The organism is Bradyrhizobium sp. INPA03-11B, assembly GCF_040446015.1.
Classification (GTDB): Bacteria; Pseudomonadota; Alphaproteobacteria; order Rhizobiales; family Xanthobacteraceae; genus Bradyrhizobium; species Bradyrhizobium macuxiense_A.
Genome location: NZ_JASGSR010000053.1, coordinates 1 through 53958, shown reverse-complemented (window position 1 = coordinate 53958; position 53958 = coordinate 1). Strand labels below are relative to the sequence as shown.

Below are 53958 nucleotides of genomic sequence, written 5' to 3'. Positions count from 1 at the left end.
TAGGCACGAACCGCGCGCGGGATGCATGCTCAAAGAATGAGCGAAGCGGCGCGGCCTCCGTGATGCAGTGCGAGATCGTGGCGTTCAGGCCGGCTTCTTCGCGCGTGCCTTCTTCGTACGAGCCTTCTTCGCCGCGATGTTGTCCCGCGCCATCGTAAGCGCGCTGTGCAGCGTGAGCTGGTCGGCTTTCGCAAGACGGACATTGGTGCTGCCGCTCTTGCCCCAGCCGCCCGGCACCGGCCGGAAGATCTCCGGCTCGGCCTCGACCACGACAGCCTGCTGTTCGGGCGTCAGCTTCACCATGCCCCAATCCTTGTCGGGATAGCCGAGCGTCGCGAAGATGCGCTTGCCGACGCGGAAGTCGACTGTACCGTTATGCGCGCCTTCAATCACTTCGGGCAGGCTCAGCGCTGTGCGGCGGAAGCGGTCTGCGGACATGGTTGCCAACGCGATCTCGTCGGCTCACCATATCACGGACAGCGGACGATCAATCGCTCGCCTTCAGGACATTCAGCGCATACCATCCCCAATAAACGCGATGACGCTGGATCAGGCCGTCCTTGATCTCCATGACCTCGACCAGATCCATCTGGTCGCCATCCGGGGACTGGCGCGGATATTCCCAGGTAAGGATCCGGCCGTCGCTGAAGAAGCCCTGCTTGAAGCGCCGCCGCTGCGGCGGGTTGGTGCGGAACACGCGTGTGATGAACTCGCGTACTGCGTCCCGGCCTTGGACGATGCCGTCTTTGCTCTGCATCAAATGCTGCACCAGCGGGCTCTCGATCGATGCATCGGGCGCGTAGAGCGCGAGCGCCGCCTCGAGGTCCTTGTGGCCGAGGGCCTCGTCCCAGAGCCTGTAGATGCGTTCCGCGTCTTGGTTGGCTTCGGTCATGATTGTTCCCTTGTGTGTCGTCGACTGCCGCCGATCTGACCGGAAGCAGCGGCCCTGACGTTTCAGGAAAATCTGAAATGAGTTTCGCGATATCGCGAATGCGGGTAGGACGATTTGGTCCGATAGGGAGGACGATGCGGTGGGATCATCCCAATCCGTGCAGACGGGATTTTCGCGGATCGCCGAGGCACTGGGCGATCCGGTGCGCGAGGCCATGGTCAGCGCGCTGGCCGACGGCAAGGCGCTGCCGGCGGGCGAGCTTGCCGCGGTCGCCGGCATTTCGCCGCAAGGCGCCAGTGCGCATCTGCAGAAGCTGGTCGATGCGCGCGTGCTGTCGGTGTGGGCGCAGGGCAGGTTCAGATATTACCGGATCAGGGACGACGACGTCGCGGCGCTGATCGAGAACCTGGTTGATCTCGCGGCGAAAGCCACTGCCGCGCCCAGGCGTGCGATGCCGGCCGCGCAGCTTAGGCAATCGCGCACCTGCTACCATCACCTTGCCGGCCAGCTCGGCGTGCTGCTGTTGAATGCGCTGGTGCGCCGCCGCCTCGTCATCATCGACGGCCGCGATGGTCGCGTCACCGAGCAGGGGCTGGCGTGGTGCCGCGCCGAACAGATCGATTTCGATCCGGCGCGGCAGCCGCATCTGCGGCTTTGCAATGACTGGACCGAGCGCGTACCGCATCTCGCTGGTCCCTTTGCCAATGCCGTGCTGGCGCGGCTGGTCGAGATGCGCGGCGTTGCGCCGCATCGGATTCCGCGCGCGTTGCGGATCACCGATCGGGGGCGGGCGTTCTTTGACCGGCTCGGTGTGCAGGTTCCGTTCTGAGAGCGCGTGAATGAACTAGCGGCCGTCCTCGACCTCGGTTTCCGGGCGGTCGTTGCCGGAGGCGGTCTCGGTCAGCCATTTGCCGTCCGAGGTCTCATACTGGATCGCCTCGGTGCGCCCGGGAACGCGTTGCTCGTTGGCGGCGCGCCGGGCGGCGGCGAGCGCTGCGGCACGGGTTGGAAACGGTTCCGAGAACACCCCGTTGACGGTATAGGCCCAGCCGCCGTCGTGCTGGACAACCTTGTAGATCACGTGGCTCATCCGGAACCCTCGTTTCCGTCGTGGACGATGAGGCTGCCAGAATAGACCACGATGTCGTATTTTGCAGCAGCCGATCGTCTTTGAGAGAGCCGCCCCGCTGGTGCGGGCGAGGGAGACCGACATGTGCCGCAATATCAAGACGCTGTTCAACTTCGAGCCGCCCGCGACCGAAGACGAGATCCACGCCTCGGCGCTGCAATTCGTGCGCAAATTGTCCGGCTTCAACAAGCCGTCGCAGTCCAATGAAGCCGCCTTCAATCTTGCCGTGGCCGAGGTTTCCGCTGCTGCGCGAAAACTCCTGATCTCGCTGCAGACCACGGCGCCGGCGCGCGATCGCGAGGTCGAGGCGGAGAAGGCGAAGGAGCGCTCGCGCCTCCGGTTCGGCTGAGGCCCAGCGCATTCCGTGACACAGGTCACGGTCAGGCGTCAGGCCGCCGGGCATCGTTGCCGTTCATCCCGGCCCCGGAGCAACGCCATGAAGCCTGCCGCCCTGCTCACACTCTGTTCGATTGCGTTCGCCGTGCTCTGGACCTGCGGCATGCTGTGGTCGAGCGGCACGATCGACCTCGCCAACGTCATCATCCTGTCGGCGTGCGGGGCGTTCGCGGGTGTTGCATGGTACTACGCGATGCGCTGGGTCTTCCAGCTCATGCAGCTCGCGCGGCCGTCCGATCCTCCGCCAAATCCCGGCGCGGAGCGGTAAGCATCGGGTGCGCGCTCATGCAGGCGGTTCGTAGCCAATGATGCGGACAGGGCTGGCCGCATCGTTTGCGCGATGACAAGAAGGGTTACTTCTTGTCCTTCTTGCGGTGCTTCTTCTTTTTCTTGTGATCGCCGTCCTCGTCGTCATCTTCCTCGAGATCGATGTCATCGACTTCAAGGGCGATCGCCTCCGCGGCCGCGCGCTCGACGGCATCGCGTTCGGCCTGCTCGGCGGCTTCACGCTCCTTGGTGCGCTTGTAGTCTTCCCAGGCGTCGAAGATCATGTGCAGCCAGGGCATCACCTGCTCGATCGACGGCAGTTGGCCGGGCGGGCCGGCTTCACCACGCGGGCCGGCCGGTCCCTGCGGCCCCTGTGGACCTGCTTCGCCGCGCGGCCCCTGTGCGCCTGCCTTGCCTTGCGCACCCGGCTTGCCCTGGGGGCCAGCCTTTCCGACCACGCCCGCCTTGCCCTGCGGACCCGGCTTGCCGCGCGCACCTTCCGGCCCCGGCCGGCCGGGATGTCCCTGCGGTCCGGGCTTTCCCGGCTCGCCCTGACGGCCCTGCGGCCCCTGTGCCCCTCGTGCCCCCTGGCGGGAAGTTGTCTCGTCAGCCACTGATATGCTCCGTCGCGATTTGAAGCCGCTTGTAACAGAGGTTGGACGACGGCTTCAATTCTGGCGGCCGCCACCGATGCGAGCGATCAACAGTCATAATTCCATGGTCATTATGACAACGGAGGACGCATTGCGGGTTCTGGACGGCAGCTACGGCGAAGCATCGCAACCGCTCGACATCGTCGTGACGCGGCACGATGTGTTTGAGGAAGCGGCCTTTCGTGGCACGGGTGTGCTCGATCTCTATGAGGAGCTGTTTCCCGCGAGCGAGCGCGACAGCCCTGACGACATCGTACGCTGGCTGCTGTCGGACGATGTCGGCGAGATCAGGCAGTTCAGCGTCGACGGCCGCACGATGTCCTACCGTCTCGACTCGCGCTGCTTCATCCTGCGCGCCGCCGGGCGCGCGATCGGGCTCGGCTTCTTCACTTATGATCACGCAAGCGATCTGATCTTTTGCAACCACGTCGGCATCGGGAAGACGTGGCGTGGCAGTGGCCTGGCGCGCGCGTTCTACCGCGAGATGGTCGACATGCTTGACGCGTTGTTTCCGCGTAACATCGGCGTGGTGCTCGAGGTCGAGCCGTTCGATCGCGATCGCGTGGCTGCGATCATCGCCGAACTCGAGCGAACGGGCAGGCGCCAACTCGCCGTGGACGAGCAGGATGATATCCGCCGATTGCTGCGCGCGCGTTGGTACGACAAGCTCGGCTATGGCGTGTTCTGCAACGCGCGGACGATGCAGCCACTCCTGTGCCGCTCGCCATGTCTTGATCCTTGCCTGCCGTCATCGGATTGGGCAGCAGGTGAAGAAAACTACTGGCTGATGTGGCAGGCGCGGACCGGCGCGCCCTCCGCCGACGGGCGCGGAAGCGAGTTCTGGCAAAATGCTGTCGTCGCGATCTACGTCGAGATCCTCGCAAAGTCCCTCGTCGATGACGATCCGAACGGACGGCGCGACTATTGGGACTATGCGACCGCGCTGGTGGCCAAGACGATGCAACAGACCGCGACGACCGACATGCGTCTCGCGCGCTGCCTCGGTGACGAGGACAGCGCGCTGCTGTCACGCTGGCGGCGGCTTGCGATCGATCTCTCGATCTAGGGCCTGATGAGACTAGGTTGAGCTAAATCGACGGCGGAAATTCACCTCTCCCTTGGGAGAGGTCGGCGCGTAGCGCCGGGTGAGGGGGTACGGTCTATCGAGAGCGCAAGAGCCCTCACCCGGATTGCACTGGACGATGCTTCGCATCGCCAGGCGCAATCCGACCTCTCCCCGACGGGGAGAGGTGAACCAAGGCCGCGCCGAGCCGAAACTCATCCCGCTTTAGGGCCGGCTAGGCCGCGGCGTGCTCGCTCAGCGGCACGTCGATGCCGTCGGCCGAATATTCGCGGATCTTGTTCCGCAACGTTCGGACCGACAGTCCCAGCACGCGCGCGGCGCGGGTGCGATTGCCGTCGCAGCGCGCGAGCGTTTGCAGCACCAGTTCCCGCTCGACTTCGTCGACGGTCGCGCCGATCAGCAGTGGAACGATTTCATTTGGAGCCAGCGACGGCAGCAGTGCTTCCGGCGACGGTACGGTGGACGCGTATGACATGAACTCCTCCCGATCAAGGCCCGCCTCGTCGATGAGGCGGAGACATCGAGAAACCAACTACCCCGTACATCCACGGTGTGCCGGTTTGGTTAACAAGACCTTAACGCGTCGCTAACTCCCTGCTTTGTAAGCAAAATACCCAGAAATCGCCACGATTGCGGTTCCATCCGTCACAGTGTCCTGTAGCCGCCGTCGACCATCACGATCGATCCGGAGACATAGGCCGAGAGGTCAGAGGCGAGGAAGATCGCCGGGCCGACGATGTCCTCCGGCTTGCCGGCGCGGCCGAGCGGGGTGTGGTCCATGAACACCTTCACCAGATCGGGATTGGTTGCGCGCACCTTCTCGTTCAGCGGCGTTTCGATGAAGCCGGGGCCGATCGCGTTGACCCGCACGCCGTCCTTGCCGAGTTCGGCAGCCAGCGCCTTGGTGAAGCCGAGCACGCCGTGCTTGGAGGCGGTGTAGGCCGGCGAACTCGGCGTGCGCAGATGCACGAAGGACTGGATCGAACCGATATTGACGATGCGCCCCTTGTTCTTGCGCAGCGGCGCGAGGAACGAATGCGTGACGTTGAAGACGCCGGTCAGATTGATCGCGATGATGTCTTCCCAATCCTTGATCACCGCATCGTCCGCGCCGAGCATGCCGTTGCGGCGCGCGATGCCGGCATTGTTGACCAGAATCGAGACCGGTCCGACCTTGTCGGCGACCTGCTTTGCCATCGCGATGCAGGCGGCGCGATCGGTCACGTCGAGCGCAAAGCTCTCGGCCTTGCCGCCGGCGTTCCTGATCTCCTTGGCCGCCTCCGCCACCGCATCGCCGTTCATGTCGAGCAGCACCACCCGCGCGCCCTCGCGGCCGTAGCCGAGCGCGATGGCGCGCCCGATGCCCGAGCCTGCACCGGTGATGACGGCGATGTGATTGTCGAGAAGGGCCATGGCGTTTCCTCGTTCTGATTTATGAGCGTTGTCGACAACACTATTCAAAACTGCGCCAACCGAAACGCCAAGCCGCGTTTGCGCGTTGCTGTCATCCATATTCGGATGACAGTACGGACCGATCATGGACCCGCATATCAGACACTGGAAAGTTGCGATCGAGCGCTTTTGCGCGGTGGCCGATCCCGACTATCGCGAGATGGCCAAATTGATCGCCGAGATCGCCACGACCGATATCGACGAGACGCTGCGGCATGCGGCCGCACAGGTGCTGCCGATCCTGCGCCAGGCAGCGCTGAAATCGGCCGACCGCCGCACCAAATCGATGGCGCTGCGCCGTCTTGGCATCGTCAGCGATGCGCTTCACATGCTGTCCGCACCGCAGTTCGGCCGCCGTGGCCTGACGCCAAAGGTGCTGTCGCAGGAAGAGCGCTACCGGCAATTGCTGGGCCTGCCGTTCGGCCGTCGCCTTGCGGCGACCGAGGTCCATCAGGCGTTCAAGCGCGCCGCCAAGACGGTGCATCCTGACGGCGGCGGCAACGGCGCCGCGTTCCTCGAACTTGCCGCCGCGCGTGACGCGCTGATCAAGCATCATTGATGCTTGATCGCGTGATGCCCTGACAGCAGAAGAGCGGACGCCGCGTTGTTGCCGCGTGTCCGCCCTGTGCGTGATCGGTGAGTGCTCAGAACGCGCAGGTGCCGTTGTTGAGCAGTCCGGTCTTGTAGGTGAACGAGGCGTCGAAGGTCGGCAGCTCCTCGCTGACGACGGCGAAGTTTGCGGGCCACGGCGTGGTCGGGATGCTCTGGTCCCAGATCTGGCAGAAGCCGGTGTCCTGCCAGCGGATCAGATGATACGGGTTGGCGCTGGCGGGGCTTGCCGCGGCAAGCACGGACACGGTGGCGGCAATGGCGGCACAGGCAATCGCGAGACGACGCATCGAAAATCTCCGGTTTGAATATGTGAATGCTCCGCGGGCAATTCCTGGAGCTCAGGGGCCGATCGCCCCGGACATGCAGTGAGTGTTGCAACCCCGGGAACAGGTTCAACGCCGGTTGCACGGAAACAGCCGTCAACAGATCGGCCGGCGCTGTGCCAAATTGCGCCTGGTCACGCGCTTGCTACAGTCGCGCATTGCGATTCGCGCCGGCGTCGCGACGCAAGAAACTCGACGTGAGCAAATCTTGGGGAGACTGCACATGAAATTTTCATCCACCCTTCGTGTCGCACTGGTCGCGCTGCTGGCGTTCACGGGACTTGCTTTCTCTTCGGCCGCCCGTGCCGACAGCGGCTTCGTGACGCTCACGATCTACAAGGCCGGATGGATCATCGGCGGCTCCGGCGGCAGCGGTGTCCTGACGTTCCGCGGCCGCTCCTATCGGCTGTCCACCGGCGGTCTCGATTATGGCCTGGTGTTCGGCGGCTCCAAGACCGTGCTGCGCGGCCGCGTCAGCAACATCAATCGTCCGTCCGACGTTGCCGGCGTCTACGGTGCAGCCGGCGCGGGGCTTGCCGTCGGCCGCGGCGCGCGTGCGATCGTGCTGACCAATCAGAAGGGCGCGGTGCTGGAGCTGACCGGCCACCAGGTCGGCCTGATGGCCAACGCCGACCTGAGCGGGCTTGCGATCACGATGCGGTAGGCCATTTCGTTCAATCCGTCCCCGTCATCCTGAGGAGCGCGTCTTCGCGCGTCTCGAAGGATGCACGGCCCGGCTGGTGGCCGATTCATCCTTCGAGGCTCGCCGAAGAGGCTCGCACCTCCAGCGACAACGGCAAAGCCGTTGCGCGGGGATGACGGGGGTGAGCACTATTGAGCGAAGCGGCTACTGGCTTCGCGTGAAGAAAACGCGTCAAAACAAGAATCTAGAGCCCCGTTCCGATTCCATCGGACCGGAAACGACTTTAGCGCGTGCGCCTGTGCGATTTCTGGATATTAGAAATGTACCTGTGAGTTGCCCGACGTGTCAAGTGGCCTAGTCGAGCGCCTGCCGCCGCCGGCTACTGTGCATGGGGTTGTTTTCGATATTTTGGCAACGTCTGCCCGCGATTGCACTGCCTGCGGGCATAACCTGAACGCGGCGGTACCTACCTGAACAGATGCAGCGCTGCGTATTGCAGCAGCATGATGGTCTTGGCGTCGACGATGCGGCCGTCGCTGATCATGGCGAGTGCGTCGTCGACCGCAAGCTCCAGCACCTCGATGTCCTCGCCCTCGTCGGCGAGGCCGCCGCCGTCACTGACACGCATCGCGGCATCGTATTCGGCGACGAAGAAATGCAGCTTCTCGGTGACCGCGCCGGGCGTCATGAAGGCTTCGAATACCTTGCGCACGTGATCGAGCCGGTAGCCGATCTCTTCCTCCCCCTCGGCGCGAATGCGCTCTTCCGGCGCGGCATCGTCGAGCATGCCGGCGGCGGCCTCGATCAGGAGATCATCATAGCCGTTGGCGAAAGCGGGATAGCGGAACTGGCGCACCAGCACGACGGTGCGGGTGTTCAGATTGTAGGGCAACAGCACCGCACCGTTGCCGCGGTCATAGACCTCGCGCACCTGGGTCTGCCATTCGCCATTGCTGCGGCGGTAGTCGAAGGTCGCGCTCTTCAGCTCGTAGCGGCGCTTCGACAGCAGCTGGACGTCCTTGACGCGGACGCGGTCGGCGATGCTCATGCGTCGATCCTCGAACTTGTCACGGCGTCGCTTCGCGACCATCGAGCCATTTGGCCAGCATCACCGAGGTTGATTCTTCGTAGCCGAGCGTTTGGTAGAATGCGCTCGCCTTGGCGTTCTCCCGCCGCACCAGCAATTGCAGCTTCGGCACGCCGGCCGCACGCAGCCAATCCTCGACCGCGGCCATCATGGTGCGGCCAAGGCCCTTGCCCTGGCGGTTGGGATCGACCGCGACGTAATAGACCCAGCCGCGATGGCCGTCATGGCCGACCATCGCGGTTGCGACGATCGTGTCCGAGTTGCGGCCGACCAGCACGGTCGAACTCGGTCCGCGTCGCGCCAGTGCAATGTCGGAAGCGGGATCGTTCCAAGGCCGTGTCAGGCCGCAGGCCTGCCACAGCGCGACGACGTCAGAGATGTCGGCGTCGGTGATTGGTGCGATGGCGAGGGAGGGAGAGGGCATTGTCGTCTGCACGGTCACAGCACCTTGCCCGGGTTCATGATGCCGAGCGGATCGAGCATCGCCTTGACCTGCCGCATCAGTTCGATCGCGACCTTGTCCTTGACGTCGGGCAGTTCGTCGCGCTTGAGCACGCCGATGCCGTGCTCGGCCGAGATCGAGCCGCCCATCCGCAGCACGATGTCGAACACGACGGCGTTGACGTCGTGCCAGCGCGCCAGGAAGTCGGCCGCGTTGGCGCCGACCGGCTGGCTGACATTGTAGTGGATGTTGCCGTCGCCGAGATGGCCGAACGGCACCGGCCGTGCGCCGGGGATCAGCTTCACGACAGCCGCGTTGGCCTCCGCGATGAAGGCGGGCACGGCCGCGACCGGCACCGAGATGTCGTGCTTGATCGAGCCGCCCTCGGGCTTCTGCGCCGCCGACATCTCGTCGCGCAGCTTCCAGAACGCCTGGCGCTGGCTCAGATTGGCGGCGATCACGGCATCATCGACGATGCCGTCTTCCATGCCCTGGGCGAGGATCGCCTCCAGCGTGTCGCGGGCATCGTCGCGCGACGACGACAATTCCATCAGCACGTACCAGGGATGCTTGCTCTCAAGCGGATCGCGGATATCGATGCCGTGGCGGATCGAGAAATCGACCGCGACGTCGGCGAGCAGTTCGAAGCTGGTCAGGCTGCCGGCCGCCTGATTGCGCGAGATCGACAGCAGCTTGAGCGCGGCCGCCGGCGATTTCAGGCCGACATAGGCGGTCTCGACCGCACGCGGCCGCGGAAACAGCTTCAGCGTCGCCGCGGTGATGATGCCGAGCGTGCCCTCTGCGCCGATGAACAGGTTGTGCAGGTTGTAACCTGTGTTGTCCTTCTTCAGCTTCGACAGCGCGTTCAGCACGCGGCCGTCGGCCAGCACGACCTCGAGCCCGATCGCCATCTCGCGCGCCACGCCGTAGGCGAGCGCTCCGGTGCCGCCGGCATTGGTCGAGAGGTTGCCGCCGATGGTGCAGCTGCCCTCGGCGCCGAGCGACAGCGGAAACAGCCGATCGACGTCCGCCGCCTTCTGCTGCGCGATCTGCAGCACCACACCGGCCTCGCAGGTCATGGTGTTGGATTCGACATCGATGTCGCGGATCTTGTCGAGGCGCCGCAGCGACACCACGACCTCGCCATTGTGCGGCGTCTGCCCGCCGACCAGGCCGGTGTTGCCGCCCTGCGGCACCAGCGCGATCCTGTGCTCGCTCGCGAGCTTGCAGATCGCGGCGACCTCAGTGGTCGAGCCCGGGCGCAGCACCAGCGGCGAACGGCCGTGGAACAGGTCACGCTCCTCGGTGACGTAAGGCTGGATGTCGGCGGCATCGGTCACCGCATATTTCGCGCCGACGATGGCGCGGAATTTTTCCAGCAATTCGGGCGGAAGCGGCGGCACCGCTGATTGGACGATGTTCATTTTTTCTTGGTCTTTCACTCAGCCGGGGTTCTTAGTTTACGCATGACCTCCGCGCAAACGCGTCGCGTTTGTCGCGAGGGAAAACCGGTTTCCACTCTTCCGGGTCATGCTCGTTATCGCCCAACCGCTGCGCGGCGCAGCCGGTCATTGATGGCTTCGCCCAGCCCGTCCTCGGGAATGGGCATCACTGCGATAGCATCCGCGTTTCTTGTGTCGAGCGTGCGAAGGTAGCCGAACAGGTTGGCGGCGGCCTCGGCGAGATCGCCGCGCACGGACAGGTTCATCTCCACCAGGGCGCATTCCCGCCGCGCGACCTTGGCTGGCCCGAACGCCAGCAAGGCTTCACCGACATGGACGTCGCTGGCATTGAGCCGGACCGGGGTTCGCGGCGCATAGTGCGAGGCGAGCATGCCCGGGGCGATCGGCTGAGCGTCGTTCTCGACATCCTGCGGCGGCGATTGCAGCGGATGGCCGAGCACGCGCTCGATCTCGGCGCGGGTCAGTCCGCCCGGCCGCAGCAGCACCGGATCGGAGAAGCAGCCGACGATGGTGGATTCGACGCCGACCTCGACCGGGCCGCCGTCGACGATCATGTCGATGCGGCCAGCCAGATCGCCGTTCACATGCTCGGCGGTGGTGGGCGAGACATGGCCGGAGAGATTGGCCGACGGTGCTACCACGGCACCGCCGAACGCCTTGATGATGTCGCGCGCCACCTTGTGGGCCGGGATGCGTATCGCGACGGTGTCGAGCCCGGCGGTCGCGAGTTCCGCAACCGGGCAGGACAGCGCCTTCGGCAGCACCAGGGTCAGGGGGCCGGGCCAGAACGCGTCCGCCAGGCGCAAGGCCTGGCCGTCGAACAGGGCGATCCGGCGGGCGGCGCCGAGATCGGCGACATGGGCGATCAGCGGATTGAAGGCCGGCCGGCCCTTGGCCTGGTAGAGCCGGGCAATCGCAGAGGCGTTGCCGGCGTCGGCGCCGAGGCCGTAAACCGTCTCGGTCGGAAACGCCACCAGGCCGCCCTCGGCCAAAACCCCAGCGGCGGTGGCCGTGGCGGCGGCGCCGGCGGGCAATACGTGCGTTTTCAGACCTGTATCCACTGTGACTAGATTCCTCAATTGGGTGCCCTGTGGTCCCTTGCGGTCCCCGAAACCCGACGCTATAAGCCCGGCTCTTAGTCGGAGTGTGGCTCAGCCCGGTAGAGCACTGCGTTCGGGACGCAGGGGTCGCAGGTTCGAATCCTGCCACTCCGACCATTCATTTTTCAGAACTTTAGCGTTTAGCACTTTTTTCGGCCCCAGAAATAGCCCCGGAAATGAGAACCCTCGACCCTGCCGTTTGTGACAGAGGGGACCCAGGTTTCAAAGCACATCAGGCTTAATCGCGGCCCATCTGCCGACAAGAAATTTCATCTGGGATATCGCGGCACATCGAATCCAAATTTCACGACGGCTCGCGTCCCTTCATGTGCCACTTGAAGACTCAATTCCTGTGGAATGATGGAATTCTATCGCAAGCAAGAGTTGCGTTGAATGTCCTGTTCTGCAAACGTTCTTGCGTTGGAACGTGGGTGAAATGGCTGTAGAGGTGTTTGTTTCGTATAAAAAAAGAGGTTGCGGAGCAGCTTGCTGCGCACCTTCCTGCTTGCGGCTTGGCTGTCATCCATGACCGTCCGTGCTCAGGTGTTGAAGCGACTGTTTGGATGCTCCGGCAATCAATGCGCGTTCCCGATGTGCAAATCACCGGTTGTCGATGGCTCAAAGGTACTGGGCGAAATCTGCCATATCGCGGCAGCCAGCAGTAGCGGTCCGCGTTACGACGCAAGCCAGACTGACGAGGAACGCGACGGTTTTGACAACCTAATCTTGCTTTGCCCAAACCATCATACTGTGATTGACGCCGATCTCGAATCCTACACCGTCGAGCGACTGCAGAAGATGAAGAAGGAACACGAGGCTCGCTCAGGCACGCGCCCGTCAGACGAGACCAATGCGGCCATCGTCCTTTTGCTCGATCAATCGATACACAATGAGAACCAGTCTGGCGGCCTAGCTGCGCACACCGTGAATGCCGGCGCGATCAATATCTACGGTAAGGGTAGCGAGGAAAGAACCCGGACCTCGCAAGCCGTTGAAGTGCTGTGGGGCATCATCCTAGCGTTCAAACAAGAGTTCGGGGATGTAGTGTTCATCGACACTATCTTCACGCCGCAGGAGCTGAATGAGTTTTTCAGCGGCAGAGCCTCGCACCCGATGTTCGAAACCATAGGCCACTATCGCCCGATTGATGCAGTCGTTGAAAAGATGACCAAAGCGAATTTCAAAGATGCCGAGCGGGAGCGGCCGTTCATTTCGCCTCGGCTATGGTCGATCTACTACTGCATCCAGGCGGTCTACGCGCGCGCTGCCAGCCTCTTCCAACTGTCCTTCAAGGAACAAAGATATCGGGATTGGCGTGATGACGACGGCATCGCCGCGCACCTCCGAGCAATCTTGTCGGAAGCAGGAGTCCAGCAGATCAAATCAAAAGGCACCTACGCGCTTCAGACTTTGAACAGCTCTCTGGAACAGCTCTTCCTCGAAGTTGCGAGCAAAGATCAGGGGCGAGATCAAGGCCATGTATGAGACATGGCCGGTGCAGAAGCGGATCGACGAAGCCAGGCTGATTATCAGGAGTCTAATTGATCACGTCCATTATCTGCTCGATCTGCACGAAAACAATGCGGTCGCGATCTATTCCGACGTTTTGGTCAAGCAGATCACGCGCGATGACACCGGGGCGGCGTTTAGAGTCTTCCAGTCAGCTATGCACCAGTTTGAGCTTGTCCGGCTGTGCGCTCTCTGGGATAGTGCCCAAGCTGACCGGCAATCAATTATGACCGTGGTGGAATTGGTAGACAACGACGACGTCATTTTGGCGCTGGCCGAAGAAACGTACGCTGCCTATGCCAATCTCTCCACCGCGGTCTACCATCAGGATCATGAAACCGAGGAAATTCGAAAGCTGATTGCGGATGCGATCAGCCGTAGTAACGCGGAGTTTGGTGATCAGCAGGCCTGGCGGGCCATCGACGATCTCAAAAATGCAATCAAGGCTACCCGAGAATTTGAAAGCAGCGAGCTTATGGCCGCGTTGAGAAATCACCGCGACAAATACCTGGCGCATTCCCTTCGCTCGACCCGCCGTGAAAAGCTTGGACCGATAGCCTCATTGAAATACGGCAATGAGACTGCAGTGTTGGAGAAGTCATTGCCGATCGTTGAAGCACTTTATTGTTGGGTAAATGGGACCAGCATTTCGCTTGCTGAATCCCAAGAGTCCGATCGCAAGAATGCGATTGCGCTATGGGGAGCATGCCGATTTGAGGCCGACGTGGTGTAGCAACAGACGCCAAAGATGTTCGTCAGATTAGCTGGCACCTGGGTTACCCCTCAGGGCTTTTCCGCGCCAGGTGTTCAATCATTTCATTAAAATCGATACCAAGACCAGCGAGGGTCGGCTGCAACAGGAAAAAGTTTGTAGCCGTCGCCAGGCCGCCGGAGGGAGTGCTGTCGTTCTTCGCCGCGCTAGACGCTCTGCCACTGGCCAAGGTTTCTGTTACGCGGAGTAACAGATTTAGCCGGCGATCGTTGAAGATTGGTTCGGCCGTACCGAGCGTTTCCAGAAGCGCTTTTGCCTCGGCCAAGCGTTCCAGTTTGCCCGACCAAATCGCGATAGCGGCGTAGGTGAATACAAAATCTTCAAACTCGTGACGCAGCAGCGTCTGTCGCCTTACACTATCGATTTCGCTTTCGGCCGCATCGATCTGCTTGCGATACAACAAGCATTCCGACAGGTGGACTTTATCAAGATCGGAGCCGCCAAGCGCAATCGCTTCGCGAGACGCGGACTCTGCCTGATCCCATTCTGCGGCAAACCGGTAGCTGTTACCTAGTTCGCGATAAATGTCGGCTTTACCTTGTCGGGTCCAATGATCTTCAAGTAGTAGGCCCTGAAATTCCGCGGCCGATGACTTCAATATCTGCTTGTCACGCCTAACACTTCCCAGTAGCTGCAAAGTCGGCAGTAAATGTGTTTCTCATAACCTTTGAGCGGTTGGTCAGCTGTCGTCAGCTGCACCATGGAAATTACGTCGTTTAGCTGCTGTTCGGCGGTTTGAGCATCGCCGATCATAAAGTACTGGACGGCTTTCGCCCCTTGGTACTGCAGCACGGTCTCCCGATCGTCATCTAGTTCGAGAATGCGGTCGAGCATTTCGATGCGGGCTGCAAAAGGCAGATCGTCAGATTGAAGATCGACGTATAGCCGCAGCAGCTCAACGTCCTCTTCGTTTTTTGTGATTGGACCCGCTTTCGCCAGTTCCTGCCGTGCTTTTTCGCGATCGCCCCCAGGACCAACATGATAGAACGCTTTGTGATACACAATTTTCCTGTACCAGAGTTGATGTTGGATATTGTTGCGAAGCCGATCCAACACGGCGGGCCACTCTTCCCAGAGTCCGAGCCGGAAATAGAGCCAGGACAAATGGCCGACATAGGCATTCAGGGCGTTCACATCGATGCGCAGCAACCTTAGTCCGACAGCGCCTGCCGCGAGTGCAGGTGCCGTGTTTGTTTTGTGCCAGATTGTATACTGAGTCACGTCGGCGCGGGTCGCGAGGAGAGCGCGGTCCAAATGCCTGTTCTTCATGGCGGCCGTGTACGCTTTGCCGATGTCAAAGTCCGGCAGGCGCGGCCAGCAGCAATCTTTAAATTTCTTTCCAGAAGCGCACGGGCATGGCTCGCTCCATCTTGGTTTCCATCTTCGGCGTGTCGTCATCCTTACACATCGTTCGTTTGAAGGCGTTTTTGGATATTGCCTTCTTCGAGACGTTTTGCTCGCCCTTCTTGCACTCTAACTCCATCGTTAAGCCAACACGGTAGCGCTACTGGACCGTGGCAACGAGGACCTATCGGCTGACCCTAGCCGACATCAAAGCACGAATACCCATCGGCGAGTAGTGCTCGCTGTGCCGGCGTAAATGCCGACACTGTATCAGGGGTTGCCGACCTCGAAGGCCAGCAGAACGTTGCCGGGCAGGCCGCCCCACTGCGCGTAGCCGGAATTGACGTACAGCATGCCGTCCACGACGATCGGCCCGGGTCCGTCCATCGCGCCGCCATGGCCCGGAACGCCGTTCACCGTGCTGTACTCGCGCGCAGTGTCGATCTCCCAAAGCAGCTTTGCGTCATCGCTTGCGTAGGCACGCAAGAAACCGCTCACGCCGCCCGAGAACACGACGCCGGGAATCGCGGTGACCGCGGCGGAAAGGGCAGGACTGCATTGCGGGCGATCGCCACAGGCAACCGGCGCCACCTGCATCGCGATTTTCCCGGTGGCAAGCTCGAGGCCGAACAGGCCGCCGCCTTCGCTTGAGTTGAGACGCCTCGAGCCGTCCTTCAGGAACCGCACGTCCGAGTTGGCGACATAGATTCGGTCCTGGTCCGCGGCGGAGCCCCATTCGGTCCCGCCCAATGGGCCACCTTGGCCGATCCGCGTCTGCCAGAGGATCTTGCCCTCATGGTCGGGATCCAGCGCATGCACCACGCCGGATTTCTGGCCGATGACCAGCGCGCGATGTCCGCCACGCAGGTTCACCAGGATCGGCGATTGACCGAAATCGTGGTCGGGGCCGCGGTCCTCCGGACAGTTGCTCTGGTCGGTGCCGAAACATGCGACGACAAAGCTGTCCTTGGGCGTGGCCTGCTGATGCCAGAGCATTTTGCCGGTCTCGAGATCGAATGCGAGGATGGCATCGCTGGTGTCCGTTGCCGGGTCGGCATAGCTGTTCGACGTCGCAACATAGAGCGCCTTGCGCTGAACGTCGATCGTGGGAGCGGACCAGACCGACGCGCCGGCCGGACCGAACAACTGGGTCCCGATCGCGTTCGCCCTGGTCGGATGCGGCGCTTCGGCGATCGTGTAGGTCTTCCAGACCTGCACGCCGGTCTCGGCCTTCAGCGCCACGACGCTGCCGCGAAACGTGCAGCATTGGTAGGTGGGGCGCGACCCAATGGCCTCCTCGATCGACGACACGCCGACATAGACGACGCCGGAATAGAAGACGGGCGCGCCGGTGATCCGGGCGGCCAGATGATCCTCGATTCTGGTCTTCCAGATCAGCGTGCCGGTTGCCGCATTCACGGCGTAGATGTTGGCGAGCAGATCGCCAAAGAAGACGACCGGCTGGCCGTCATCCATCGCGGCGAAATTGATCGCCGCCCTGACCGGCGCCTCGGTCGGAAACACCCAACGGGTGCATCCGCTCTTGGCATCGAGCGCGTGGACCTTGCGGTCGGTGCCGCCGACGAACAGCAGGCCGCCGATGACGGTCGGCTGAGCGAACGCGATCGATGCGCCGGGAAACCCGAAAGCCCATTTCAGACGCAGCCGGGAGATCTGGTCCCGCGTGAGGCCGGCCATCGCTGCCGGCTGAAACCGGCTGTTGTTGATGTCAGCGCCCCAGCCGTTCCAGCGAGGCCCGTCGATCGGCTGCGGAAAGCCGGTTTGGCCCTGCGCGCATTGGCCTGGGTTCTCGGCCGCCGCATGCGAAGCGGCCTTTCCGGTGACGAGCGAGGCGATCGCCGCCCGCTCGTCATTGCTCAGTCCCTGCGCGAAGGATGCCATCGGGCCCGTGGTGATCGCACCCAGAACGTCATCGAACGACCTTGACTGCAGCGCGGCGCGGCTCGGCGCCCGAATATTCGCGTCGGTACTGTCGTGACACTGCGCGCAGCGCTGCGCGTAGAGGGCGGCACCGCCTTGCTGCGCTGTCGCAGGCAGGCAAGACCCGATCAGGATGACGGCAATCGCAGCACTCAGTTTCATCGCGCTTCACCGGCGTTGGCTTTGGATGAGTTGAGCAAGCGAAGCGTAGCGTAGCACAACCCTGACGGATGTCGGCGTGCCCCGCGGAGGCCGGCGGCGCGTAGCCGGGTTCGCTCCGGCCGCCCTCAATTCCGACGCCGGTGGGCGCGATCTCCCATTGACAGGCTGCCTGTTGTGATAGAATTATAACACAATAAGTTGTAAAAATAACAAGATGTCATCATCGCATCAGCGTTTCGCGCGGGCGACGGGAGGAAAATGGAATTGTCCGGTTCGATCGCGGCAGAGCCTCGGCCGTCGACGTCGCTTTTGATGGTCGGTGGCATCAACAAGCGCTTTGGCGGCGTGCGGGCGCTGCGTGACGTCAACCTCGAGGTCCGTGCCGGCGAGGTGCATGCCCTATTGGGTGAGAACGGGGCCGGAAAATCCACGCTGATCAAGATCCTCAGCGGTGTTCATGCGGCCGACAGCGGCACCATCGAGATCGCCGGCAAACCTGTGACGTTCGACAGTCCGGCACGGTCGCGCGAGGCGGGGATCGCGGTCGTCTATCAGGACCTCAGCCTCGTCGAATCGCTGAGCGTCGCCGACAATCTGCTGCTCGGCCGCGAGCCGCGCGCGCGGTTCGGCTTTGTCAGGAAGCGCGAACTGATGGCCAGGGCCGAAGCGTTCCTGGGCGAGCTCGGTATTCCCCTGGATACCAAAGCTGCGGTCGGCTCGCTTCCGTTCGCCTATCGCCAGATGACGGAGATCGCCAAGGCGCTGATGGGCGAGGTGCGGCTGCTGATCCTCGATGAGCCGACCTCCTCGCTGACCTCGGATGAGGTCCGCATCCTGTTCGATGCGATCGGCAAGGCGACGCGCCGCGGCGTCGGCGTGATCTATGTGACGCACCGGCTCAACGAGGTCTTCGAGATCTCGCAGCGCGTCACGGTGCTGCGCGATGGCGCCAACGCCGGCACCTTCGTCACCGCCGAGACCGACATGAAGCGGCTGGTGAACGCCATCATCGGCACCGATCGCCTGGCGCCTGCGGCGTCGCGCGCCGAGCCCGCAGCAGCGCGTGCGCTCGATCCGTCGCCGGTGCTGTCGCTGTCTGATGTGTCCAACGACCGGCTGTCGGCCGTCGACTTGTCGGTGACGAAGGGTGAGATCCACGGTCTTGCCGGATTGATCGGGAGCGGGCGCACGGAGATTCTGGAGACGATCTTCGGACTTCGGCCGGTCGAGCGCGGCGCATTCGAGATCGAGGGCCGCCCTTGGCTGCCGAAGAGCCCGGCCGATGCGATCGACCAGGGCGTCGCGCTGGTGCCGGAAGATCGGCACGTGCAGGGCCTGGTGCTGGACCATTCGATCGAGCGCAACATCACATTGCCGCGGATCCCGCATTTCTCGCGCTGGGGCTTCATGCAGCAGCGCGCCGCCATCAGGCGCGCGGACACCGCGGTCGCGAGGCTTTCGGTGAAGGCGCAGGGCGCCTCCAGCCTGGTCAGGACATTGTCCGGCGGCAACCAGCAGAAGGTCGTGTTCGGGAAATGGAATGATCCGCGGCCGCGAGTCCTGCTGCTCGACGAGCCGACGGTCGGCGTCGATGTGGGCGCCCGCGAGGAAATCTACGGCGTGATCCGCAACGCCGCCCGCGACGGCAGCGGCGTGCTGGTCGTCTCGTCCGATCTCGTCGAACTGATCGAGCTCTGCGACCGCATCTCCGTGATCGTCGATGGACGCGTGGCGCGAACGCTGAAGCGCGGAGAGATCGTCGATGCCGAAGAGCTGCATCATCTCCTGCAGATCTACCAGGCTTCCCGACAAGGCGTATTGCAAGAGCAGCCCGCATGACTGAACTGACCGCGCCCAATGTCGCCACCGCGCCGACCCGATCCGACCGGCGGCGCAAGCTGCTGCAGAACCTGCTGCGGGGCGAGCGGCCCTACATGCTGTACATCGCCTTCGTGGTGCTGCTGGTGGTGTTCAGCCTGTCCTCGCCCTGGTTCCTGTCGGTCGACAATTTCCTGAACATCGGACGCCAGACCACGCTCGTCTCGATCATCGCGGTCGGTATGACCTTCGTGATCATCGCGCGCCAGATCGATCTGTCGGTCGCATCGACATTGGCCCTGTCCGGCATGGCCGCGGCGCTGGCGATGAGCCAGATCAGCAACAGCTGGATGGTCGGCGCCGCCGCCGGGCTCGGCACTGGCGCGTTGGTCGGATTGCTCAACGGCATCCTGACCACGCAGCTCTCAATTCCATCCTTCCTGGTGACGCTGGGATCGCTGAGCATGGCGCGCGGTTTGGCGATGATGGTGACCAACACCAAGCCTGTCATCATCACCAACGAGACCTATTTCGCGATCTTCGGCGAAGGCACGTTCTTAGGCATCCCCGTTCCGATCGCCTGGACGCTGGTGGCGATGATCGTCGGCATCCTGCTGCTGCACTACAACGTGTTCGGCCGCCGCATCTATGCCGTCGGCGGCAATCCGACCGCGGCGCTCTATTCCGGCATCAACACCAAATGGGTGACGACCGCGGCCTTCGTGCTGACCGGCGCGCTGGCTGGGCTTGCGGCGCTGGTGCTGTCCGCGCGCTCGCATGCCGCGCGGCCCGATGTTGTGCAGGGGATGGAGCTCGACGTCATCGCCGCCGTGATCCTCGGCGGTTGCAGCCTGTTCGGCGGCCGCGGCTACATCCTGGGAACGCTGTTCGGCAGCCTGATCATCGGCACGCTCAACAACGGCCTCGTGCTGCTCGGCGTCAGCTCGCCGATGCAGCTCGTCATCAAGGGAGCGATCATCGTGGCGGCGGTCGCCTTCACGAAACGCTAGCGCATGATCCTTCGCGACAACGCTGAACGCGTTTGCGCGGAGATCATGCCCAACACGAGTTGGATGCAGCGCATGGGACGCAAGTCACTGCGCTGCAAGGGTAGGGGCAAGGTCGCCGGCCTCCGGTCAATCGGCGACCAAACACGGGAGGAAACAATGAAGCCAATCTTGCGACAAACCCTGCCGCTGACCGCGCTGATCGCGGCGACGGCCATTTCGATCGCCCCCTCGGCCCGCGCCGAAGTGCCGGCAACCTGCGTCAAGGGCGTCGATCTCGCGACCCTTGGACCGAAATCGATCGTCGGCCAGGGGCCACATGGCGAGAAGGCAGCCTCGCCCGAAGTGCTTGCACTGTCGGACGCCGATGCCGCCAAGGTCAAGGAGAAGCATTTCAAGGTCGGCATCTCGATGCAGACCGTCAACCTCGACTGGGCGCAGCTGCAGATCCAGGGCATCACCGACACGCTAAAGAAGTACGGCGTGACGGTGACCGGCGTCGCGTCCGCTGAATATCAGGTCGACAAGCAGATCGCCGATATCGAGAACACCATCCAGCAGCATCCGGACGGCATTATCTCGATCCCGGTCGATTTCACCGCGACCGCGCCGACCTACAAGAAGGTCGCCAAGGCCGGTATCAAGCTGGTGCTGATGGACAGCATTCCAACCGGCCTCAAGCATCCCGAGGAATATGCCTCGATGATTTCGGCGGACAATCTGGGCAACGGGCAGATCGCAGCGCAGATCCTGGCGTCCTGCATGGCGCAGGGCGCCACCATCGGCCTCGTCAATTTCGGCGTCGACTATTTCAGCACCAACGAGCGCACCAAGGGCGTTCGCGAGTGGATGCAGAAGAACCGGCCCGACATCAAGATGAAGCAGGTCGATTTCACCGACCCGCCGAAGGTGTCGCAGATTGCGGGCGATTTCCTCACCGGCAATCCTGACGTCAAGGGCGTGTTCGCGGTCTGGGATCAGCCGGCGCTCGATACGCTGAGCTCGATGCGCGCGCAGGGCATCGACATTCCGGTCACGACCGTCGATCTCGGCCTGCAATCGGCGATCGAGATCGCCAAGGGCGGACCGCTGAAGGCGACCGGCTCGCAGCGTCCCTATGATCAGGGCGTCGCGGAAGCGATGGCCATGATGAACGCGCTGCTTGGCAAGGAAACGCCGGCGTGGGTCGGCGTGCAGTCGCTGCCGGTGACGCAGTCGAACGTGCTGGAATCCTACAAGACGGTGTTCAAGAAGGAGCCGCCGCCGGAACTGACCGACGCTTGCAACAAGGCGAAGCCGGCCTGCAACTGATCTTTGGCCAGCGATGCGCGGTGTCGCAACGGCGTGCATCGTGGACGAAGCTGACCCGGGCGAGCCAGCCCCCGCCCGGGTCAGAATGTTTTCGAGCGAAGGCTACGCGCTCGCTTCACCTCTCCCCATTGGGGAGAGGTCGATTTGCGGAGCAAATCGGGTGAGGGCGCGCAGCTCTAACGAGGGACCGCAACCCCTCACCCGGCGCTACGCGCCGACCTCTCCCAAGGGAGAGGTGAACCTCGATCCGGTTCAACCTATCGCATCACGTTAGGTAGCGCTGGTCACATATTCGACGGGAAGGCTGCGGAAGTGCTTGCGCATGTCCGATGAGGCCGCGCCGCCGACGATGATCCGCGAGAACGCGCCGATATCCGAGAAGAATGCCGATTTGAGACTGCCGAGCTTGCTCGCGTCGATCACCAGGATGCTCTCCATCGCGGTTTCGATGACGGCCTGCTTGACGGCGACTTCGTGAAAGTTCGAGCAGCTCGCGCCGCGGGTCCAGTGCACGCCGCCGGCGGAAATGAAGGCCTTGTTGATCCCGAGCCGCCGCAGATAGGACAGGCCGTCGTCCGACGCAAAGGACTGCGATGAGGGATGATAGAGCCCGCCCATCAGCATCACCTGCGTGCCGGGCCGGCGCGTCACGATCGACGCCACGTTCATCGAATAGCAGATCACCGAGAGCGGCAGATCCTCGGGCAGGCAGTCCGCCAGCGATTGCATCGTGGTGCCGCAATCGATGAAGATCGTGTCGCCTTCCTTGATCGAGGCGGCGGCGGCCCGGCAGGCAAGCCGCTTGTCCTGGGTGTGCTGGTCGATCTCCTGCTCGAACGTGTACTTGATCCCGGTCGGCGATGCCGCGTTGACGACGTAGCCGCCGAGCAGGGCGAGGGCGGCCTCTGGACCGGCAAGGTCGCGCCGCACCGTCATTTCGGAGACCTTCAGGAGCTCGGCGGCGTCCTTCAGGTGCAGCGCGCCACTCGATTCAACGGCGCGGCGCAGCCTCTGCAGGCGCTGGACGCGTGTCTCGCTTGGTCGTGCGTTCGGGGTTTCAGCCATTTTGATCGCCGAGCTTGCTTATCCGATTGACAATGATCTTACAATGTTGTGAGTTTATCAACGTCGATTTGTTACAATAATAACATCTGGTCTGCTGGCTCATCTCGCGTCGGGGCGATGTCGCTCCTCGGCAGGTGGCAAGCCCAGCGGCAAGGTCAGGGGAGGATCACATGTTGCGATCGACACATTCAGTCTATCTGGCGACCTCGCCGATTCGCTAGGACCGCACGGCGCTTCCATGACGCAGAGCGTCTTCATCCAGAATCCGTCCGCATTGACCGCGCTGCCGTCTTCCCCGGTCGGCGAGCGTCCGCACCAGCTCGCGCGCAACAGCGGCCGCGCGCTCGATTTGGATTGGATCGACGAAATCAGGATCAATCTGTCGGCCGCCGAACGGCGGGTCGCGAGCCTGCCGGGCCGTCGCACGGTCAAGAAAGACGCGCAGGCGGCGTGGCTGCTCAAGGCGATCACCTGCATCGACCTGACGACGCTCAATGGCGACGATACGACCGAACGGGTGAAGCGCCTCTGCGCCAAGGCCAGGGCGCCCGTGCGCGGCGACCTTCTCGAGCGGCTCGGCTTTGCCGGGCGCGAGCTGCATACCGGCGCGGTCTGTGTTTACCACCGGTTCGTCGGCACGGCCGTCGAAGCGCTCGCTGGATCGGGCATCCCGGTCGCTGCGGTCTCGACCGGATTCCCGGCGGGGCTGATCCCCCACGAACTGAAGCTGAAGGAGATCGAGGCGTCGGTGCGCGACGGCGCCAAGGAGATCGACATCGTCATCACGCGCGAGCATGTGCTGACCGGCGACTGGCGGGCGCTTTACGCCGAGGTCCAGGATTTCCGCGCCGTCTGCGACGACGCACATCTGAAGACGATCCTGGCGACCGGCGACCTCAAGACGTTGCGCAATGTCGCCAAGGCATCGATGGTCTGCATGATGGCCGGTGCCGACTTCATCAAGACCTCGACCGGCAAGGAAGGCGTCAACGCCACGCTGCCGGTGACGCTGGCGATGCTGCGGATGATCCGCGTCTATCAGGAGCGCACCGGCTTCAAGATCGGCTTCAAGCCGGCCGGCGGAATCTCGACTGCAAAGGACGTGCTCAACTATCAGTTCCTGATGAAAGAGGAACTGGGACGCGACTGGCTCGAGCCGGATCTGTTCCGCATCGGCGCCTCCAGCCTGCTTGCCGATATCGAGCGGCAGCTCGAGCATCACGTGACCGGCCACTATTCGGCCTTCAATCGCCACCCCGTGGGATGAGACTCCAGCGATGAGCGTCGCAAATTATTTCGAGACCATGGAGTATGGCCCTGCGCCCGAGGCGGACGGCGAGGCGCGCGCCTGGCTGGCGCGGCACGGCGCCACGTTCGGGCATTTCATCGCCGGCAAGTTCACGGCGCCGCATGCGGGCAAGCACCTCACCACGATCGAGCCCGCCACCGGCAAGGCGCTGGCGCGCATCGCACAGGGCGCGGCTGCCGACGTCGACGCGGCGGTCCACGCCGCGCGCACCGCGCAGGTTGCGTGGGCAAAGCTTGGCGGTCACGGCCGCGCGCGTCATCTCTACACCTTGGCGCGCATGCTGCAGCGTCACGCCCGGCTGTTCGCCGTGCTGGAGGCGATCGACAACGGCAAGCCGATCCGCGAAACCCGCGATCTCGACGTGCCGCTTGCCGCGCGCCATTTCTACTATCACGCCGGCTGGGCGCAGTTGCAGGAGCGGGAATTCGCCGATCAGGTGCCGATCGGCGTGATCGGGCAGATCATCCCGTGGAATTTCCCGCTGCTGATGCTGGCCTGGAAGATCGCGCCGGCGCTCGCCGCCGGCAATACGGTGGTGCTGAAGCCGGCGGAATTCACTTCGCTCACCGCGCTGCTGTTCGCCGAACTCTCGGCCGAGGCCGGCCTGCCGCCGGGCGTGCTGAACGTCGTGACCGGCGATGGCGCGACCGGCGCGTTGCTGGTCGCAAGTCCCGTCGACAAGGTCGCGTTCACCGGATCGACCGAGGTCGGACGGCTGATCCGTCAGACGACTGCAGGCACCGGAAAATCGCTGACGCTCGAACTCGGTGGCAAATCGCCGTTCATCGTGTTCGATGACGCCGACATCGATGGCGCGGTGGAAGGCGTGGTCGATGCGATCTGGTTCAACCAGGGTCAGGTCTGTTGCGCCGGATCGCGGCTGCTGCTGCAGGAGGGGATTGCGGAGACCTTCCGCAGGCGCCTGATCCGCCGCATGTCGACGCTTCGGGTCGGCATGCCGCTCGACAAGGCGATCGACATGGGCGCGGTGGTAGCCCCAGTGCAGCTCGAGCGGATCAAGACGCTGGTCGAGACCGGCGTGAAGGAAGGCGCCGAGAAATATCAGACGCCGGGCGCGATGCCGGCGGAGGGATGCTTCTATCCGCCGACACTGCTCTGGAACGTGCATCCGTCCTCGACGGTTGCGACTGAGGAGATCTTCGGTCCGGTCCTGGTTGCGATGACGTTCCGCACGCCCGACGAGGCTGTGATGCTCGCCAACAACACGCGCTACGGCCTTGCCGCGAGCGTGTGGAGCGAGACGATTGGTCTTGCGCTCGACATCGCGCCGAAGCTGCTGGCCGGCGTGGTCTGGATCAACGCCACCAATCTGTTCGACGCCAGCGTCGGTTTCGGCGGCTATCGTGAGTCCGGCTTCGGCCGCGAGGGCGGCCGCGAAGGCATGGTTGAATATCTGAAGCCGAAGGCCTGGAGTGGGCGCAAGGCGCGGCCCAAGGCATCGCCGCTGCCGATTGCGTCCGGCGCCAGCGCTGGATTCGACGTGCCGCCGATCGATCGGACCGCAAAGCTGTTCGTCGGCGGCAAGCAGGTCCGCCCGGACGGCAATTATTCGCGCGCGGTGCTGTCGCCAAAGGGCCGGCGTCTCGGCGAAGCCGGCGAGGGCAATCGCAAGGATATCCGCAATGCGGTGGCCGCGGCGCGCTCAGCCGAATCGTGGGCGCGGGCGACGGCGCATAATCGCGCCCAGATCCTTTATTACCTTGCCGAGAATCTTTCCGCGCGCGGCGACGAGTTCGCCCGCTGTATCGCCGACATGACAGGCATAACGGCGGCAAAGGCGCGTACGGAAGTCGATGCGAGCATCGAGCGGCTGTTCAGCTATGGCGCCTGGGCCGATAAATTCGAGGGATCCATCCACGCGCCGCCGCTGCGCGGCGTGGCGCTCGCGATGCACGAGCCGATCGGCGTGGTCGGTGTCGCCTGTCCGGACGAAGCGCCGCTGCTCGCCTTCATCAGCCTGGTGGCGCCGCTGGTTGCGATGGGCAACCGGGTCGTCGCCGTGCCGAGCGAGCGGCACCCGCTCGCCGCCACCGATTTCTACCAGGTGCTCGAGACGTCGGACGTGCCGGCCGGCGTCGTCAACATCGTCACCGGCGATCGCGGCGAACTGGTCAAGGTGCTCGCCGAGCACGACGATGTCGACGCGCTCTGGGCATTCGGATCGCAGGACGCCTCGGCGGCCGCCGAGCGTCTGTCGATCGGCAACCTCAAGCGGACGCTGGTCGATCACGGTCTCGCGCTTGACTGGTACGACAAGGCCGCGAGCGAGGGTCCGATCCTGCTGCGCCATGCCGTGCAGGTGAAGAACATCTGGATTCCGTATGGCGACTAGAGCGTTTTCGAGCGAAGTGGGACCGGTTCGTGTGCAGAAAACGCGTCAAAACTAGAAGCTAGCGACGTCATCTTGCGGTGATATCGGTGGGGACCCGGACCGTCAGAGTCCGGCGATTTTGAAGACGAGGGAGGGACGCAACATGCTCAAGGGCATCAATCCACTGCTCAATGCCGACGTGCTCTATGCCCTGCGGGCGATGGGGCACGGCGATCGCCTGGTGGTGTGCGACACCAATTTTCCGGCCGACTCGATCGCGCGGCAGACCGCGCTTGGCAAGCTGCTGCGCATCGACAATGTGAGCGCCGCCAAGGCGGTCGAAGCCGTGCTCTCGGTGATGCCGCTCGATACCTTCGTCGACGATGCCGCGAGCCGCATGGAGATTGTCGGCCAGCCGCAGGAGGTGCCACCCGTGCAGCGCGAGGTGCAGGCCGCGATCGATCACGCCGAGGGACGATCCTGGCCGCTGGTCGGCGTCGAGCGCCATGCGTTCTACGAGAAGGCCAAGACGGCCTATTGCGTGATCGCAACCGGCGAGCGCCGTTTCTACGGCTGTTTCCTGTTCAGCAAGGGCGTCATCGCGCCGGACGGGGAGTGACGACATGAGCAAGAATGGCGTCGCCGTCCTCGGCGTCTTCGTCGTTGACCTCGCGTTCCGCGCCGGCAACATGCCGGCGATCGGCGAGACGATCGCCGGATCGGGCTTTGCCATGGGACCCGGCGGCAAGGGATCCAATCAGGCTGTCGCGGCGGCGCGGGCCGGTGCCAGCGTGAGCTTCATCTCGCGGATCGGCAGCGACGCCTTCGGCGAGCTTGCGGTCAAGACCTGGGAGGCCGAGGGAATCCGGCCGCGTGTGGCGAGGACGGCGGACGCGCCGACCGGTGCGGCTTTCATCTACGTCCACGAGACGCGGGGCGACAACGCGATCATCGTGGTGCCGGGCGCGGCGGGCGGCATCAGCCCGGCCGATGTCGACACTGTCGCGGACGCCATTCGTGACTCCAGCGTGTTCGTGACGCAGCTCGAGCAGCCGGTCGATGCGGCATTCAGAGGGCTCGAGATCGCGCGCGCCGCCGGCAGCATCACGGTGTTCAATCCGGCGCCGGCGATCAAGTTCGACGCTGGCCTGTTTGCGCTGTGCGATTATGTCGTCCCCAACGAGACCGAGGCCGAAGCGCTGACCGGGATCGCGGTCGGCGATCTCGCCGGCGCCCGACGTGCCGGCGATGCGTTGCTGGCGAAAGGCGCCGGCACGGCGCTGATCACGCTCGGCGAGCGCGGTGCCTTGTTTCATGCGCGAGACCGTTCGCTGCACGTGCCGCCGTTCGCGGCCGGCAAGGTGGTCGAAACCACCGGCGCGGGTGATGCCTTCGTCGGCGGCTTCGCGGCGGCGCTCGCGGACGGTGCCGATCCGCTCGAGGCTGCACGCTTCGGTTCGGCCACGGCCGGAATTTCCGTCACGCGTCCCGGGACAGCGCCCGCAATGCCGCAGCGTGCCGAGATCGAAGCGCTGCTGAAGGGATGATGCTGCGATGATGCGGAATGATCCGATCAAGCATGTCTTCATCTGGCCGGCGGTGCTTGTCGTGCTGGCGATCTCGATCTTTCCGCTGATCTATTCGCTGACCACGAGCTTCCTCAGCTATCGCCTGATTCCGCCGATCCCGCCGCGGGTGGTCTGGCTCGGCAATTATGCGACGCTGTTGCAGGAGCCGCGGTTCTGGAGTGCGCTCTTCACGACGACGCTGATCGCCTTCATCGCCGTAGGGCTGCAATACGCGATCGGTTTCGGCGTCGCGCTGGCGCTGAACGCGCGCGTGCCGGGCGAGCGGCTGTTTCGCGTCGCCCTGCTGCTGCCGATGCTGCTGGCGCCGGTGGCGGTCGCGCTGGTGGCGCGCATGATGTTCAACCCGACCATGGGGCCGCTCAACCAGTTCCTGTCGAAGTTCGGTCTGGTCAATCTGCCCTTCCTCACCAATGGACATTGGGCACTCGCCTGCATCATCGCGGTCGAGGTCTGGCAATGGACGCCGTTCGTCATCCTGATGATGCTGGCCGGCCTGCAAACGCTTCCCGAAGATGTTTATGAGGCTGCCGAGCTGGAGAATGCCAGTGCCTGGCAGCAGTTCTGGGGGATCACCTTTCCGATGATGCTGCCGATCTCGGCCGCGGTCGTCTTCATCCGCCTGATCGAGAGCTACAAGATCATGGACACGGTGTTCGTGATGACGGGCGGCGGGCCGGGCGTCGACACCGAGACGCTGACGCTGTTCGCCTATCAGGAAGGCTTCAAGAAGTTCAATCTCGGCTACACCTCGGCGCTCAGCTTCCTGTTCCTGATCGCGATTACGATCATCGGCGTCACCTATCTGGCGCTGCTGCGGCCGCATCTGGAGAAGCGCCGATGAGCGGACAGGGCTTGACCGGACTGTCGCAATGGAGCCGCCGGCTGGTTACGGTTGGCGTTCTCGCCTGGTGCCTGATCACGGTGTTTCCGCTCTATTGGGTGGTCGTGACCGCGTTCAAGACGCCGCCGGGCGTCGTCGGCGGGCCGACCTACCTGCCGTTCATCGACTTCACGCCGACCCTGCAGCCCTTCATCGATCTCTATCAGGGGATCCGCGGCGAGTTCTTCCGCACCTTCCTGAACTCGACCATCGTCGGCCTGTCGGCGGCTGCGATCGCCACCGCGATCGGCGCGATGGCGGCCTATGCGCTGGTGCGGTTCGAGTTCAAGGTAAGGCTTGGCGCGGGCCTCGTGTTCTTCCTTCTCGCGCTCGGCGGCTATCTGCTATTCAACGCGACGTTCGGATTTACCCGCTCGCAGGCGCTTCTGCTCGCCTTTCCGATCGCGCTGATCGCGGCCGTCGTCGCCAATCGCCTGCCGTTGCCCGGACCGATCCTCGGCAATGAGGACATCCTGTTCTGGTTCGTCAGCCAGCGCATGTTTCCGCCGATCGTCACGGCCTTCGCGCTGTATCTGCTCTACAGCGAGATCGGCCGGCTGGGTTTCCAGCTCATCGACAGCTATGTCGGCCTGACGCTGTGCTACGTCGCCTTCTCGCTGCCGATCGTGGTCTGGCTGATGCGAGACTTCTTCGAAGCTATCCCGATCGAGGTCGAGGAAGCCGCGATGGTCGACAACGTGCCGAGCTGGCGCATCTTCATCGGCATCGTGGTGCCGATGTCGATGAACGGGCTGCTGGCGACGTTCATGATCACGCTGGCCTTCGTCTGGAACGAGTTTCTGTTCGCGCTGTTCCTGACCAATTCCAGATGGCAGACGCTGCCCATCCTGGTGGCGGGACAGAACAGTCAGCGCGGCGACGAATGGTGGGCGATATCGGCTGCCGCGCTGGTCGCCATCGTTCCCATGATGATCATGGCGGGCCTGCTCAGCCGGATGATGCGGTCGGGCCTGCTGCTCGGGGCCATCAAATAGCAAAAACTTTGTAGGGAGGACTAAACGATGTTGCGACGGACGTTCCTGATACTGACTACCTCGCTCGCGATGGCCTGCGCCGCGAGCCAGGCGAACGCTGCCTGTAGTCCGGATTACACCGGCGTCACCCTGACGGTGGCGTCGCAGACCGGACCGTATATCGCGTCCGCGCTCAAGCTCGGCGCCGACGAATGGGCCAAGAAGACCTGCGGCAAGGTCAATGTCGTCGAGTTTCCCTGGTCCGAGCTCTATCCGAAGATCGCGACCTCGCTGACGGCGTCGGACGCGACGTTCGACCTCGTCAGTTTCGCGCCGGCCTGGCTGCCGGACTTCGTGCCTTATCTGAGCGAGATGCCCAAGGAGATGCAGTCCGGCAAGGACTGGGACGATATCGAGCCGGCCTATCGTGAACGCCTGATGGTGTGGGAAGGCAAGATCTACTCGCAATCGATGGACGGCGACGTCCACACTTATACGTACCGCACCGACCTGTTCAGCGATCCCAAGGAGAAGGACGCGTTCAAGGCCAAGTACGGCTACGACCTCGCGCCGCCGAAGACCTGGAAGCAGTATCTCGACATTGCGGAGTTCTTCCAGCGGCCCGACAAGGGCCTGTGGGGCACGGCGGAAGCCTTCCGTCGCGGCGGTCAGCAGTTCTGGTTCTTCTTCAGCCACGCGGCGGCTTACGCCAACAATCCGAACTATCCGGGTGCGATGTTCTTCGATCCCGAGACCATGGACGCGCAGATCAACAATCCGGGCTGGGTGAAGGGGCTCGAGGAATACATCCGCGCCTCGAAGCTCGGGCCGCCCAACGCGCTGAACTTCTCGTTCGGCGAGGTGAACGCAGCGGTCGCGGGCGGCCAGGTCGCGGAATCGATCGGCTGGGGCGACACCGGCGTCATCGCCGCCGACCCGAAGCAGTCGAAGATCTCGGGCAAGGTCGGCTCGGCGATGCTGCCTGGCTCGGACGAGATCTGGAACGCCAAGACCAAGAAGTGGGACAAGTTCCCGAGCGTGCTGCCGGGTCCGTTCATGGCATTCGGCGGCTGGCAGATCGCGGTGCCGAAGGCCGGCAAGAACCAGAAGGCGGCGTGGGACTTCGTCAAGACGCTGACCAGCCCCGAGGTGTCGGGGCAAGCGGCGATCACCGGCGGCAGCGGCGTCAATCCCTATCGCAAATCGCACACCGCCAATCTGCAACTGTGGAGCAAGATCTTCTCGCCGGAAGAAGCCAAGGAGTATCTCGGCGCGCAATCGGACTCCATCAACGCCAAGAACGTCGCGCTCGACATGCGTTTGCCCGGCTATTTCTCCTATACCGAGGTCGTGGAGATCGAGCTCGGCAAGGCGCTGGCCGGCCAGACCACGCCGCAGGCAGCGCTCGACGCGATGGCGAAAGAGTGGAACAGGCTGACCGACGAGTTCGGCCGGGCCAAGCAACTCGCGGCCTATCGCGCGGCGATGGGCCTGCCGCCGAAGAACTAGCCTTCAACCGAGACATCCCGGATGATGCGCGCGCGTCATCCGGGATTTTGACTAGCCGTTGACGCAGGGACGGAAAAGGATTCCATGGCGCACGTCGAGATCGAGAACGTCAGCAAGGCATACGGGCCCTACAAGATCATCGAAGGGCTCGACCTCAAGGTGGCCGACGAGGAGTTTGTCGTGTTGGTCGGCCCGTCCGGCTGCGGCAAGACCACGACGTTGCGCATGATCGCGGGACTGGAGGCGGCCACCAGCGGAACCATCCGCATCGGCAACCGCGACGTGACGCAGTTGCGCCCGGGCTTGCGCAACTGCGCGATGGTGTTCCAGAATTACGCGCTCTATCCGCATATGACGGTCGCCGAGAACATCGGCTACGGCATGAAGGTGCGGGGCGAGCGGCGCGCCAGCATCGACAAGGCCGTGGGTGACGTGGCGCGCGTCCTCGACCTCGAGCAATATTTGCAGCGCCGGCCGAAGCAGCTTTCCGGCGGACAGCGCCAGCGCGTCGCGATCGGCCGCGCCATCGTGCGCAGCCCGGACGTATTCCTGTTCGACGAGCCATTGTCCAATCTCGACGCCAAGCTCCGCATCGAGATGCGGACCGAGATCAAGGCGCTGCATCGCCGTCTCGCCAAGACGATCGTCTATGTCACGCACGACCAGGTCGAGGCCATGACGATGGCCGACCGCGTCGTGGTGATGAATAAGGGCCGGATCGAGCAGGCAGCCGATCCGATCACGATCTACGAGAAGCCCAGCAATCTCTTCGTCGCAGGCTTCATGGGCGCGCCCAGCATGAACTTCATCCATGGCGAGATCACAGCCCGCGATGGCGCGCTTACCTTCACCGAGCCGTCGGGCACGGCGTTGCGTGTGCCGAAGTCGCGGGAGGCTGCCTATGCGGGCAGCGTCGGCAAGCCCGTGGTGCTCGGCGTGCGGCCCGATCACGTGTTGCGCGAAGGCGCGCCGGCGGGCTCGTCCATCCGCATCCTTGTGAAGGACGTGGAGCCGCTCGGGCCGCACACGCTCGTGATCGGAACCGTCGGCGCATTCGCGTTCACGGCGCAAATGCCGGTCGGCGTCGCCGCCGAGCCGGATCAATTCATCGACGTCGCGCTCGACCTCGAGCGCACGCATCTGTTCGACAAGGCGTCCGGGATGGCGATTTGCTGATCTGCCGGAGTGGTAGACAACCGCCTGCTTAGCCGCAGAATCCCCGGGCTCGGCGCACCGTGTCGGACGGATACAGGCCGAATGCCGAGCGGTACACCGCTGCAAACCGGCCCATATGCGTAAAGCCCCACTTCAGCGCAACTTCGCTGACCGGAAGCAGATTTTCAGGTCGCGACAGTTCATCGTGGATCGCCTCTAGCCGAACTTGTCGCAAATAGGCGGCCGGCGTCGTGCCGTGAATTTTGCGGAAGCCCAATTGCAGCAGCCGGCTGCTGACGCCGACCGTCGCGGCTATGTCCGATATCGTCAACGGCAGATGGGGATTGGCCCGCATATAATCGACAGCCCGCCTGATGTAACGCGGCGGCGCATCCAGCGGGTGGCGGTTCAACCGGTCGCTCAGCCGATGCGGGACGTTCTCAAGGATGAGCTGTATCGTGGCCTCGGACAGCAGCGCGCTGGCTTTTGGTGAGCGCGCCAGGGTCCCGTCATACAGACCGGTCGCGCTGGTACGAACGAGCTGAAGCAGCGTCTGCCCGGCCCCGGTCGACAAGCCGACGATGGGCGTCAAATTGAGATCTTCGAGCGCTGCGCTCCCGAATGTCGCGGACAACACCTTCGAAACGATGCCCGTATGTAGGGTAAGCGTTACGCTTGAGTATCGTCCATCGACCGCTTCGACGCGCTGCGCCTGCATCGTCGGGAGGGGGACGACGGCGATCTCCGACGGGGTTCGCTCGACGCTCTTGCCCGCAATGAGCGTCTCGGCCCTGCCGGCATTCAGCAGTCCTATTGCGAGTTCTCCAGCAGAGCCCTCGTAGGAGTAGCGCCAATCCCAGCCTGCAGAGAGGTCCGCCCGTACGACGTCAATCTCTGCGCTAATTGCAATATCCGCATGCCAACGAAACGATTGATTGGGCTGCAGCGGGGAGTGGGCGCTGATCCCGTGCGGTCTGAGCATTTCAAGGAGTTCTTCAAACGAAGAGCCCGATCGCGTGGGAGCTGCAGCGAGTACGTCTTCGACCATCAAATCCTGACCAATTGCTGTGCGCTAAGTGACCCGATCCATCAGACCGGGGGGTAGCCATCCCCTCTGAGACGTCTGCCACACGCACAAACCGCACGGTCACCCTAACACAGCCTTGGGGAAATCAGGTCGCGTTCCCTTTTTCGCCTCGCTCGATATCCAATTGCCGAACGGGATATCCAGATCGCGACACCGAGTAACGAAAAGTAAGATTTGATTCAATTCGCCGCCTCGAGCGTCTCCGTTGATGTCACGCGTGCTGCGGTGCTGGCGTTTCAGAATACCAGCGAGCGCGGCTGCGCACGCTACCGGTCATGCTAGCCAAAATCCGAATGCATCCATCCGGAATGCGATGGCGTCCATGGACTCATAGCCCATTTGGCCTAAATCGTCCGGACCAACTCAAACGGGTTATGAAAGCATGCTTACAAGGATTACTTGCGTATTCGCGCTCACGGTTCTTTCGTCCATACCTGCGCTGGCCGATGGTTGCGCAGATCACGTCCAGAGCACCGGCGTTCCCATGGTTACGGGTATGACGCACAAGACCTGGATGATCTTCCCATCGGTCAATCCCGCTGCCGCTCTCGACAAGGTGTCCCGCGCCGTCCTGGCGGAGGGTTTTGTCGGTGTGAACGTCGACAAGAAGCTTGGCACGCTGACCGTTCAGCAGGAGACCACCGGATCCGGCAGGCCACAAACGTTGCAGGTCGTCGTCCGCAAGGACGGCAAGGGCAGCCGCGTCGATGCGACCTTCATCCTGCCGCCGGGACAGTTGGCTCCGGGTGTCGGCGACAACCTCTGCCGCGTCGTGAACGCAGCCGGCCAATGAACTCCGCCCATTTGTGAAGCAGGCTGACGCGCGAATTGTAACCGGCCGTGCGTGTCCGGGTGTCGTCCGGTCCGGGACCGGACGAGCCCATCCATGTTGAGGGAATCAGGACGCAGGTGCCGGCCTGCGCCCACAGCAAATGAAGCAGGAGATATGATGCGTAGGGCTCGCTTTTTGAAAGTCGTTTTGACGGCCACCACCGGCGTTATGATGTTTTCCGTCTCCGCAATCTCGGCTCCGCTACAGCACGGTGCCGGTGTTGCGGCCGCAGCGCCGGCCGTGACCGAGAAGGTCTGGTGCCGCTACGGGAACTGCGATGGCGGCGCTGCGGTCGGCGGACTGGTCGGCGGCCTCATCGGCGGCGTCATCGCGGCCGGCGCGGCCAACGCGGCTGCCCAGCAGGAAGCTGCCGCCGCCCAGCAGCACGCGACGTCCTGCGCCCAGCGCTATCGCTCGTACGACCCGGCGTCTAATACCTTCCAGGCCAAGGACGGCCGGCGCTATCCTTGCCAGTAAGCGTTTGAGATGCAGCCGCGCCTGCTCCGGCCGCTGAGCCGGGGCAGGCGTTCGAACGCCCGGGGCAGAACGGAGCCTCTGCCCGAGAATCGAGCAAGATATTTGGCTGAATCGGTTCCCGCCCTGGGGCTGGATGCGCGGATCGAGGGGGCTTGACCGGAAATCGCGGGGCAGGCCGCTGACGGCCGCTTCTGACGCGATTGCTTTCCATGTTATCACCTGATCCGTCGAAACTGCGTTCGAGCACGACCTGCCGAACCTACGAGCCTGGATCTTGATGATGTTGTCGCTTCCCAAGACAAAAATACGCGTGCTGCTGCTGGAGGGCGTGAACGATTCCGCGGTCCGGATGTTCGAGGCGAACGGCTATACCGAGCTGCAACGTCTGCCCAAGGCGCTGGGGCCGAAAGACCTCAGGCAGGCGCTGTCGGGCATCCATATGCTGGGAATTCGGTCGCGGACCCAGTTGACCGCGGAAATCCTCGAGGCTGCCGACCGGCTGCTGGTCGTCGGTTGCTTTTCGGTCGGCACCAATCAGGTGGATCTCGACGCCGCGCGGAAGCTCGGAATCCCCGTATTCAATGCACCATACTCCAACACCCGCAGCGTGGCGGAGCTGACCATCGCCGAGATCGTCATGCTGTTCCGCCGGATCTTTCCGCGGTCGGTCTCCGCACACGGCGGCGGCTGGGACAAGTCCGCCGAAGGCAGCCGCGAGGTGCGCGGCAAGACGCTCGGCATCGTCGGCTACGGCAATATCGGCTCGCAGCTGTCGAACCTTGCGGAAGCGATGGGTATGCGCGTGATCTATTTCGATCACACCGACAAGCTGCGTCACGGCAATACCGAGCCGGTCGATACCCTCGACGAGCTGCTTGCGGCCAGCGACGTCGTGTCGCTGCACGTGCCGGAGACGCCGGCCACCGCCAACATGATTGGCGCGGCCCAGCTTCGGCTGATGAAGCCCGAGGCCTATTTGATCAACAACTCACGCGGCACGGTGGTCGATCTCGATGCGCTGGCGGCGGCCTTGCGTGAGGACCGGCTGGCGGGTGCCGCGGTCGACGTGTTTCCGGTCGAACCGGTCTCGAACGAGGCGCGCTTCGTCTCGCCGCTGCAGGGGCTCCCCAATGTCATCCTGACGCCGCACGTCGGCGGTTCGACCGAGGAAGCACAGGATCGCATCGGCGGCGAAGTTGCGCGCAAGCTGATCGATTATTCCGACGTCGGATCGACCCTCGGCGCGGTCAATTTTCCGCAGGTGCAATTGCCGGCGCGACCGACCGGCACCCGGTTCATCCATGTTCATCGCAACGTTCCCGGCGTCATGCGCCAGGTCAACGACGCACTCTCCCGGCACGGGATCAACATCCTGGCGCAGTATCTGCAGACCGATCCGGAAGTCGGCTATGTCGTGCTCGAGACCGACGTGGTCGGCGGCGAGGGCGAGGCGCTCCTGGCCGATCTGAAAGACATCGACGGCACCATCCGCGCGCGGGTGCTGTATGACCAGAACCGGCCGCAGGGGTGATCGACTGCGTCAATCGGCCGAGAAGCCGAACGGCACGCTCGAGGTTCTGAAATCGTCGGGAAGAATCTCGCGTCCGATCGGCGGCGCCGATCGTGCCGCGCATCGCGGGCGATGACAGACCCGGCAGGCGACGCCGATCGGTGTCGGCTCATCGGAGTTCGGCCCCTGTCCGTCGCGCGTGTAGATCAGCTGGCCCGCATGCTCGGCCGCGCAGCCGATCGCGATCGCACGCTCGACGCGGATGGCGCCGAACGCGCCGCCGCCGGCGGTCACGGTGCGGGCGATCGAGAAGAACCGCTGTCCGTCGGGCAATTCCAGCCATTGCGTGACGATCTGGCGCGGCGTTTTGAAGATGTCGTGGACCGACCACAGCGGGCAGGCGCCGCCGTGCTTTGCGAACGGGAAGCCGGCACCGTCGAGCAGCTTGGAGATGTTGCCGGCCGGATCGACGCGGATCAGGAAGAACGGCACCTTCTCGAGGCCCGGCCGCTGCAAGGTCGTGACGCGGTGCGCTGTCTGCTCGAAGCTGGTGCCGAATTGACGCGCCAGCGCCTCGAGATCGTAACGACGCGCCTCGACGGCTTTCGCAAACACGGAGTACGGCATGATGAGCGCGGCCGCGGCATAGGCTGCAAGTGCGCGGCGGGCCAGCAGCTCGGCGCTCTTGCTGGTGAACTTGCCGTCTTCCACCGCCGCACCGATCTCGCCTTCCAGTTCCAGATAGGCGAGTTGCTTGGCGAGCTGGAAATTGAGGCCTGCGGTATCGAGCGAGTCCTCGAGCAGCAGTTGTCTGCGATGCATATCCAGTCGCCTGACCGAGCCGAGCATGACGTTCGGTGGCAGATAGCGGACCTGGAGCTTGTGACGCTCGCGAAGCCGCTCGATGAATCCGGCCGGTCCGGCCGGTTCGTGGACGAGACGCTCGGCGGCATCGTCGAGGTTGGCGAAATTGTTGCGGCGCGCGGCGAGGAATCGCCTGACTTCCGCGACCGGATCGTTGGCGTCGAAGTTCTCACCCGGGAGCAAGGCGGCACCCGCCAGGTCCGGGGCCCGTCGCTCCGCGAGCGCCAGCTGCTCTTCACGATAGGCCGTGTAGAGGCGCAGGAACGCTTCGGTCATTCCGGGATAGCTGACCGCGAGGTCGCTGACCTCGAGCGTCGGGATGTCGATGTCGGCAAACATCGGCTCCTTCAAGACGGACTGCATGCGCGCGGTGTGATCGGCGCCGCCGTCGCCGGCGAGATCGGCCAGATCAATCTTGTAGGTGCGGGCCAGTCGAAGCAGCATATCCGCCGTCACTGGCCGCTGGTTCCGTTCCAGCAGCGCGACATAGGGGGCCGAGATTTCGAGATCGGCGGCCATATCCGCCTGGGTCAGCCCGAGGTCCCGCCGCAGCCGGCGCAGCCGCGGGCCCATGAAAACGGAACGGGCGCTTGAGGTTACCATCGCCTAATCCATGTCTATGTAATATTCTTACAACGATACAACGGTTTCTTGTAAGTTATGACAAGTTTTCCGCGCCAGGTCTAGCTCCCAACGCCGCCAGGCGTCACAAACGGTGCAGTTATTTCGTCACCGAAGGGATCACGGACATGAACTTCCAACCGCGCGGGATCAGCGATCCGGCTATCCAGGGACCGGCTTCGTATCAGAGCGAGATTGAGGCGGCCGAAGCGCTCCTCAAGACCAAGGACACCTGGAACGGCGTCACCGCCGAAGCCGTGGCGCGCATGCGCCTGCAGAACCGCTTCAAGACCGGTCTGGATGTCGCCCGGTACACGGCTGCGCTGATGCGCGCCGACATGGCCGCCTATGACGCCGACAGCACCAAGTACACCCAGTCGCTCGGCTGCTGGCACGGCTTCATCGCCCAGCAGAAGCTGATCTCGGTCAAAAAGCACTTCGGCAACACCGACCGCCGTTACCTCTATCTCTCCGGCTGGATGATTGCGGCGCTGCGCTCCGAATTCGGTCCGCTGCCCGACCAGTCGATGCACGAGAAGACTTCGGTGCCGGCGCTGATCGAAGAGCTCTACACCTTCCTGCGTCAGGCGGACTCGCGTGAGCTCAACGATATCTTCCGCGCGCTCGATGCGGCCCGCAAGGAAGGCGACAAGGCCAAGGAAAAGGCGCTGATCGAGAAGATCGACAACTTCCAGACCCACGTCGTGCCTGTGATCGCCGACATCGACGCCGGTTTCGGCAATGCCGAGGCGACCTATCTGCTCGCCAAGAAGATGATCGAGGCGGGCGCCTGCGCGCTGCAGATCGAGAACCAGGTCTCCGACGAGAAGCAGTGCGGTCACCAGGACGGCAAGGTCACCGTGCCGCACGAGGTGTTCATCGCGAAGATCCGCGCCTGCCGCCATGCGTTCCTGGAGCTCGGCGTCGAAGACGGCATCATCGTGACCCGTACCGACTCGCTCGGTGCCGGCCTGACCCAGCAGATCGCCGTGAGCCACAAGCCCGGCGACCTCGGCGACCAGTACAACAGCTTCCTCGATTGCGAGGAAGTGACGGCTGCCAACGCGCGCAACGGCGACGTCATCATCAACCAGAACGGCAAGATGATGCGTCCGAAGCGTCTGCCCAGCAACCTCTACCAGTTCCGTCCCGGCACCGGTGCGGATCGCTGCGTGCTCGACTGCATCACCTCGCTGCAGAACGGCGCCGACTTGCTCTGGATCGAGACCGAGAAGCCGCATATCGAGCAGATCGCTTCGATGGTCGACCGCATCCGCAAGGTCATTCCGAACGCGAAGCTGGCGTACAACAACTCGCCGTCGTTCAACTGGACGATCAACTTCCGTTGGCAGGTCTACGACGCGATGAAGGAAGCCGGCAAGGATGTCAGCAAGTACAACCGTGCCGAGCTGATGAAGCCGGAATACGACGAGACGCCGCTGGCGATCGAAGCCGACGAGCGCATTCGCACCTTCCAGGCGGATTCGGCCAAGCGTGCCGGCATCTTCCACCATCTGATCACGTTGCCGACCTATCACACGGCGGCGCTGTCGACCGACAATCTCGCGAAGGAGTATTTCGGCGAGCAGGGCATGCTGGGCTACGTCAAGAACGTGCAGCGCGCGGAGATCCGTCAGGGCATCGCCTGCGCCAAGCATCAGAACATGGCGGGCTCCGACATCGGCGACGATCACAAGGAGTACTTCGCCGGTGAGGCCGCCCTCAAGGCGGGTGGCGCCCACAACACGATGAACCAGTTCGGCTAATCGCTCGAACGGATCAAGATATCGGCGGACAGGCGGGATTGCGAGGCAGTCCCGCCTGTTCGTCGTTTGGCGGGGCGATTTCGACCACGGTGACGCGGTCGAGATCGCCCCACAACGTTTTGCAAGGCGCTTTTTCCCGTCCTCCGCCCACTCGTAGAGGCTCACGCATTCGACGCGCGCGTGGTATTGCGTCGCTGCGATCGTGAGGGGCCTGCCACGCCATGACCGTCGGAGACTACAAGTCCGCCGTCACCAGCTCCGCCGTGCTGGAGCGGCTCGAGCCATTCGATCCCCGTATCGTCGGAACGCTGCCGCTCGGCCTTGCTGTGCCCGGCAGCGACATCGATATCGTCTGCCATGTGCTCGACCCGAACTCCTTCGCGGACATCGTTTGGAAGCATTACCGATCGGCCGACGACTTCGTGCTCTACCGATGGACCTCGGGAACGCGGCCGGCAATTGCTCGCTTTGTGTGGGATGGCTGGCCGTTCGAACTGTTCGGTGACCAGCGTCCGGTCGAGCAGCAGCGGAGCTGGGTCCACTTCGAGGTCGAGCGGCGGCTGCTCGCGCTTGATGATGGACGGCTGCGGCGAGCTGTCGGAACTTTAAGGGCAGGTGGCCTCAAGACCGAGCCTGCGTTCGCCGCCGTCCTCGGGATATCCGGCGATCCCTATCAGGGATTGCTTGACCTCGCGGTTGAAACGGACGCCGGGTTACGCGCCCGGCTCGCGGCGTGCGATCTCGGCTGATCGCCGGTTCATGAAGCTCACTCGCCCGGCACGAGGTGAGCAACCGGCGGCCGCGCAAGGCGCCGGTGCCTGCGGCGGGACAGATAGAGCAGCAGACCGGTCACGGCGAACAGTGGCATCATGGCCGCGGCCAGCATGAAGGCGAGCTTGCCGGGCCATCCCAGGATGGCGCCGCGGTGGATGTCGAGCACGCCGGCAAGGACGCGCTCGCCAAACGTCTTGTCCGCATAGCGATCCGACGAGATGACGCGTCCGGTGACGGCGTCGATGCGGAATTCGTCACGCACGCTCTCGAGCGTCGAATCCCGCGACCAGGACCGCACGCGCACCCTCGTGCCCGTGCCGGCCGGCAAGGTCAGGAGAGCCCTACCGTAATCGTTGTTGTCCTGCTGCAGGAACGCTGACCAGACATGATCGAACGCGAGCGGCTTTGCCTCGGTCTTCGCTTCAGACTTGCCGTCGCCCTCGCTTTCGGCAGCCGCCGCGCCGCGCGATGGTTTCGGCTGCATCGCCGCGGTCGTGGCCTGCGGCCGCGCCAGCAGCCAGTTGGCACCGGCCTTGTACCATTCGAACGAGTACCACAGGCCGGTCAGCGTCATCACCAGATAGACCGGCAGCACCCAGGTGCCGATCACGGCATGCAGCGAGCGGTGCAGGCCACGCCCGCGCAGTCCCAGATTTGGCTTCAGCCACATCTTCACGCTGCGCGCGCGATGCGGCCAGCGCAGCACGAGGCCGGTGATCAGCATCGCGAACAGGCAGATCGCGGCAGTGCCGGTGATCTTGCGGCCCACGCCATTGCCGTCGCCCGGCAGCAGCAGCCAGCGATGCAGCTTGCGGACTGTGGCGAAGAAGTCCTCGCCGTGCGGCGAGCCGAGCACGTGTCCGTCATAGGGATCGACATAGACCGAGGACGGCCGCGAGCCGCCTTCGCTGCGGGCGAAGCGGATGTGCGCCGCCGCCGAGGGATCGCTGGCCATCGCTACGGCCGAGACCTTGCCGAAATCGCCGGAAGCCTGGAGCCGCGCGACCAGTTCGTCCGGCGTGAGCCGCCGCGCTGCGCTGGCGTCGACGCGCATGATGTGGCTGTTCAGGCTGGCCTCGATCTCGTCCTCGAAAGCCATCGTCGCGCCGGTGAGGCCGACCACGGCCCAGAGCAGCGCCAGCGCAAGGCCGGCGATGGAATGGACCTGCAACAGCGCGGCCTTGATCGGGCGTCGGACGTCACTCATCGAATCCGGCCTTTCGGATCAGGGCGATTGCGGCCGCTTGATGCGCGGCAATCTCGTCGATGGGCAGCGCGTCGGCGGGAAACGATCCGAGTCCCTCGACGATTGGGGCCCGCTTTGCAGTCGCAAGTACGGGATATTCCAGCTCGGAGGCGGCAAAGATCGTCTGGGCCTCGGGTGTGACCAGGAACTCGAGGAAGGCGCGTGCCGCGGCCGGATGCGGTGCGTGCCGTGCCATCGCCGCGCCGGTCAGATTGACGTGGCTGCCGCTACCCGTAAACGCGGTCGGCACGGCCTTCACGGCGTCCGCCCACGTGCGCCAATCATTGCCTTCGCGGCCGTCGCGGAGCTGCGCGAGTGCGACCGTGTTGCCGATCCCGATCTCGCAGCGTCCTTCCGCGATCTCGCGGACCACGTCATTGTCCTTGCCGGTCGGCTTGCGGGCGAGATTATCCTTCAGCCCGGCGAGCCAGCTCTGCGTCGCATCCGTGCCGTGATGGGTGAGGTAAGCTGCGATCAGTGCGACATTGTTCTGGTGCGCGGCCGGCCGCATGCACAGCTTGCCGCGCCATTTGGGATCGGCGAGCTCCTCATAGGTGATCGCGGCGAGGCGGCTGTCGTTACGTGCGAACACCACACGTGGACGGACGGCGAGCGCGATCCATTGGCCGCCGCCACCGCGCAGGTTCGCCGCCACCGCCTGGTCAAGAACGGGAGATGCAAGCGGCTGCGTCAGCCCACGCGTGACAAGCTGCGTCGTCTTGTCGAGACCGATGGTCAGCAGGACGTCCGCGGGCGAATTATCGCCCTCCGATGTCAGGCGCTTGACCAGGCTGTCCTCGACAAAGACGGTCCTGACCCTCGTGCCGCTCGCGGCCGTGAACGCCGCGATCACGGGTTCGACCAGATTGGCTTCGCGGGTCGAGTAAAGTGTGAGCTCGTCGGCGCACACCGCAGTGCAGGCGAAAGCGGTCGCGGCCACGGCGGCGAGCAGTCCGATCGCTGTCCGCGCCGCGCCCATGCTAGAATTTCACCGTCGCCGAGAGCGAAAAGCGCCGCGCATCGCCCATCGCCACCGTCAGGATGTTGTTGGCGGATGGATAGTAGACGGTGTCGAACAGGTTCTTGACGTTGAACTGGTAGATCACCGGGAACGTCTGGACCTTGGTCTCGTAGGTCGCAAACACATCCGCGACGGTGTAGGCCGGCAGCACGAAGCTGTTTGCGGCGTCGCCGGGGCGGTCGCCGACATAGCGCGCGCCGCCGCCGAGACGCAGACGGCCGGGCAGGGTGGTGCCGAAATCGTAGACCAGATAGAGCGAGGCGGTGTTGAGCGCGACGTTCTGCAGGGCGTTGCCGGCGAGGGTCGGATCCTCAGTGACTCGTGCATCGGTATAGCCGTAGCTTCCGATCATGCTCCAGCTATCGGTCAGCCTGCCGGTGACGTCGAGCTCGACGCCGCGCGAGCGAACCTTGCCGGCGGTGCGGTATTCGACGATGGCGGTTGCGGGGTTGAGCTGCGAAACCAGCACGTTCTTCTTCTCGATGTCGTAGAGCGCAAGCGTGCCGGAGATCCGCTTGTTGAAGTCGAACTTGACGCCGGTCTCCCACTGGGTGCCCTCTTCGGGCGCGATGTTGGAGCCGATCACGACGCCGCCGGTGAGCGGCGCGATGGTCGAGGTCGGCTTCAGCGACTGCGTGTAGCTCGCATACAGCGAGACCTGGTCGGTGAGCTTGAGGATGGCGCCGCCGAGCGGCAGCGCCTTGTCCGCCGACACGTTGGTGTTGGTGATGAAGGGCCGGCCCCTGCCGGCGATCTGGTCGTAGTCCATGTAGCGCACGCCGCCGACCAGCGCGAAGCGCTCGGTCAGATGCAGCGTGTCCTGGAAGAATAGCGACCACTGGCCGAGCTTGTCGGTCTGGGCGCTGTCGCTGGCCGATACCGTTGTGCCCGGCGTGATCAGCCCGTAAACCGGATTGTAGAAGTTGAAGCTTGGCGTCGCCTGCCGGATCAGATTGTCGCGGTAGATCGTACGGTACTGGCCGTCGCCGCCGAACAGCACCTCGTTGCGGAACCCGCCGAGCCAGACATTGCCCTGCAGATAGGAGGTGCCGTAGCTCGAATTGCTGAGCGAACCCTGCGTGCCGTCATTGCTGCGGGTCTCGACGCCGGTCTTGCTGTTGATGCCGGTGATGCGGAGCTGGTTCGCGCTGAATGTCTCGGTGTTGTAGCTGTAGGCCGCGAACAGCTTCCAGTCCTGGTTCAGCCGGTGCTCGACCGAGGCCTGCATCAGGTCGGAGGTTCCCCACATGTTGTTGAAGGGCTCGTCGAGCCGGCGTGTCGCGGGGATCGCCAGCGGCGCTTGGGTCACGGCATCGAACGCGGTGCCGCGGTCGAACGGCGCGATGAATTCGCGGTGCTCGTAGTTGAGCTGGACGGTGGTGTTGTCGCCGTACCAGGCCAGTGACGGCGCGACCAGCATTTCGCGATGGCGCCCGAAATTGCGCCAGTAGTCCTCGCTCACGCCATAGCCGATGAAGCGATAGGCGAGGCCGCCATTGCCGATCGGGCCCGTGATGTCGATGGTGCCGTCGGCGCCGCTCTTGTTGTTGGCGTAGGTCGAGCCGAGCAGGGTCACCGAGCCGTGGCGATAGAGCTCGGGGCGCTTGCTGATCGTGTTGACGATGCCGCCGGGATCCATGATGCCGTAGAGCAGCGAGGCCGGGCCTTTCAGCACCTCGACGCTTTCGACCGCGGCGTTGAGGCTGCGGCCCTGCACCAGTGGCATGCCGTTGCGCATGATCGAGCCGTCACGGTTGTCGCCGAAGCCGCGGCGCATCACGGCATCCTGGGTTCCTGCCAGCGTGTTGCCCTGGGTGACGCCGCTGACATTGGCCAGCGCGTCGTCGAGGTTGCGCGGCAGCTGGTCCCTGAGCACCTGCTCCGGCACGACATTGACCGTCTGCGCGGTGTCGAGCGGCGAGGCGCCGCTGCGCAAGGTGGTCGAGCTTGGCATCGCGCGATAGCCGAGCTTGGCTTCGTTCAGCGCGGCGGCGCTAGCTGCCGCACGCTCCGATGCGGTCGGCGGCGCCGGCTGGGCATTCCGGCTGCGCGGCCGTGCCGCCGCCTGCGTTCGCTGCGCCGGCTTCGCCGAGCTGGGTGCCGGCTTACGCTTCTGCGTCGGCTGCTCGACCGTGACCGGCGGCAACGGGACGCTCGATTGGGCGCTTGCCGGCGCTACTGCGGAGGAGACGTCGGCGAGCAGGAACGCTGCGCCGATCAGCAGGTGGGTGCGGCCCTTGTCGGCGGCATTTCGACGGTCGCCGACAACCCGGCGATCAGCATTCACAGGCACTCTTGGACTTCCGATTCACGCAAACTCATTCACGCCGCGCCTCTAGCAGTCGGCGCGCGCGAAAAGAACCGGAGCAGACTTGAATCCCTCTAACCGGATTGCATTTGAATCGTTCTAAGACGCAGCGAGCCTCGCGGGTATGCGCGAGCCTCGCACCCCATGACTTGATTGTTGCGTCAGCGCGTCAATTGGTCGCGCGATCCCGCAGGTCGTTATCCTGTCACGCCTCACGCGTACAGTTCGCCGTACGTCGCGCGATGTGTCTCACGACATTGCCAGGCTGACGGGCGCCGAGCCGACCACTCCGGTGCTCACGCCGTCGCGTGCCATCGATTCGATCTCGCCCCAGTTCTCGCGGAAGATGCGCGCCGCCTCGTTGGCGCTTTCCGCCTGGATCGTCAGACTGCACGCGCGTCTGGTGCCATTGCTGGCGAGCTGGAAGTAGAGAACATATCCAGACGATTCCGCACTCCGTGCGGCCAGCGGTGCCTGCTGCATGTAGGTTTTCCCCATAGTGTTCTTGTTGCGCCACCCGCGAACAGGATTTGACAGGGATGCGGCACCTTCGTGATTCAAAACCCACAATCTGCCCGATTGCGCGTTTTTGTCTGACGGTGTTGCCGGGATTCAACAGACGGTGGAACCGGCGCGGCGCATCGACCGCAACCCAGCCGCGATCGCGGCGCGCGCCCAGCTCTGTCGCGGCGCGGTTTACGCATCGGCGTCGGGATGCACCATCAGGGTTTCCTGGATCGATGTCGCGAGCATCGACCCATTGCGGTCATGGACGCGGGCGATCGACAGCCCGCGGCCGCCGTCGGCGCACGGGCTATCGGTGTCGACATGCATCCAGGCGTCGGGCGAAAATGCGCGATGAAACCAGATGCAATGGTTGAGGCTCGACAGATAGAGCGGCGCGCGCGTCTGCAGGTCGCGGAGATGGCCGCCGACGCTGGAGAAGTTGAGCCACCAATCCGAGAGATAGGCGAACACGGCGGCCCGGGCGCGGGAACCCGTGGCGAGCGGCTGTCTGCATCTGATCCAGAAGCGCAGGCGCGGCTCGGCGGTCGCGGCCGAGAGCTGCCGCTCGATCTCGGGAACGCGGAAATCCATGCTGGGCTTGATCAGCGGCGAGTAGGGACCGAGCGGCCGCAACTGCGCCATCAATGCGTCAGGGATCTCGGCCAAGTCGGGCAGGCTTTCCGGATCCTCCGTCCGCGCGAACGGTGCGGCGTGCCGCGGTCCGGGCTGCGGCGCGCAGAACGTGGCCTGCGCACTCAGGACCGTTTGTTCGCCCTGCTTGCCTACGACATGGCGGGAGGAGAACCGCTTGCCGTCCTGGAGAACCCGAGCGTCGAACGTGATGCGCCGGGTCGGATCGGCGCCGCGCAGGAACAAGAGCTGCAGCATCGCCGCCGGGCGATCCTCGGGCGCGCTGAGCGTCGCGGCCATCATGGCCTGGCCAAGGATCTGGCCGCCGTAGGAGCGTCCATTGAGATTGCCGTCGCCAAAGCGGCTGCGATAGCGCAGCGGGGCGATGGTCTCGAGCGAGACCAACTCCTCCGCTGCCCTGTCGTCCCATGGATCGCACGCGGTTTCGTCACCGTCCGCGATGCGGGTGCCTTGCCCGTCCATCACATCGCCGGGAATTTCTGCGGTCCCGGATAGCGCGGATAGCCGGCGGCGACGCCATATTCGCTGATGCCGAATCCGGTCTCGTTGCCGCTTTCGAGCCGGACGACATGGTCCGACAGCGTGCGCGCGATGGCGCGCGTCGCGGCATCGTCGAGGTTCCAGATGTCATGCGCGGCATGGTTCTCGCCGCGGTCGTCGCCGTGGGTCCAGCCCTGCAGCCCGCCATACATGCCGGCCTTGAGATAGAACCGGGTCGGCAATCCCTGCATCCTGACGCGGCGCGGCTCGCCGCGATCGAAGCTGAAGGTGAAGTCGGCCGCAGCGATGGTCTGCCCGAGCGGATCGTCGGCCCACTCGATCTGGTGTTCGACCGCGGTCACCTCGCGATGCGATACCGATCCGTCGGTCTCGCGGCGGAACTCGGTGCCCGACAGGTAATGCGGCTTGCCCGGCGTGCGCTCCTTGATGAAGAGCGACAGCGCCGACGCCTCGAACTGGAACATTGACCAGGTCCAGAAGAAATTGCGATGGGTCGCAACCGGCGGCTGCGTCTCGTCGGTGCGCATCTCCGAGCGCAGGCCCCAGGAGCGGTCGCGCTGTCCCCACCATCGTTCCGGTTCGATTTCGTAGCGCTTGCCGTCGGCGACGATCCAGCCGCGCCAGCGGCCGAATTGCGAGACGCGCGCCAGGTCCTCCTCGACGACGCCGTTGCGCTCGCGGAAATTCTGCTTCTCCTGTGCCGCGGGGAAGCTCGCCTTGAATTCGAGCGCGAAGCTGATGCCCGACGGATTGTCGGCGAGCGAGACCCTGTGCAGGCTGTTGCCCTCGACGATCTCGATTCTGAGTCCGCCGACCTCCGTCTCGAGCGGACGCGTCCCGAGCCGCCGCGAGGCACGGAAATTGTGCTGGCGGCGGCCGATCGTGATGCCGGCAAAGCCGTCCATCACGTTGCGGTTCGGGTAATAGCCGAGCCCGATGTCGATCAGCAGCTCGCTGCCGTCGATCGGATGCGCGGTGTACCAGCAGCGCTCGGTGAACCTGATATCGCCGCCGCCTGCCTTGGCAAATGGCTGCGGTGTCTGATGGCCGATGAGATCATCCTGGGCTGTCAGCATTGTTCTTGTCCTTGGTGTTTGAGCCTCGGTCAGTCGGTGTGCAGAGCAGTCAGTCCTTGGCAGCTTCCTTGGTCGTTCCCGCGCCCACGATGTCGCCGAACAGCACCCAGGTCTTGCCGTCGAAGCGCGCAAAGCGGCGTTCGGTGATCGCCGCGTAATCCTGCGGCGTGGTCTGGATGGTGATGCCCGGCAGCAGCATCGGCAGCGCGATGCCGCTGAGATTGGTGGCCTGCTTCAGCACGTTCTCCCGCGTGAGGTTATCGCCGCAACGCTGCAGGATGATCGCGCCGAGCTGGGCCGTGGTGTAGCCGGTCACCGCGATCACATCGTTCGGGTCCATGCCCGGCATGTATTTCGCAACGAAGGCGAGATAGTCGGTCATGCCCTTGTCGTTGGCCCAGGCCGGATCGTTCGGGGTCTTGTAGGAGGTCGTGGTCAGGATGCCGGTCGAAGCGTCAAGCCCCGCCGGCACTAGCACGCCGGCGATCGAATTCGCGGTCGAGCCGAGGAAGATCAGCGGCTTCCATCCGAGCTCGTGGATTTTGCGGATCGCCATCGAGGCGAACTTGTTCTGCGCGGCGATCAAGATCGTGTCGGCGCCGGACGCCTTCAGATTCACGATCTGCGAGTCGATCGTCGGCTCGGTCGACTGATACATCGCCTCCTTGACGATCATCGTCTCGGCTTTCGCACCGAGCCCTTCCTTCAGGCCAAGCACAAAATCCTTGCCGATATCGTCGGCCTGCAAGAGCACGCCGATCTTTGCATCCGGCTTCTCGCGCAGGACGTAGCGCGCGATGATCCGGGACTCGTTGACGTAGGTCGGCGAGTAGGGCGTGGTCCAGGGGAACTGTTTGGGATCGTTCCAGCGTGTGCCGCCGCTCTGCACCAGCAGTTGCGGGACGCCATTGCTGTTGAGGTACTTCTGGATCGCGGCGTTGGTCGGCGTGCCGAACGGCGCCATGATCGCGAGCACCTTGTCGTTCTCGACCAGCGCGCGCGTCACCTCGACGGTCTTGGGTGGACTATAGCCGTCGTCGCGGGTCAGCAGGTTGACGTGGCGACCGTTGATGCCGCCCTTTTCGTTCAGCATCGCAAAATAGGCGAGCATGGTCTTCGGGAAGCTCGCATAGATCGACGCCGGCCCGCTGTAGGGCGCATTGGCGCCGAGCAAGATCTCGGTGTCGCTGACCCCCGGACCATAGGCCTTCTGGGCGTGCGCTGTTCCAAGCGCGCCGGTGAGCGCGAACGCCCACACTGCAAACGTGACGATTGGCTTCCGCATCTTCCCCTCCCATGACGGCCCTCTTTTGCGGGGCTCGTTGATCCCGACGGCGGCTGCCTTCCAGGCTTTACCCGCCGCGTTCGCTGTGCAATAATAGACCGTCTGTCCGGATTATCAACTGGAATCTCCGGGCGGCATATCGGCTGCGCGCATGACGGAAATATCCGCAGGCGTACGCAGCGGCGTGGCGGCGAGGAGGAAACATGAAGCTGACGCAGGCGCTCATCTCGGCGGTGCAGTTGCGCAAGGATTCACCGGGCACCATCCATGCCGGACGGGCGCGAAGCTGGAAGGAGATCGGCCGCCGCGTCGCCTGTGCCGCAGGCGGGCTGCGGCGGCTCGGCATCGAGCCCGGCGATCGCGTAGCCATCCTGGCGCACAACAGCGATCTCTATGTCGAGGCGCTTTATGCCATCGCCTGGGCCGGTGCGGTCGCAGTGCCGCTCAACACCCGCTGGGCGGCCGCGGAGAACGCCTATGCGATCGACGATTCCACGCCAAAACTGTTACTGGTCGACAAGATCTTTGCCGAGATTGCGACGGGGCTGCGCGGCGCGAAATCGCTCACCGCGATGGTCTATCTGGATGAGGGACAGGTCCCCGACGGCATGCAGGGCTATGACGAGTTGGTTGCGCATGCGCCGATCGAAGATGCATCCGGCGCCTATAACGATCTCGCCGGCATCTTCTACACCGGCGGCACCACCGGCTTCCCCAAGGGCGTGATGCTGTCGCATGCCAACATCATCTATGAATCGCTGGTCTGGATCTATGCACTTCGATTCCGCGAGGACACCAGGTATCTGCACTCGGCCGGCATGTTCCATCTGGCCGGCACCTCGCCGATGATCGCGCTCACCCTCGTCGGCGGCACCCACGTCACGATCCCGAAATTCGAGCCCGAGCTGGCGATGAAGACCATCGCCGAGCACAGCGTGGATTACTGCCTGTTCGTGCCGACCATGCTCAACATGATGCTCAATCATCCGTCCTTCGGCACCTATGATCTGAGCAGCGTCAGGGATTGCGAGTACGGTGCCTCGCCGATGCCGGATGCTCTGCTGGTCAAGCTGATGCGCGTGCTGCCGAGCTGGCGCTTCCACCAGGGCTACGGCATGACCGAGAGCGCGGCGCTGGCGACGATCCTGCCGTGGGAATATCATGCGCTGGAGGGACCGCTGGCGAGCAAGCGCAAATCGGCGGGCCGGGCGGCGCCGGGCGTCGAGATCCGCATCGTCGATCCCGCGGGCAATGAGGTGCCGCGTGGCACGGTCGGTGAGATCGCGATCCGCGGCGCCGGCGTGATGCTCGGCTACTGGCGCAAGCCGGAAGAAAGCGCGCGCGTACTGCGCAACGGCTGGCTGCACACCGGCGACGGCGCCTGGATGGACGAGGACGGTTTCGTCTATATCGTCGACCGCCTGAAGGACATGATCGTCTCCGGCGGCGAGAATGTTTATTCCGGCGAGGTGGAGAACGCCATCTTCCAGCATGAGCACGTCAAGGAATGCGCCGTGATCGCGGTTCCCGATCCGCAATGGGGCGAGGCGGTGCATGCCATCGTGGTGCCGAAGGACGGCGCGCGGCTCGATTCGGAGACGGTGATCGCGCATTGCCGCACGCTGATCGCCGGCTACAAATGCCCGCGCTCGGTCGACATCCGTCTCGAGCCGCTTCCGCTCACCGGCTCCGGCAAGATCATGAAGTCGGCGCTGCGCGAAGAGAAGTGGCAGGGCTATACGAGGTCGGTCAATTGATGCCGGAGGCTGCGAAACGATCCGACGATGTGCCGGGTACTGCGCCGAACCTTGTTCACCCGGCCGTGGTGAATGACGATGCGGTGCGGACTGCGCTGGCGCAACACATGTCGCGGATATCCGGGAGCCGGACGAAGATCACGAGCTTCGGCCGCAAATCGTCGGGCTTCTCCTGGATCACCTACGCCTTCGCGGCACGCTCCGCTCTCGATGGGGACCGCAAGCTGATCCTGCGCGTCGGGCCCCCGAGCGGGTTGTTTGCGCCTTACTCTGTGCTGCCGCAGGTCCATGCGTTGCAAGCATTGGCCGGCAGCGGCGTTCCGGTTCCGGCGCTGGTGTCGTCAGCGCAGGATGGCGCCGAGATCGGCTTCCCGTTCTTCATCTGCGAGCACATCGAGGGCGACGTTCCCGCGCCCTGGGCGGCGAGCGAGATCGATCCAGACCACAAGCGCGCGATCGCCCGGCAGTTTATCGAGATCCTCGCGTCGCTGCATCGGATCAATCCGGACACGACGCCATTCGCGTCGCAGGCGCAGGGCGCGGATCGCGCCGAACAGCGCGCAATTGCCGGCTGGCGGGCGTCTCTGGCGCGCCCGACGGCGCGCTATTATCCGCTGCTCGATTGGGGCGGACGCTGGCTTGAGGATCACTGCCCGCAGCCGCCGTGCCGCACCATCGTGCATGGCGACTACCGGATCGGGAATTTCATCGAGCATGAGCGGCGGATCGCCGCGATTCTCGATTGGGAGCTGACTCATCTCGGCGATCCCCATGAGGATCTGGCCTGGGCGATGATGCCGACCTTCAACGCCAGGAGCCGGAAGCTTTATGGCGTGCTCGAGCGCGCCGAGGTGATCGATCTCTATCAGCGCGCCTCCGGTATTGCGGTTTCGGACAGGAGCCTCGCCTTCTACGAGGCGCATGCGCTTTACCAGGCGGCGGCGATCCAGATGTGCGCCGTGCGTGCCTTCGAGGTCGATCGCTTCAACGACATGCGGCTTGCCGTGATGGCAAGCCAGATGCCCTCGATCGTGCGGGCCTTCGAGCGCGCATTGGAGGCCGCGGCATGAGTGCATCCTTCGAGCGGTTGATCGACGGCATCATCGATGCCCTGCAAAGCCATGTCGTGCCGAACAGCAGCGACGATTTCGTCCGCGGGCAGGTATATTCAGCGATCTACGCCCTGAACGGTTTGAAGCTCGCCGCCGACTGGAAGGCGGGGCCGCTGCTCGAGCAGGTGCGCTTGCAGGACGAGACTTTTGCGGCAGTGAAGCGACTGGCCGACGGCATGACGCATCCGGAGATCTCCGCGACGCCTCGCATTCACGGCGACGTGTCCGACGCTACCGCGATCGAGGTGTTGCGCGACGATGGCGACCGGCAGCTCGGGCAGCTTCTGCTCTGGGCAAGCGGCGAGGGCACGCGTGCCGCCAATCGCGACGCCGCAACCGAGATCGAGCGCCTGCTGCGGCGGGCGATCTGCGACCAGCTCAAGATTGAGCTCGCCACAACGCCGAAGTCGATGCTGCAACAGATCGCGGGCGGCGAACGCGAGGGTGGCGCGGCACAGGGCTGAGGCGCGCTGGCGACCACCGGGAATTGCATCGTTGCGCACTGCACGGCGCTGCGCGGTGTCCAGAAAGACGCTTGCCGGCCCCCGGTGCCCGTGCTATTAATTTACCGAACGGTCGTTCGGATTATTATTGGCGACCGGCAAAGGCATCCGCGCAAGCGGCGGGCGAGGGAGACGGAGCGATGAACATGATGACCGGCGTCCCGCCATGGGAACGGCTGATCCGGCCCGACCGGGTGCACGGATCGCTCTACACCGATCCCGAGATCTTCGAAGCCGAGCTGAAGAACATCTGGTACCGGACCTGGGTCTATGTCGGCCACGAGAGCGAGGTGCCGAACGCCAACGACTACGTCGTCAAGTCGATCGGCCCGCAATCGGTGATCATGACGCGCGACGAGCAGGGCAAGGTCAATCTGCTGCTCAACCGCTGCTCGCATCGCGGCAACCAGGTCTGCTCCTTTGAGCGCGGCAATGCGCGCTCGTTTACCTGCCCGTTCCACTCCTGGACGTTCGCCAATGACGGGCGCCTGGTCGGTTACGCGTTCCCGGACGGTTACGAGGGCCAGGACAAGGCGCAGCTCGCGCTCGGCCGGGTGACGCGCGTCGAGTCCTACCGCGGCTTCGTGTTCGGCTCCTTCGCCGCCGATGGCCCGACCCTGAAGGAGCATCTCGGTGGCGCCGCCGAAACCATCGATCGCCTGGTGCGGACTTCGCCCGAGGGCGAGGTCGAGATCACGGCGGGCTTCCTCAAGCATCGCGTCAAGGCGAACTGGAAGTTCATCCTGGAGAACGAGTGCGACGGCTATCACCCGGCCTTCGTGCACACCTCGATCTTCGGCGTCGCCGACAGCATGATCGGCAAGCTCTATGGCGGCGCCTCGACCGCGCTGACGCGCGATTACGGCAATGGTCACACCGAGATCGATTTGCGGCCCGAGTTCCGCAAGCGCGATGCGCCGATGAGCTGGTTCGGCACCAGCGAGGAGCGGCTGCCCGACTACACCGCGCGGATGAGGACGGCCTATGGCGACACCGCGGCGCGCGAGATCATGATCGACGGCACGCCGCATGTGATGATCTTCCCGAACCTGTTCATCGCCGAGATCCAGATGTTCGTGATCCAGCCGCTCGGCGTCGATGACAGCGTGCAGCATGTCACCGCGCTGCAATTCAAGGGCGCGCCCGATCTGAACCGCAGGCTGCGCCAGCAGACCATGGGCTCGGTCGGACCGGCTGGCTTCCTGCTTGCGGACGATTCCGAGATGTACGAGCGCTGCCACCGCGGCGTGCTGGCGCGCAATCCGGAATGGATCTTCCTCGGCCGCGGCGAGAAGCGCCAGCGGCAGGACGAGCTCGGCTTCACGGTCGGCCACGTCACTGACGAGGTGCCGTCGCGCGGCATCTGGACCCATTATCGCAAGCTGATGGAGCCAAACTGATGCTGTCGCGCGAGAGCAGCGCCACCTTGATGAGCGCGATCACCACCTTCCTCTATCGCGAGGCGCGGTTGCAGGACGAGCATCAATACGAGGCCTGGGAAAAGCTCTGGACCGATGACGGCGTCTACTGGGTGCCGGCCAACGGCGCCGACATCGACCCGGAGCGGCAGATGTCGATCATCTATGACAACCGCTCGCGGATCGCGCTGCGCGTGCGGCAGCTGATGACCGGCAAGCACTTCACCCAGACGCCGCAGTCGAACCTGCGCCGGCTGATCTCGAATATCGAATTGATGGACGAGCAGCCGGATAATGGCGACATCGCGGTCGCCAGCAACAGCCTGATCTTCGAGTCGAGCCTGCGCGACGACACGCTGTGGGCGGCGCGCAACGAATACCGGCTGCGTCATGTCGATGGCGAATTGCGGATGGCCAGCAAG

The 53958-nt window shown here is 64.0% G+C and carries 53 protein-coding genes and 1 tRNA gene; 30 read left to right on the top strand and 24 right to left on the bottom strand.

What is annotated here, in order from left to right:
* Window positions 1-84: 84 nt before the first annotated feature.
* Both QMZ05_RS22300 and QMZ05_RS22295 read right to left on the bottom strand, forming a co-directional pair.
* On the bottom strand, window positions 85-438 hold the full coding sequence (locus QMZ05_RS22300; protein ID WP_353702691.1) for an MmcQ/YjbR family DNA-binding protein: 354 nt from the start codon (window positions 436-438) through the stop codon (window positions 85-87).
* Between the two features lie 49 nt (window positions 439-487).
* Window positions 488-892, bottom strand: a complete 405-nt coding sequence (locus QMZ05_RS22295) for a nuclear transport factor 2 family protein (RefSeq protein WP_353702688.1) — start codon at window positions 890-892, stop codon at window positions 488-490.
* A 157-nt stretch (window positions 893-1049) separates the two neighbouring features.
* On the opposite strand from QMZ05_RS22295, the gene QMZ05_RS22290 reads away from it, so the two are divergent.
* Window positions 1050-1721 carry a metalloregulator ArsR/SmtB family transcription factor gene (locus QMZ05_RS22290; protein ID WP_353702687.1) on the top strand — a complete coding sequence of 224 codons (672 nt, stop codon included), beginning with the start codon at window positions 1050-1052 and terminating at the stop codon, window positions 1719-1721.
* 15 nt (window positions 1722-1736) lie between these two features.
* Here the strand turns inward: QMZ05_RS22290 and QMZ05_RS22285 are convergent, their stop codons facing one another.
* Window positions 1737-1982 (bottom strand): DUF2188 domain-containing protein, encoded by a 246-nt coding sequence (locus QMZ05_RS22285; protein ID WP_304496867.1) that lies wholly within the window; start codon window positions 1980-1982, stop codon window positions 1737-1739.
* A gap of 121 nt (window positions 1983-2103) precedes the next feature.
* Here QMZ05_RS22285 and QMZ05_RS22280 point away from each other — a divergent pair, with 121 nt between their 5' ends.
* Both QMZ05_RS22280 and QMZ05_RS22275 read left to right on the top strand, forming a co-directional pair.
* A complete protein-coding gene (locus QMZ05_RS22280) occupies window positions 2104-2370 on the top strand; it encodes a DUF2277 domain-containing protein (protein ID WP_353702686.1) in 267 nt (88 codons plus the stop codon).
* Window positions 2371-2457: 87 nt separating this feature from the next.
* Window positions 2458-2685 (top strand): hypothetical protein, encoded by a 228-nt coding sequence (locus tag QMZ05_RS22275; RefSeq protein WP_279709611.1) that lies wholly within the window; start codon window positions 2458-2460, stop codon window positions 2683-2685.
* Between the two features lie 85 nt (window positions 2686-2770).
* Here QMZ05_RS22275 and QMZ05_RS22270 read toward each other — a convergent pair whose 3' ends face one another.
* Window positions 2771-3298: a collagen-like protein gene (locus tag QMZ05_RS22270; RefSeq protein WP_353702685.1), complete on the bottom strand. Its 528-nt coding sequence runs from the start codon at window positions 3296-3298 to the stop codon at window positions 2771-2773.
* A gap of 130 nt (window positions 3299-3428) precedes the next feature.
* Between QMZ05_RS22270 and QMZ05_RS22265 the strand changes: the two genes are divergently transcribed.
* Window positions 3429-4403 (top strand): hypothetical protein, encoded by a 975-nt coding sequence (locus QMZ05_RS22265; protein WP_353702684.1) that lies wholly within the window; start codon window positions 3429-3431, stop codon window positions 4401-4403.
* 232 nt (window positions 4404-4635) lie between these two features.
* Here the strand turns inward: QMZ05_RS22265 and QMZ05_RS22260 are convergent, their stop codons facing one another.
* Window positions 4636-4896 (bottom strand): helix-turn-helix domain-containing protein, encoded by a 261-nt coding sequence (locus QMZ05_RS22260; protein ID WP_016840962.1) that lies wholly within the window; start codon window positions 4894-4896, stop codon window positions 4636-4638.
* Window positions 4897-5066: 170 nt separating this feature from the next.
* Window positions 5067-5834, bottom strand: coding sequence for an SDR family oxidoreductase (locus QMZ05_RS22255; RefSeq protein WP_353702683.1), 768 nt, complete (start codon window positions 5832-5834; stop codon window positions 5067-5069).
* A 124-nt stretch (window positions 5835-5958) separates the two neighbouring features.
* On the opposite strand from QMZ05_RS22255, the gene QMZ05_RS22250 reads away from it, so the two are divergent.
* Window positions 5959-6432, top strand: a complete 474-nt coding sequence (locus tag QMZ05_RS22250) for a hypothetical protein (RefSeq protein ID WP_353702682.1) — start codon at window positions 5959-5961, stop codon at window positions 6430-6432.
* Between the two features lie 85 nt (window positions 6433-6517).
* Here the strand turns inward: QMZ05_RS22250 and QMZ05_RS22245 are convergent, their stop codons facing one another.
* Entirely contained in the window at window positions 6518-6772 is a 255-nt protein-coding gene (locus QMZ05_RS22245) for a hypothetical protein (RefSeq protein ID WP_353702681.1), read from the bottom strand.
* A 259-nt stretch (window positions 6773-7031) separates the two neighbouring features.
* On the opposite strand from QMZ05_RS22245, the gene QMZ05_RS22240 reads away from it, so the two are divergent.
* Window positions 7032-7472 carry a hypothetical protein gene (locus QMZ05_RS22240; protein WP_353702680.1) on the top strand — a complete coding sequence of 147 codons (441 nt, stop codon included), beginning with the start codon at window positions 7032-7034 and terminating at the stop codon, window positions 7470-7472.
* A 445-nt stretch (window positions 7473-7917) separates the two neighbouring features.
* Here the strand turns inward: QMZ05_RS22240 and QMZ05_RS22235 are convergent, their stop codons facing one another.
* From QMZ05_RS22235 to QMZ05_RS22220, 4 genes are all read right to left on the bottom strand, one after another.
* On the bottom strand, window positions 7918-8499 hold the full coding sequence (locus QMZ05_RS22235) for a GDP-mannose pyrophosphatase (protein WP_353702679.1): 582 nt from the start codon (window positions 8497-8499) through the stop codon (window positions 7918-7920).
* Between the two features lie 19 nt (window positions 8500-8518).
* Window positions 8519-8962 (bottom strand): GNAT family acetyltransferase, encoded by a 444-nt coding sequence (locus tag QMZ05_RS22230; protein ID WP_353702678.1) that lies wholly within the window; start codon window positions 8960-8962, stop codon window positions 8519-8521.
* A gap of 14 nt (window positions 8963-8976) precedes the next feature.
* Window positions 8977-10404: an FAD-binding oxidoreductase gene (locus QMZ05_RS22225; protein ID WP_353702677.1), complete on the bottom strand. Its 1428-nt coding sequence runs from the start codon at window positions 10402-10404 to the stop codon at window positions 8977-8979.
* A gap of 113 nt (window positions 10405-10517) precedes the next feature.
* Window positions 10518-11504: an L-threonylcarbamoyladenylate synthase gene (locus tag QMZ05_RS22220; protein WP_353702676.1), complete on the bottom strand. Its 987-nt coding sequence runs from the start codon at window positions 11502-11504 to the stop codon at window positions 10518-10520.
* A 79-nt stretch (window positions 11505-11583) separates the two neighbouring features.
* Between QMZ05_RS22220 and QMZ05_RS22215 the strand changes: the two genes are divergently transcribed.
* The 3 genes from QMZ05_RS22215 to QMZ05_RS22205 all read left to right on the top strand — a co-directional run bounded on the left by QMZ05_RS22215 (window position 11584) and on the right by QMZ05_RS22205 (window position 13785).
* Window positions 11584-11660: transfer RNA gene (locus QMZ05_RS22215), tRNA-Pro, on the top strand.
* 369 nt (window positions 11661-12029) lie between these two features.
* Window positions 12030-13028 (top strand): HNH endonuclease signature motif containing protein, encoded by a 999-nt coding sequence (locus tag QMZ05_RS22210; RefSeq protein WP_353702675.1) that lies wholly within the window; start codon window positions 12030-12032, stop codon window positions 13026-13028.
* Window positions 13021-13785: a hypothetical protein gene (locus QMZ05_RS22205; protein WP_353702674.1), complete on the top strand. Its 765-nt coding sequence runs from the start codon at window positions 13021-13023 to the stop codon at window positions 13783-13785. Before QMZ05_RS22210 ends, QMZ05_RS22205 begins: the two co-directional genes overlap by 8 nt.
* A gap of 43 nt (window positions 13786-13828) precedes the next feature.
* Here QMZ05_RS22205 and QMZ05_RS22200 read toward each other — a convergent pair whose 3' ends face one another.
* The 3 genes from QMZ05_RS22200 to QMZ05_RS22190 form a co-directional block, all read right to left on the bottom strand.
* Window positions 13829-14422, bottom strand: a complete 594-nt coding sequence (locus QMZ05_RS22200) for a hypothetical protein (protein ID WP_353702673.1) — start codon at window positions 14420-14422, stop codon at window positions 13829-13831.
* Window positions 14419-15222 (bottom strand): SEC-C domain-containing protein, encoded by an 804-nt coding sequence (locus QMZ05_RS22195; protein WP_353702672.1) that lies wholly within the window; start codon window positions 15220-15222, stop codon window positions 14419-14421. Before QMZ05_RS22195 ends, QMZ05_RS22200 begins: the two co-directional genes overlap by 4 nt.
* Before the next feature lie 216 nt (window positions 15223-15438).
* A complete protein-coding gene (locus tag QMZ05_RS22190) occupies window positions 15439-17271 on the bottom strand; it encodes a PQQ-binding-like beta-propeller repeat protein (protein WP_353702671.1) in 1833 nt (610 codons plus the stop codon).
* 258 nt (window positions 17272-17529) lie between these two features.
* Here QMZ05_RS22190 and QMZ05_RS22185 point away from each other — a divergent pair, with 258 nt between their 5' ends.
* From QMZ05_RS22185 to QMZ05_RS22175, 3 genes are all read left to right on the top strand, one after another.
* The gene (locus QMZ05_RS22185) at window positions 17530-19110 is read left to right on the top strand and encodes a sugar ABC transporter ATP-binding protein (protein ID WP_353702670.1); all 1581 of its coding nucleotides are present in this window, start codon (window positions 17530-17532) and stop codon (window positions 19108-19110) included.
* Window positions 19107-20099 carry an ABC transporter permease gene (locus tag QMZ05_RS22180; protein ID WP_353702669.1) on the top strand — a complete coding sequence of 331 codons (993 nt, stop codon included), beginning with the start codon at window positions 19107-19109 and terminating at the stop codon, window positions 20097-20099. The genes QMZ05_RS22185 and QMZ05_RS22180 overlap by 4 nt, the downstream gene beginning before the upstream one ends.
* A 156-nt stretch (window positions 20100-20255) precedes the next feature.
* On the top strand, window positions 20256-21407 hold the full coding sequence (locus QMZ05_RS22175) for a substrate-binding domain-containing protein (RefSeq protein ID WP_353702668.1): 1152 nt from the start codon (window positions 20256-20258) through the stop codon (window positions 21405-21407).
* 270 nt (window positions 21408-21677) lie between these two features.
* On the opposite strand, the gene QMZ05_RS22170 is transcribed toward QMZ05_RS22175, so the two are convergent.
* A complete protein-coding gene (locus QMZ05_RS22170; RefSeq protein WP_353702667.1) occupies window positions 21678-22472 on the bottom strand; it encodes a DeoR/GlpR family DNA-binding transcription regulator in 795 nt (264 codons plus the stop codon).
* 238 nt (window positions 22473-22710) lie between these two features.
* On the opposite strand from QMZ05_RS22170, the gene deoC reads away from it, so the two are divergent.
* The 8 genes from deoC to ugpC all read left to right on the top strand — a co-directional run bounded on the left by deoC (window position 22711) and on the right by ugpC (window position 32241).
* Window positions 22711-23739 carry a deoxyribose-phosphate aldolase gene (deoC, locus tag QMZ05_RS22165; protein ID WP_353702666.1) on the top strand — a complete coding sequence of 343 codons (1029 nt, stop codon included), beginning with the start codon at window positions 22711-22713 and terminating at the stop codon, window positions 23737-23739.
* A 10-nt stretch (window positions 23740-23749) separates the two neighbouring features.
* Window positions 23750-26134, top strand: coding sequence for an aldehyde dehydrogenase family protein (locus tag QMZ05_RS22160; RefSeq protein ID WP_353702665.1), 2385 nt, complete (start codon window positions 23750-23752; stop codon window positions 26132-26134).
* Window positions 26135-26276: 142 nt separating this feature from the next.
* Window positions 26277-26732 carry an RbsD/FucU family protein gene (locus tag QMZ05_RS22155; protein WP_353702664.1) on the top strand — a complete coding sequence of 152 codons (456 nt, stop codon included), beginning with the start codon at window positions 26277-26279 and terminating at the stop codon, window positions 26730-26732.
* A 4-nt stretch (window positions 26733-26736) separates the two neighbouring features.
* A complete protein-coding gene (gene rbsK / locus QMZ05_RS22150; RefSeq protein WP_353702663.1) occupies window positions 26737-27660 on the top strand; it encodes a ribokinase in 924 nt (307 codons plus the stop codon).
* A gap of 7 nt (window positions 27661-27667) precedes the next feature.
* On the top strand, window positions 27668-28543 hold the full coding sequence (locus tag QMZ05_RS22145; RefSeq protein WP_021076112.1) for a sugar ABC transporter permease: 876 nt from the start codon (window positions 27668-27670) through the stop codon (window positions 28541-28543).
* The gene (locus QMZ05_RS22140) at window positions 28540-29577 is read left to right on the top strand and encodes a carbohydrate ABC transporter permease (RefSeq protein WP_353702662.1); all 1038 of its coding nucleotides are present in this window, start codon (window positions 28540-28542) and stop codon (window positions 29575-29577) included. Before QMZ05_RS22145 ends, QMZ05_RS22140 begins: the two co-directional genes overlap by 4 nt.
* 69 nt (window positions 29578-29646) lie before the next feature.
* Window positions 29647-31065 (top strand): extracellular solute-binding protein, encoded by a 1419-nt coding sequence (locus QMZ05_RS22135; protein ID WP_353702690.1) that lies wholly within the window; start codon window positions 29647-29649, stop codon window positions 31063-31065.
* An 84-nt stretch (window positions 31066-31149) separates the two neighbouring features.
* Window positions 31150-32241 (top strand): sn-glycerol-3-phosphate ABC transporter ATP-binding protein UgpC, encoded by a 1092-nt coding sequence (gene ugpC / locus QMZ05_RS22130; protein ID WP_353702661.1) that lies wholly within the window; start codon window positions 31150-31152, stop codon window positions 32239-32241.
* Between the two features lie 28 nt (window positions 32242-32269).
* Here ugpC and QMZ05_RS22125 read toward each other — a convergent pair whose 3' ends face one another.
* A complete protein-coding gene (locus QMZ05_RS22125) occupies window positions 32270-33268 on the bottom strand; it encodes an AraC family transcriptional regulator (RefSeq protein WP_353702660.1) in 999 nt (332 codons plus the stop codon).
* A 535-nt stretch (window positions 33269-33803) separates the two neighbouring features.
* Here QMZ05_RS22125 and QMZ05_RS22120 point away from each other — a divergent pair.
* The 3 genes from QMZ05_RS22120 (at window position 33804) to serA (ending at window position 36147) form a co-directional block, all read left to right on the top strand.
* Window positions 33804-34100, top strand: a complete 297-nt coding sequence (locus tag QMZ05_RS22120; RefSeq protein ID WP_245321058.1) for a hypothetical protein — start codon at window positions 33804-33806, stop codon at window positions 34098-34100.
* A 210-nt stretch (window positions 34101-34310) separates the two neighbouring features.
* Complete coding sequence (locus QMZ05_RS22115; protein ID WP_245321057.1) at window positions 34311-34616, top strand: BA14K family protein; 306 nt, start codon at window positions 34311-34313, stop codon at window positions 34614-34616.
* Window positions 34617-34893: 277 nt separating this feature from the next.
* A complete protein-coding gene (serA, locus tag QMZ05_RS22110) occupies window positions 34894-36147 on the top strand; it encodes a phosphoglycerate dehydrogenase (RefSeq protein ID WP_353702659.1) in 1254 nt (417 codons plus the stop codon).
* A 9-nt stretch (window positions 36148-36156) separates the two neighbouring features.
* On the opposite strand, the gene QMZ05_RS22105 is transcribed toward serA, so the two are convergent.
* Window positions 36157-37593 carry a short-chain fatty acyl-CoA regulator family protein gene (locus QMZ05_RS22105; protein ID WP_353702658.1) on the bottom strand — a complete coding sequence of 479 codons (1437 nt, stop codon included), beginning with the start codon at window positions 37591-37593 and terminating at the stop codon, window positions 36157-36159.
* Between the two features lie 146 nt (window positions 37594-37739).
* On the opposite strand from QMZ05_RS22105, the gene QMZ05_RS22100 reads away from it, so the two are divergent.
* Together QMZ05_RS22100 and QMZ05_RS22095 are read left to right on the top strand one after the other, a co-directional pair.
* Window positions 37740-39377 (top strand): isocitrate lyase, encoded by a 1638-nt coding sequence (locus tag QMZ05_RS22100; protein ID WP_353702657.1) that lies wholly within the window; start codon window positions 37740-37742, stop codon window positions 39375-39377.
* A gap of 221 nt (window positions 39378-39598) precedes the next feature.
* The gene (locus tag QMZ05_RS22095; protein WP_353702656.1) at window positions 39599-40126 is read left to right on the top strand and encodes a DUF4269 domain-containing protein; all 528 of its coding nucleotides are present in this window, start codon (window positions 39599-39601) and stop codon (window positions 40124-40126) included.
* A gap of 17 nt (window positions 40127-40143) precedes the next feature.
* Here QMZ05_RS22095 and QMZ05_RS22090 read toward each other — a convergent pair whose 3' ends face one another.
* From QMZ05_RS22090 to QMZ05_RS22060, 7 genes are all read right to left on the bottom strand, one after another.
* The gene (locus QMZ05_RS22090) at window positions 40144-41358 is read right to left on the bottom strand and encodes a PepSY-associated TM helix domain-containing protein (RefSeq protein ID WP_353702655.1); all 1215 of its coding nucleotides are present in this window, start codon (window positions 41356-41358) and stop codon (window positions 40144-40146) included.
* Entirely contained in the window at window positions 41351-42376 is a 1026-nt protein-coding gene (locus tag QMZ05_RS22085) for an extracellular solute-binding protein (RefSeq protein WP_353702654.1), read from the bottom strand. The genes QMZ05_RS22090 and QMZ05_RS22085 overlap by 8 nt, the downstream gene beginning before the upstream one ends.
* A gap of 1 nt (window position 42377) precedes the next feature.
* Window positions 42378-44621: a TonB-dependent siderophore receptor gene (locus QMZ05_RS22080; protein WP_353702689.1), complete on the bottom strand. Its 2244-nt coding sequence runs from the start codon at window positions 44619-44621 to the stop codon at window positions 42378-42380.
* Window positions 44622-44975: 354 nt separating this feature from the next.
* Window positions 44976-45209, bottom strand: a complete 234-nt coding sequence (locus QMZ05_RS22075; RefSeq protein WP_167529081.1) for a hypothetical protein — start codon at window positions 45207-45209, stop codon at window positions 44976-44978.
* Window positions 45210-45422: 213 nt separating this feature from the next.
* Window positions 45423-46346 (bottom strand): acyl-CoA thioesterase domain-containing protein, encoded by a 924-nt coding sequence (locus QMZ05_RS22070; protein ID WP_353702653.1) that lies wholly within the window; start codon window positions 46344-46346, stop codon window positions 45423-45425.
* Window positions 46346-47461, bottom strand: a complete 1116-nt coding sequence (locus QMZ05_RS22065) for a hypothetical protein (protein ID WP_353702652.1) — start codon at window positions 47459-47461, stop codon at window positions 46346-46348. Before QMZ05_RS22065 ends, QMZ05_RS22070 begins: the two co-directional genes overlap by 1 nt.
* A 49-nt stretch (window positions 47462-47510) precedes the next feature.
* Window positions 47511-48746, bottom strand: coding sequence for an ABC transporter substrate-binding protein (locus QMZ05_RS22060; RefSeq protein ID WP_353702651.1), 1236 nt, complete (start codon window positions 48744-48746; stop codon window positions 47511-47513).
* A gap of 203 nt (window positions 48747-48949) precedes the next feature.
* Here QMZ05_RS22060 and QMZ05_RS22055 point away from each other — a divergent pair, with 203 nt between their 5' ends.
* The 5 genes from QMZ05_RS22055 to QMZ05_RS22035 all read left to right on the top strand — a co-directional run.
* Entirely contained in the window at window positions 48950-50503 is a 1554-nt protein-coding gene (locus QMZ05_RS22055) for a long-chain fatty acid--CoA ligase (protein WP_353702650.1), read from the top strand.
* Entirely contained in the window at window positions 50503-51573 is a 1071-nt protein-coding gene (locus tag QMZ05_RS22050) for a phosphotransferase family protein (RefSeq protein ID WP_353702649.1), read from the top strand. The genes QMZ05_RS22055 and QMZ05_RS22050 overlap by 1 nt, the downstream gene beginning before the upstream one ends.
* Window positions 51570-52079 carry a hypothetical protein gene (locus QMZ05_RS22045; RefSeq protein WP_353702648.1) on the top strand — a complete coding sequence of 170 codons (510 nt, stop codon included), beginning with the start codon at window positions 51570-51572 and terminating at the stop codon, window positions 52077-52079. The genes QMZ05_RS22050 and QMZ05_RS22045 overlap by 4 nt, the downstream gene beginning before the upstream one ends.
* A gap of 179 nt (window positions 52080-52258) precedes the next feature.
* Window positions 52259-53518 (top strand): Rieske 2Fe-2S domain-containing protein, encoded by a 1260-nt coding sequence (locus QMZ05_RS22040; protein ID WP_353702647.1) that lies wholly within the window; start codon window positions 52259-52261, stop codon window positions 53516-53518.
* Window positions 53518-53958 (top strand): aromatic-ring-hydroxylating dioxygenase subunit beta (locus tag QMZ05_RS22035; protein WP_353702646.1); only part of this gene is annotated, 441 nt, incomplete at its 3' end. The genes QMZ05_RS22040 and QMZ05_RS22035, both read left to right, overlap by 1 nt.

Excerpts from the sequence above, each read along its gene's own strand:
- QMZ05_RS22065 (WP_353702652.1), bottom strand. The coding sequence starts at position 47,461 with ATGCTGACAGCCCAGGATGATCTCATCGGCCATCAGACACCGCAGCCA.
- QMZ05_RS22060 (WP_353702651.1), bottom strand. The coding sequence starts at position 48,746 with ATGCGGAAGCCAATCGTCACGTTTGCAGTGTGGGCGTTCGCGCTCACC.
- QMZ05_RS22175 (WP_353702668.1), top strand. The coding sequence starts at position 20,256 with ATGAAGCCAATCTTGCGACAAACCCTGCCGCTGACCGCGCTGATCGCG.
- QMZ05_RS22115 (WP_245321057.1), top strand. The coding sequence starts at position 34,311 with ATGTTTTCCGTCTCCGCAATCTCGGCTCCGCTACAGCACGGTGCCGGT.
- QMZ05_RS22135 (WP_353702690.1), top strand. The coding sequence starts at position 29,647 with ATGGCCTGCGCCGCGAGCCAGGCGAACGCTGCCTGTAGTCCGGATTAC.
- QMZ05_RS22240 (WP_353702680.1), top strand. The coding sequence starts at position 7,032 with ATGAAATTTTCATCCACCCTTCGTGTCGCACTGGTCGCGCTGCTGGCG.
- QMZ05_RS22295 (WP_353702688.1), bottom strand. The coding sequence starts at position 892 with ATGACCGAAGCCAACCAAGACGCGGAACGCATCTACAGGCTCTGGGAC.
- QMZ05_RS22180 (WP_353702669.1), top strand. The coding sequence starts at position 19,107 with ATGACTGAACTGACCGCGCCCAATGTCGCCACCGCGCCGACCCGATCC.
- QMZ05_RS22155 (WP_353702664.1), top strand. The coding sequence starts at position 26,277 with ATGCTCAAGGGCATCAATCCACTGCTCAATGCCGACGTGCTCTATGCC.
- QMZ05_RS22230 (WP_353702678.1), bottom strand. The coding sequence starts at position 8,962 with ATGCCCTCTCCCTCCCTCGCCATCGCACCAATCACCGACGCCGACATC.
- QMZ05_RS22040 (WP_353702647.1), top strand. The coding sequence starts at position 52,259 with ATGAACATGATGACCGGCGTCCCGCCATGGGAACGGCTGATCCGGCCC.
- QMZ05_RS22170 (WP_353702667.1), bottom strand. The coding sequence starts at position 22,472 with ATGGCTGAAACCCCGAACGCACGACCAAGCGAGACACGCGTCCAGCGC.
- QMZ05_RS22205 (WP_353702674.1), top strand. The coding sequence starts at position 13,021 with ATGTATGAGACATGGCCGGTGCAGAAGCGGATCGACGAAGCCAGGCTG.
- QMZ05_RS22235 (WP_353702679.1), bottom strand. The coding sequence starts at position 8,499 with ATGAGCATCGCCGACCGCGTCCGCGTCAAGGACGTCCAGCTGCTGTCG.
- QMZ05_RS22095 (WP_353702656.1), top strand. The coding sequence starts at position 39,599 with ATGACCGTCGGAGACTACAAGTCCGCCGTCACCAGCTCCGCCGTGCTG.
- QMZ05_RS22245 (WP_353702681.1), bottom strand. The coding sequence starts at position 6,772 with ATGCGTCGTCTCGCGATTGCCTGTGCCGCCATTGCCGCCACCGTGTCC.
- QMZ05_RS22045 (WP_353702648.1), top strand. The coding sequence starts at position 51,570 with ATGAGTGCATCCTTCGAGCGGTTGATCGACGGCATCATCGATGCCCTG.
- QMZ05_RS22285 (WP_304496867.1), bottom strand. The coding sequence starts at position 1,982 with ATGAGCCACGTGATCTACAAGGTTGTCCAGCACGACGGCGGCTGGGCC.
- QMZ05_RS22275 (WP_279709611.1), top strand. The coding sequence starts at position 2,458 with ATGAAGCCTGCCGCCCTGCTCACACTCTGTTCGATTGCGTTCGCCGTG.
- QMZ05_RS22070 (WP_353702653.1), bottom strand. The coding sequence starts at position 46,346 with ATGGACGGGCAAGGCACCCGCATCGCGGACGGTGACGAAACCGCGTGC.
- QMZ05_RS22260 (WP_016840962.1), bottom strand. The coding sequence starts at position 4,896 with ATGTCATACGCGTCCACCGTACCGTCGCCGGAAGCACTGCTGCCGTCG.
- QMZ05_RS22085 (WP_353702654.1), bottom strand. The coding sequence starts at position 42,376 with ATGGGCGCGGCGCGGACAGCGATCGGACTGCTCGCCGCCGTGGCCGCG.
- QMZ05_RS22055 (WP_353702650.1), top strand. The coding sequence starts at position 48,950 with ATGAAGCTGACGCAGGCGCTCATCTCGGCGGTGCAGTTGCGCAAGGAT.
- QMZ05_RS22100 (WP_353702657.1), top strand. The coding sequence starts at position 37,740 with ATGAACTTCCAACCGCGCGGGATCAGCGATCCGGCTATCCAGGGACCG.
- QMZ05_RS22075 (WP_167529081.1), bottom strand. The coding sequence starts at position 45,209 with ATGCAGCAGGCACCGCTGGCCGCACGGAGTGCGGAATCGTCTGGATAT.
- QMZ05_RS22105 (WP_353702658.1), bottom strand. The coding sequence starts at position 37,593 with ATGGTAACCTCAAGCGCCCGTTCCGTTTTCATGGGCCCGCGGCTGCGC.
- QMZ05_RS22090 (WP_353702655.1), bottom strand. The coding sequence starts at position 41,358 with ATGAGTGACGTCCGACGCCCGATCAAGGCCGCGCTGTTGCAGGTCCAT.
- QMZ05_RS22255 (WP_353702683.1), bottom strand. The coding sequence starts at position 5,834 with ATGGCCCTTCTCGACAATCACATCGCCGTCATCACCGGTGCAGGCTCG.
- QMZ05_RS22160 (WP_353702665.1), top strand. The coding sequence starts at position 23,750 with ATGAGCGTCGCAAATTATTTCGAGACCATGGAGTATGGCCCTGCGCCC.
- deoC (WP_353702666.1), top strand. The coding sequence starts at position 22,711 with ATGACGCAGAGCGTCTTCATCCAGAATCCGTCCGCATTGACCGCGCTG.
- QMZ05_RS22195 (WP_353702672.1), bottom strand. The coding sequence starts at position 15,222 with ATGACGACACGCCGAAGATGGAAACCAAGATGGAGCGAGCCATGCCCG.
- QMZ05_RS22225 (WP_353702677.1), bottom strand. The coding sequence starts at position 10,404 with ATGAACATCGTCCAATCAGCGGTGCCGCCGCTTCCGCCCGAATTGCTG.
- serA (WP_353702659.1), top strand. The coding sequence starts at position 34,894 with ATGATGTTGTCGCTTCCCAAGACAAAAATACGCGTGCTGCTGCTGGAG.
- ugpC (WP_353702661.1), top strand. The coding sequence starts at position 31,150 with ATGGCGCACGTCGAGATCGAGAACGTCAGCAAGGCATACGGGCCCTAC.
- QMZ05_RS22185 (WP_353702670.1), top strand. The coding sequence starts at position 17,530 with ATGGAATTGTCCGGTTCGATCGCGGCAGAGCCTCGGCCGTCGACGTCG.
- QMZ05_RS22190 (WP_353702671.1), bottom strand. The coding sequence starts at position 17,271 with ATGAAACTGAGTGCTGCGATTGCCGTCATCCTGATCGGGTCTTGCCTG.
- QMZ05_RS22120 (WP_245321058.1), top strand. The coding sequence starts at position 33,804 with ATGACGCACAAGACCTGGATGATCTTCCCATCGGTCAATCCCGCTGCC.
- QMZ05_RS22140 (WP_353702662.1), top strand. The coding sequence starts at position 28,540 with ATGAGCGGACAGGGCTTGACCGGACTGTCGCAATGGAGCCGCCGGCTG.
- QMZ05_RS22145 (WP_021076112.1), top strand. The coding sequence starts at position 27,668 with ATGATGCGGAATGATCCGATCAAGCATGTCTTCATCTGGCCGGCGGTG.
- QMZ05_RS22300 (WP_353702691.1), bottom strand. The coding sequence starts at position 438 with ATGTCCGCAGACCGCTTCCGCCGCACAGCGCTGAGCCTGCCCGAAGTG.
- rbsK (WP_353702663.1), top strand. The coding sequence starts at position 26,737 with ATGAGCAAGAATGGCGTCGCCGTCCTCGGCGTCTTCGTCGTTGACCTC.
- QMZ05_RS22125 (WP_353702660.1), bottom strand. The coding sequence starts at position 33,268 with ATGGTCGAAGACGTACTCGCTGCAGCTCCCACGCGATCGGGCTCTTCG.
- QMZ05_RS22250 (WP_353702682.1), top strand. The coding sequence starts at position 5,959 with ATGGACCCGCATATCAGACACTGGAAAGTTGCGATCGAGCGCTTTTGC.
- QMZ05_RS22050 (WP_353702649.1), top strand. The coding sequence starts at position 50,503 with ATGCCGGAGGCTGCGAAACGATCCGACGATGTGCCGGGTACTGCGCCG.
- QMZ05_RS22280 (WP_353702686.1), top strand. The coding sequence starts at position 2,104 with ATGTGCCGCAATATCAAGACGCTGTTCAACTTCGAGCCGCCCGCGACC.